Below are 55636 nucleotides of genomic sequence, written 5' to 3'. Positions count from 1 at the left end.
ACTTTCGGCGCCGCGCGTCTGGTGGCTGTTCCGGCTGATGGGCAAGCGGGATGTCGCCGTTCTGGACGGTGGCTTTCGCAAATGGCGGGCCGAAGGGCGCCCCGTCGAAGACATGCCGCCGGTGATGCGCGATCGGCACATCACCGTGCAACGGCAGGCGCGCCTGCTGCGCGATGTCACACAGGTTGCCGCTGCCGCCAAGCTGGGCGATCATGAAATCATCGACGCGCGCAGCCCCGGCCGTTTCACCGGGCAGGAACCCGAGCCACGCCCCGGCCTGCGCGCAGGCCACATCCCCGGCTCGAAGAACCTGCATTACCGGCTTCTGCTCAATCGAGACGGCACCATGAAAGACCCCGAGGCGCTGCGAGCAGCGTTTCAGGACGCCGGGGTGGACCTGTCGAAACCCGCGATCACCACCTGCGGATCCGGCATCACTGCCGCGATCCTCAGCCTGGCGCTGGAACGGATCGGACACCATGACCACGGGCTTTACGATGGGTCCTGGGCCGAGTGGGGGATGTATCAGGATCTGAAGCTGGGCACATCGGCATGACGCTGCAACCGGTCGGCACCACGCTCAACTATCGTGTCACCTATCTGGAGATGACCGAACGGCCAGGGTTCGACTACCCGGCGTTGCCGATCGACATGCCCGCCTCGCTGCTGCGCGCCGAAGAGCCGCCCGTGTGGTATTTTCTGTCGCTCTACGATGCCGTCGGGCGCGATTACGCATGGGAAGACATGCACGACGAGCCCGAGGCAGAGCTGGCAGCCTGGCTGGCCGACCCGGCTGTCGAGCTATGGACATTGATGCGCGCTGGCTGGCCGCACGGATTCTTTCTGCTCGATGCGCGCCGCGATGGGGAAACCGACCTGGCCTATTTCGGCCTTGTGCCGCAGGCGGTGGGGCGGGGTCTGGGCAGTTTCCTGATGCGCACCGCGATCCTGACCGCGTGGGAGCGACCTGGGCTGAAGGTTCTCAAGGTCAACACCTGCTCACTCGATCACCCGCGGGCACTGGCAAATTACCAGAAGAACGGGTTTGAGGTGGTCGCGCAGGAGCACCGGACCCGAGTGCTCAGACGCGCCCGCGACCTCAGCCGCATCCCCGACTGACCCTGCCGCGACCGGCTCGCGGTTTTGCATGAGCCGCCGGCAGCAAAAAACCCGGGCCGACAAGCGGCCCGGGCAGTTTCAAGGACTATCGGGAGGGAGGAGATCAGCCCTTGGCAAAGTCGGGATAGGCCTCCATGCCCAGTTCGGATTTGTCGAGACCGTTGATCTCGGCCTCTTCCGAAACGCGGATGCCCATCACACCCTTGATGATGGCCCAGACGATCGCCGAAGTGACGATGGCAAAGGCGCCGATGGCCACGATACCGACGACCTGAGTGCCGATGTTCGCGTCACCGTTCGACAGAACCACCGCAAGCGTGCCCCAGATACCGGCGAACAGGTGAACCGGGATCGCACCGACCACATCGTCGATCTTCAGCTTGTCGAGCAGCGGCACGGTGAAGACCACGATCACACCACCGATGGCGCCGATGATGGTGGCCAGCCCGAGACCCGGCTCAAGCGGTTCCGCCGTGATCGCCACCAGACCCGCAAGCGCACCGTTGAGCATCAGCGTCAGGTCGGCTTTCTTGAACAGGATCTGGGTCAGCAGCAGCGCGGCGATTGCACCACCGGCCGCAGCGGCGTTGGTGTTGGCGAAGATGCGGCTGACATTAGCCACGGCATCGACCGAGCCCATCGCCAGCTCGGACCCGCCGTTGAAGCCGAACCAGCCCATCCACAGGATGAACATGCCCAGCGTCGCCAGCGCGAGGTTCGAACCTGGGATCGGGTTGACCTTGCCATCGGGGCCATACTTGCCCTTGCGCGCGCCCAGGATGATCGCGCCGGTCAGCGCGGCCCAGCCGCCCACCGAGTGCACGATCGTGGACCCGGCGAAATCGCTGAAGCCCATCGCATCGAGCCAGCCTTCGCCCCAGCTCCAGGACGCCTGGATCGGGTAGATCAGCGCGGTCAGCACCACCACGAAGACAAGAAAGGCGTTCAGCTTGATCCGTTCGGCCAGCGCGCCCGAAACGATCGAGGCGGTGGTCGCGCAGAACATCAACTGGAAGAAGAAGTCCGAGCCAACCGAGGCATATTCGATGTCATCGGCCTCATCCATGCCGACGCCGACAGCCTCGAGAACCGCCGGGCCGAAGGCGCCCAGCCATCCGTCGATGATCCAGCCATCCCCCGGATACATCAGGTTGAAGCCGATCAGGTAGTAGAAGAACGCCGCCAGCGAGAACAGGCCCACGTTCTTGGTCAGCTGCATTGTCGTGTTCTTGGAACGCACGAAGCCCGCCTCGAGCATGGCAAAGCCCGCAGCCATCCAGAACACCAGGATGCCGCCGATCAGAAACAGCAGCGAGTTGAAGATGAACACCATCTCGGTATTCAGCATTTCGACCGTCAGACCCGCGGCCTCCTCGACGGCCTCAGCCTCCTGCGCAAGCCCGAGCGCGGGCACCAGTGCCACGGCGGCTGCAAGGGGAAGAAGTTTTGTCAGTTTCATCCGATCATACCTTTCCTGAGGTTTCCGGCCCGGATCAGAGCGCGTCATCGTTGATTTCGCCGGTGCGCACCCGAAGCGCGCTTTGCAGGTCGAGCACAAAGACCTTGCCATCGCCGATCTTGTCGGTGCGGGCGGTCTTGCCGATTGTCTCGACCACCTGTTCGGCCATGCTGTCGCTCACGGCGATCTCGAGCTTGATCTTCGGCACGAAGTTCACGGCGTATTCCGCGCCGCGATAGATTTCCGTGTGACCGGACTGCGAGCCGAAGCCCTTGATCTCGGTCACCATCATGCCGCGCACGCCGATGTCGGTGAGCGCTTCGCGCACCTCCTCCAGCTTGAACGGCTTGATTGCTGCGATGATGAGTTTCACGTCGTTCCCCTTCCGCTTGTCAGGTCGCCATTCGGACGTCGAATGTCGAAAGAAGGGGCAATTGGGGCCGCCGACACAATTGAACGCGCCTGAAACAGGGCCGTGCAGACGTCGCAAGCGCACATTTTTTGCGCATACTGCGATTGGTGATTAAAAAATATGCAGATCAAAAAGCAGAATCACTGGGGAATGGCGGCTCCACATTCGGGGCATAAACCCGTATCCTGCCCCCAACGATAACATGAGCAGCGAGCAGCCGCAGCATGGCACCCGACAGAAAGAACCGCCCGCCGCTGACAGCCCAGCGGCGCCCGGCGCGGCAGAAAGCCACGCCGCCCCGGCGCAAGGCCGCCGCGGGCAGCGGCAAGCGCGGACAACGGCGCGGCGGGCCGGTCAGGCGCGCCTTGGGCGGTTTGCTGCGGCTTGTCACGCGGCTGGTCTGGGGCTTGACCTGGCGTGTGGGCGCCGGCGTCGCGGTGCTGCTCGGGGCGGCGACCTTCTATTTTTATTCGACGTTGCCGCCGATGTCCGAGCTTCTGGACGGGCGCGCGCGTGGTTCGGTCACGATGCTCGACCACGAGGGCCGGGTCTATGCCTGGCGGGGCGAAACCTTCGGCGGCCAGATCACCGCCGAGAACATCTCACCTCATCTGCGCAACGCCATCATCGCCACCGAGGACCGGCGCTTCTACCAGCATTTCGGGATCAGCCCGCGCGGGATCGCCAGCGCGGTGCGCATCAACCTCAGCCAGGGGCGCGGGCCGTTCTCGGGGCATGGCGGCTCGACCATCACGCAGCAGGTGGCCAAGCTGCTGTGTCTGGGCGTGCCGTTCGACCCCTCCCAATGGGAAAGCGAAGCCGCCTACGAGCGCGAATGCCGCCGCTCGACCGTCTGGCGCAAGATCCAGGAAGTGCCCTTCGCCCTGGCGATGGAGATCAAATACCCCAAGGACGATATCCTCAGCATCTATCTGAACCGCGCCTATCTGGGCGCCGGTGCGCGCGGCTTCGAGGCTGCGGCGCAGCGCTATTTCGGAAAATCCGCAAATCAGGTCGACCCGGCCGAGGCCGCGATGCTGGCCGGGCTGCTGGTGGCGCCGTCCTATTTCGCGCCAACGCGCAACCTGAGCCGCGCGCAGGACCGGGCCAATGTCATCCTGGGGCTGATGGCCGATCAGGGCCAGCTTTCCGGCACGGAACTGGCAGTGGCGCGTGCCAGCCCCGCGCGCCTTTCCGCCGCGGCCGAGGCCCGCGCGGGCGGCTATTTCGCCGACTGGGTGATGGAGACGGGGCCGTCTTTCCTGACCCGGCAGACCACCGAGGACGTGATCATCCGCACAACCTATGACCAGCGCATCCAGAGCGCCGCCGAAGAGGCGCTTGCCCATGTGTTCGAAACCCGCGTGCGCGAAGGCTCCGAGGCGCAGGCCGCGATCGTGGTGATGTCGGCCGATGGCGCGGTGCGTGCGATGGTGGGCGGGCGCAACACCCAGGTATCGGGTGCGTTCAATCGCGCCACACAGGCGCTGCGGCAGACCGGCTCGGCGTTCAAACCCTTTGTCTACGCAGTTGCGATGGACATGGGATACGAGCCCACCGACATCGTAGAGGATGCGCCGCTGACGCTGGACATCCCCGGCTCGGGGCCGTGGAGCCCGCGCAACTATACCGGCGAGTTTCAGGGCATGGTCACGTTGACCGAGGCGTTTGCGCAGTCGCTCAATATCCCCGCCGTGCGCATCAGCGAAGCCCTGGGCCGGGACAATGTGCGCACGGTGGCAAACCTGTTCGGGGTGCGCAGCAGCCTCGCCGATGGTCCGGCACTGGCGCTGGGGGCATCCGAGTCGACGCTTCTTGAAATGACCGCCGCCTATGCGGGCATCCTCAACGGCGGCTCCAGCGTCAGCCCCTACGGGCTGGAGGAACTCACGCTTGCCGGCGATGGCGAGCCACTCATGGGCAAGGGCGGCGGCATCGGCAAGCGCGTGATCCGCCAGGAGGCCGCGCGCAAACTGACCTGGATGATGCACGAAGTGGTGGAAAGCGGCACAGGGCGGCGCGCCCGGATCGAGGGCCGTGAACTGGCCGGCAAGACGGGCACGACACAGGCCGCGCGTGATGCCTGGTTCATCGGCTTCAGCGCCGATTACGTCGCCGGGGTCTGGATGGGCTATGATGACAACACCCCCCTGACGGGCGTCACCGGCAGCAGCTTGCCCGCCGAGATATGGCGCGAAACCATGAAGCGCGCCCATGAAGGGCTGCCTGCAAGCCCCCTGCCAATGGACCCGCCGCACACGCCGCCGGCGGAATACGAACCATACCAGCCCCCCGGCTCCTGGACCGCGCAGCCCCCTGAAGCCGAAGAAAGCCTGGGCGAGCGCATCCTGCGCGATGTGCTGGGCGGGCTGCTGCGGTAACACGCGGGCGGCCTCGCCGGCCTGCGCTTCGCCTGGCGCATGTTCAGCGCCGGGGCTCGAGCATCCGATCAGCCCATTCCGGCACCAACTGGCTGGCCGGGCCGAGGATGTGTTCGTCGAACAGGCCCGCAACCTCCGAACGCTCCAGGTTGATCTCGATCGTCCGAGCACCTGCCTGGGCGGCCTCGGCCACGAAGCCCGCCGCCGGATAGACCGCGCCGCTGGTGCCGATGGCCACGAACAGCTGCGCCTCTGACAGGGCCTTGCCGATCCGCTCCATATGGTAGGGGATTTCGCCGAACCAGACGACATCGGGCCGGGTTTGCGGGGCGGCGCATTGCGGGCATGGCGCATCGGGCTGCATTTCGGCCGGTGCATCCCAGCGGTGTTCGCAGGCCGCGCAAAGCGCGCGGGAAAGCTCGCCGTGCATGTGAATGACATCGCGCGCGCCCGCGCGCTCATGCAGGTCGTCGATGTTTTGTGTGATCAGTGTGACCCGGCCGGGCCAATGCCGCTGCAACCGCGCCAGCGCCTCGTGGCCCGCATGGGGCCGGGCCGCCAGCATGTTCGCGCGCCGGGCATTGTAGAACTCATGCACCAGGCCCGGATCACGGGCGAACCCCTCGGGCGTTGCCACATCCTCCAGATCGTATTGCGACCATAGGCCACCGGCATCGCGAAAGGTGCCCAGCCCGCTTTCGGCCGAGATCCCGGCCCCGGTCAGGATGACGATATTGTCGGCCATTTCCGAACCCTCACCCGGCACTTGCCCTGTCGTGCCTCTCAAGCTAGCGATGAAGACATCGTGCGCCAAGCCCGCCGCCATCCGAAGGCCATGATTGCCGGAGTGAACCGAGTTGCCCGACACCCCTCTTTCAACGCCCGACAATGCAACCCCGTTGCGGGCCAAACGGCTGCTGTTCGTCTGCCTGGGAAATATCTGCCGCTCGCCCACGGCGGAAGGCGTGTTCGGCGCCATCGCCCGCGAGGCCGGATTGCCGCTTGAGATCGACAGCGCAGGCACAGGGAACTGGCATGTGGGCGCGCCGCCCGACCGGCGGGCCATCGCCGCAGCTGCCGCGCGGGGCTATGACATATCCAGCCAGCGGGCGCGGCAGGTCACGCCAGCGGATTTCTCCCGCTTCGACCTGATCCTGGCGATGGACAGCCGCAACCGTGCCGACCTTGAGCGCCTGCGCCCCGGCGGCGTTGCCACGCCGGTCGAGATGTTTCTCAGCTATGACGCGCAGGGCGGAGGCCTCCTCGACCTGCCGGACCCGTATTTTGACGACCGCTTCGATGACGTGCTGGACATGATCGAACGGGCCAGCCGGGGGCTGGCCGCGCGCTGGCTTCGGTAATCGCGCCTCAGGACCGGCAACGAGCCTCGGCCGCAGTGCCGAAGGCACGATAGCGTGCCCAGAACTCGTTATCGCGGGAAGAACGCGACATGCGCGCATCCTGCGCGCGCTGCGGATCGCGGAAAAACCGCGCCGCCTGCCGCTGATCGGCCCGCGTAAGTGTCTGGTTGGCGATTGACTGGATGCAGCGGCACAGGGCCGGATTGGCTGCCGAACGGTCCGATCGGTTGCAGGCCGTCTCGATCGGGCCGGCCTGAAGCACGGCGGGGGCAATCGGAAGCGTAAAGGCAGCAAGCGCTGCCAGAATCAGGGTTTTTCTCATCTGTCTGCCTCGGTTATGCCTCGGTGCGTGGCGGTTGATCCGCCATCGCTATGTATTTCTACTGAATACGAAGTATGGCGATTCGCGGAAAAACGGCAAGAAAATCCTGATCGCGGCCCTGCGGCCTTTGGTCACCGGACTACGCACACGGCCATGCCTCAGCGGTTGAGCACCCGCAGATAGCTGCGCATCCGGGTCCACGAACCGCTGCCAAAGCGCAGGTTCGCCTCGGCGTCGCGCATCTCGGCGGGCAAAAGAACCGGATCACCCGGCCGCCATTCGCACGGGATCGCGACGTTGCGCCGGTCGCTTTCGCGCAAGGCGTCAATCACGCGCAGGCTTTCTTCAACGCTGCGACCCACCTGAACCGGGTATTCGAAGATCATCCTCACGCGACGTTCGGCGTCGATGATGAAGGATTTGCGGATCGGCTGGCTGTCATGCTCGCCCGGGTGCAGCATGTTGCAGGCGCGGATCAGGATTCCATCGGGATCAGCCGCCATCGGGAAACCGATATCATGGCCAAAGTCATCGCTGATCTCGTTCGACCAGTTTTCCAACTGTTCCAACGTATCACGCGAAATCGAAAGCACCTTGACCCCGCGCCGCTCGAACGCGTTCACGCAGCGCGCAACCTCGGCAACCTCGGTCGTGCAGACAGGGGTGAAAGCGGCCGGATGCGAGAACAGATAGACCCACTGCCCCTGGGCAAAGCTTCGAAAATCCAGCGGGCCGTGCGTGGTCATTGCCGTGAAATCAGGAAAGACATCGCCGATATGCGGCGTCCAGCGCGAAGAACCGCGGTAATTGCCGGGGAGCCTAATTCGCGTACCGTCCCGCCCCAATGTGCCGAAAAACTGGATACTCATCTGTCACTGCCTCGCCCGAAAAACTGTCCGCCTGTCGAAATTCCATCATACGGACACCACCCTGAACGCTAGGCCGGGATTGTTGCGAGAGTTTGCTCAAGCCTTGAATAATAATTTCAATAAATTGCAAGCTTTTCAAAAATCAGCCGCGAAATGTGTAACCCACGCCGTAAACCGTGCGGATATAGTGGCTTTGCCCCTCGGGCGCCGGGATTTTCTTGCGCAGGCGGCTGATCATGCTGTCAACGGCGCGGTCGTAGCTTTCCCAGTTGCGGCCCTTGATTGCATTCATGATCTGGTCGCGGGTCAGCACCTGGCCACGCCGCGACACCAGCGCATGCAGAAGGTCGAACTCGGCTACGGTCAGGTCGATCTCCTGGCCATCGGGGCCGAATATCTGCCGCCGCCCGGGGCTCAACGCGTAACCGTCAAACAGGATGTCACCCTCGCGGGCCTGCCCCCCGCCGGAAGCCGTCGCCTCTGCACCGGCTGCGGGCGGCCCGCTGTCGGAGGGCAGATAGCGCTTGCCTTTCGTCCGGCGGTAAACCGAATTGAGCCGCGCGCGCAGTTCGCGCGGGCGAAAGGGTTTGGTAATGTAATCGTCAGCGCCGATTTCCAGACCGACAATCTCATCCGTCGAATCGGTGCGCCCGGTAAGTATGACGATCGCCACATCCGAAACGCGGCGAATTTCCTTGAGCAGGGTCAGCCCGCTGGAATCCGGCAGATTGAGGTCGAGCAGAAAGATGTCGATGGGGTGTTCACGGATCAGATCGCGAAACTCTGCCTCGCTATGCGCGACAAGCACGTTGTACCCGTCTTCTTCCAGGTCACGCTCGATCAGAATCGTGATCTCCGGCTCGTCATCAAGAACCAGAACGGTCGGCCGCATGGATCACTCCTCACCCTCAACCACCACTTGTCGTAACCACCTAGGCACCCGGCACGACATTTGCGATATTTCTAGGTTAACGAACGCCCTCTGACCAGCATCCTTGTCTGGAAAGAGGGAAAATTCCACAAATTTGGCTATTTTCGTTCACACTGCGTTCCCGTTGTGTCACCGGGCCGTCAGCACCGCCCCGCATTGTGCCGGCAGATCGGCCATGGTGAAGCTGCGCGGATGCCGCCGCGGAGGGGGCGCGGGTGCATCCGGGTCGGGCGGCGGCGGATCGAGATAATCGGTCACCCACCACATGAGCGTTTCGTCGCAGCCGTCGCCGCCGTTCGACAGATCGGCCACCGTGGGTGTCTGGGTCTCGCAAAGGGGCGAATCAGCCGGGCAGCGCATCCGCACATGGAAGTGCGTGTTATGGCCCGAGAAGGGGCGGATCTTCTGCAACCATGCGCGGTCGGCCCGCGCCGCGGTTCGGCACATCTCGATCTTGACTGCGGCGGCGACAAAGATGCGATCGACCCGCACATCAAGCGCCGCCGCCCTGAGCAATGCGTGGTGCTGCGCCGTCCAGTTGGCATTGACGCTGCGCTGATCGGCGGTGCGCACCGAGATCGAGCTGATGCTTTCGCGCTCCGCCCGGCTTAGGTTCAACCGTGCAGGCGGCAGCATCCAGATATCCACGTCCAGCCCCGTCTGATGGCTGGTATGGCCCGAGGTCATCGGCCCGCCGCGCGGCTGGCTGATATCGCCCACATAGATGCCGCGCCAGCCGATGCTCTGCGCGGCACCCGCAAGATCCTTGATAAAGGCGATGGTTTGCGGGTGGCCCCAGTTGCGGTTGCGGCCAAGCCGCATGGCCTGCCAGCCCGGCCCGGTTTCAGCCAATTCCACCAGGCCTGCCGCGCAGCCCCGGGCATAAGCCCCGACCACGGCGGGCGGTTGCGCCGAAGGCGCGCGGTGCGCGCCGAAAAGCTGGTTGGCAAGTTCGCCGGCTGATGCGCCCTGCACACCGCCAGCCACCGCGCCAAGCATCAGGCCAAGCACCATGCCGGGGCTCAGGCGTCTCTGTCCGGTTGCATCGTCGCCGCCCATGAGCTTTCGCTTTCCCCCTCCGGTTTGACCCAGATTAACAGGATCAGCCCAAGCAGCAACAACCCGATCAAGGGGCTTACCCCGAGGCGCTGGCTGTCGAACGCTTGCGTCGACATGGCAATCAGCGCGGGCGCCAGGAACGAGGTCGCCTTGCCGGACAGCGCGTAAAGCCCGAAAGCCTCGGTCATCCGCGCGGGGTTGGCCTGCCGCACCATCATCGTGCGTGAGGCCGCCTGAAGCGCACCGCCCGCCGCCCCGATGGCCCCGCCGCAGATGAAAAAGGCAATGTCCGGCAGGCCGGAGCCGGCCGTCAGCGGCACACCCAACAGCATGGTGCGGTCGGTGCTGACAACAACCATGCACACCCCGATCAGCGCCACGATACAGGTCACGATCACCGGCTTGGGGCCGAAGGCGCGGTCGGCCCGCCCTCCGATCCAGCAGAAGATCGCCCCGGCAATGGCCGCCACCACGCCGAAGACACCGATCTGCACGATCGACCATCCCAGCACCCCGGCCGCATAGATGCCGCCGAAGGCATAGATCCCGTTCAACGCATCGCGGTAGAACATCGACGACCCGAGATAGGCCAGCAGGCTGGGATGGCGCGGCAGCCCCCGCAGGGTGCGCCACAGGTCACGCAGCCCCTTGCGCACGATCGGCGCAAGCGCGGTGCCGCCCGCCCTGCGCGTTCCGGTTTCGGGCACCAGCAGAAAGAACGGGATCACGAAAACAACATACCACAGCGCCGAGAACGGGCCGACCGCGCGCGTGCCCTCGCGCGTCTCCGGGTCGAGGCCGAAGGCAGGCTCAAGCCCGATCAGCGTGCGCCCCGTGTCATCCTCGGCCAGAAACAGCAGCATCACCGCCAGCGCGATCACCCCGCCCGCGTAGCCAAAGGCCCAGCCTGTGCCCGATATGCGCCCGATCTCTTGGCGCGGGCCGAGACTGGGCAGGATGGCATTGGTGAAGATGATGCCAAATTCCAGCCCGACCATGCCGATGCCGAAAACGACCAGCACGAAAAGCAGGTTCTCGGCCTCGGGCACCGCCCACCACAGCGCGAAACTGCCCACCACATAGAACAGCGACCAGAAATATATCCAGGGCCGCTTTGGCCCGGCGCTGTCGGCTATGGCGCCGAGCAGCGGCGCAAGCAGCGCGATGCAGATGCCCGTCACCGTCAGCATCCAGCCCCAGAGCTTCTGGCCCGTCACCGGATCGGGCGCGACCGCCGAGGCGAAATAAGGTGCGAAGATGAAAGTCAGCAACAGCGTATTGTAGGGCTGATTGGCCCAGTCGAAGAAATACCACCCCCAGACGCGGCCATTGCCGTAAGGCGGCCGCGCCAGAGCAGCCGAGGCCGGAGAGGCGCCAGTGGTCTTGGGGCTGCTGCTCACGGCGCACATCCCCCATGGCCGCCCGTTACCGCCTGCCGGAGTAATATGCTTGGCGTGTTCATGGCTTGCCTTTCAGATCTTTCACGACGCCGGCCAAGGCCGCCTGCCAGTCTGGCCGGGAAATGCCGAACTCCGCCTTCAGGCTTGCGCAATCCAGCCGCGAATTCAGCGGCCTTTGCGCCGGGGTCGGCCATGCGGAGGTGGGGGTGTCCTCGATCCGGCACGATAGCCCGGCCTCGGCCATGATGGCGCGCGCGAAATCGGCCCAGGTCGTGTCGGGCTGGCCCGAAAGGTGATAGGTGCCGCCCCTGGCCGGATCGGCGCGCAGCGCGGCGGCGATCCGCACACAGGCCGCCGCGATGGCGCTGGCCGGGGTCGGCCCGCCGGTCTGGTCGGCCACGACGCGCAGGCTGTCGCGCTCGGCCCCCAACCGCAGCATGGTGCGCACGAAATTCGCGCCATGCGCCGAAAACACCCATGATGTTCGAAGGATCGCATGTACCCCGCCCGCGGCGCGCACGCCTTTCTCGCCCGCCAGTTTCGAGCGCCCGTAGGCCCCCAGCGGTGCGGGCGGGTGATCGGAGGAGACGGGGGCCGTGCCGCTGCCGTCAAAGACATAATCGGTCGAGATCTGCACCATCGGCACGCCCAGCGCAGCACAGGCCCGTGCCATGGCTGCAGGGGCCGCACCATTGATGCGTGTTGCCAGGGCCTCCTCGCTTTCGGCGCGGTCCACTTCGGTGAAGGCGGCCGCGTTGATCACGGCCTGCGGGGCAAGCCGGGCAATCCAGTCGGCGCAGGTTTCCGGCTGGCTCAGGTCAGCCTCGTCACGGCCAAGGAACCGCGCTTGCGGCACCTGCCGCGCCAGTTCGTTGGAGACCTGCCCGCCCTTGCCGAACACCAGAAGCGTCATGCCCCCAACCCCAGCCTTTGCCCGACACCCGCGCGCGCCTGAAGCGGGCGCCACCAGGCTTCGTTGGCGAGATACCAGTCAACCGTGCGCTCCAGGCCCTTCTCCAGCGTGACCGAGGGCCGCCAGCCCAGTTCATCGCGGATGCGGGCCGGGTCGATGGCATAGCGCGCGTCATGGCCGGGGCGGTCGGGCACGAAGGTGATCAAATCGGCATGAGGGCCTTCCGGCCAGGGGCGCTTGCGGTCAAGTATGGCGCAAATCATCCGCACCAGCTCGAGATTGCTGCGCTCGCTCTCGCCGCCGATATTGTAGCTGCGCCCGATCTGGCCGCTTTCCAGCACCCGAAGCAGCGCCTCGGCGTGATCTTCGACATACAGCCAGTCGCGCACGTTCGAGCCGTCGCCGTAGATCGGCAATGGCTGCCCCGCCAGCGCGTTGAGAATGATCACCGGGATCAGCTTTTCGGGAAAGTGAAAGGGCCCGTAATTGTTCGAGCAATTGCTCAGCACCACCGGCAGGCCATAGGTCTCGCCCCAGGCGCGCACCAGATGGTCGCTCGCCGCCTTGCTGGCCGAATAGGGCGAGCGCGGGTCGTAGGGCGTATCCTCGTTGAACCGCCCTTGCGCGCCAAGGCTGCCATAAACCTCGTCGGTCGAGATATGGTGGAACCGAAACCCCGCGGGGCGCTCGGCCCCCTCCCAATAGCGGCGCGCAGCTTCGAGCAGGTTGCAGGTGCCGGTTACGTTGGTTTCGATAAAGGCGCCGGGCCCGTCGATAGAGCGGTCAACATGGCTTTCGGCAGCGAGGTGCATCACCGCATCGGGCCGGTGCCGGGCGAAAATGCGCGCCAGCGCCGCCGGGTCGCGGATATCGGCATGTTCAAAGGCGTAAAGCGGGCTGTCGGCCACCGTGGCGACATTATCGAGGCAGGCGGCATAGGTCAGCGCATCGAGGTTGACGACATGATGCCCCCGCGCCACCGCCAGCCGCACCACGGCCGAGCCGATGAACCCTGCGCCGCCCGTCACCAGTAGTTTCATCGCTTACCCCGCATAGGTGAAAGGCGTGTCGAAATCGGCAAAGGGCACGGCGGCGGCATCCTTCCCGGACAGCACCGGCGCTGTCACGCCCCAGTCGATGCCAAGGCTGCTCCACAAAACCGCGCCGTCGCATTCGGGCGCATAGTAATCGGTGCATTTGTAGATGACTTCGGTATCGCGCGCGCGGGTAACAAAGCCATGCAGGAACCCCGGCGGCACCCAGAGCTGCCGGCCATTCGCCGCGCTCAGATCGACCCCCACCCATTGCCCGTAACGGGGCGAGCCGCGCCGCGCATCCACCGCCACGTCAAGGATCGCGCCGCGCACGCAACGCACCAGCTTGCCCTGGGCATGGGGCGGCGTCTGGTAATGCAGCCCGCGCAGCGTGCCCGCCTGCCGCGAACAGGAATGATTGTCCTGCACGAAATCGGGCAGTGACGCGCCCGCCTGCTCCAATGTGCGCCTGTTCCAGGTTTCCGAGAACCAGCCCCGCGCATCACTGAACCGGCGTGGGGTGAGGATCAGAACCTCGGGCAATGTCGTGGGATCCAGTTGCATGGCACTCCATCACTCAAGCTGGACGCAACCTGCCAGAAAAACGCGGGCGACACCATGCAGCACAAGACAGCGCATTTGCGGTAAAGAAACCGCTAATCGGACGCCACCTCCTCGGGATGCAGCGCGCGGGTCGCCTTGCGAGCGAGAGCAAGGAAGGTCCGGCGCTCCTCCTCGGTCAGGCCACACAGGATATCGGCCTGCAATGCCAGAACGGCAGGCGTGAACTCATCGAGAATGCGCTTACCTGCGGCGCTTAGCGTCAGAACGCGCGCACGGCGGTCCCGCGGGCTAATCTCGCGTTTGAGGTAGCCTTTTTCCACAAGCCGGTCGATGACGCCGCCAATGGTCGTGCGGTCATAGGCGATCATCGCCGCCACGCTGGCCTGATCGATCCCCGGTGTCGTCCGCACGGCCTCGAGCGCGACAAATTGCACCGGGGTCAGATCGTGGCCCGCGGCGCGGGCACGGGCATGAAAGGCCTGGACCGAGATCTGATGCAACCGCCGTATGAAATGACCGGGCAGTTCGAAGATCTCGCTCACTTTTTCCTCCCTGTTCAGATTTTCGCCCCTCGCGCGGGTCGGGTGTCAGGTTAACCGCGCAGGCTTGATATGTATACAAATCATTTGCCCTCCGCGCACATGATCGGTATACATACAATAACAATACCGCTTATGCTGGCAGCAACCAACAGCATCGCCGCTATCACCTCAGGGAGAGGAAACCATGCAGTTCCACTACAACGGGTTCACCCCCGGCGACCCTACCACAGCACGCATCGGCAACCCGGAGGATACACGCCCCCGCCGCGATCCGCTGCCTGAGGAGTGCGATGTGCTGATCGTGGGCTGCGGCCCGGCGGGGCTGACCCTGGCGGCGCAGCTGGCGGCCTTTGCCGATATCAAGACCTGCATCATCGAACAGAAGGATGACCGCATCACGCTGGGCCAGGCCGACGGTATCGCCTGCCGCACCGTCGAGATGTTCGAGGCCTTTGACTTCGCCGAGCGCGTGCTCAAGGAAGCCTGCTGGATCAATGAAACCTCGTTCTGGCGGCCCGATCCGGAAACCCCCGATCACATCTACCGCAGCGGCCGCATCCAGGACACCGAGGACGGGCTGTCCGAGTTTCCCCATGTGGTACTCAATCAGGCGCGGGTGCATGATTTCTATCTCGACGTCATGCGCAACGGGCCGGGCCATATCGTGCCCTATTACTCGCGCAGGCTTCTCGATCTCGAAGTCGACCCCAATGCGGGCACCGGCGCCAGGGCTTCGTCCCACCCTGTCACTGCCCGGATCGAGCGTTCGGACGCCGGCCATGAGGGCGACGTGGAAACCATCCGCGCCCGTTATGTGGTGGGCTGTGATGGCGCGCGCAGCGTCGTGCGGCACGAAATCGGGCGCAAGCTGGTCGGCGACTCCGCCAATCAGGCCTGGGGCGTGATGGATGTGCTGGCGGTGTCGGATTTCCCGGATTTCCGGATGAAGGCTGCCATCCACTCGGCCAATGAGGGCAATGCCATCCTGATCCCGCGCGAGGGTGGCTTTCTTGTCCGGCTCTATATCGAACTGGACAAGCTGAACGAGAATGAGCGCGTGGCCAACAAGAACATCACGGTTGACCACATCATCGCCGCCGCGCAGCGCATCTTCCGCCCCTATAGCCTTGAGGTAAAGGAAGTGCCCTGGTGGTCGGTCTACGAGATCGGCCAGCGCCTGTGCGACAAGTTCGACGACGTGCCCGAGGATCAGATCGCCACGCGACTCCCGCATGTCTTCATCACCGGCGATGCCTGCCATACCCACAGCCCCAAGGCAGGGCAGGGCATGAATGTCTCGATGGGCGATGGCTTCAACCTGGGCTGGAAGCTTGCCGCCGTGCTTCAGGGGCGCAGTGCGCCGGAGCTGTTGCACAGCTATTCCGGCGAACGCCAGACCATCGCCAAACAGCTGATCGATTTCGACCGCGAGTTGGCGCGCATGTTCAGCGCCCGCCCAAAGACCGGCCCCGATGATACCGAGGGCGTCGATCCGGCCGAGTTCCAGAAATATTTTGTCCAGCACGGGCGCTTCACCGCAGGCACGGCAATTCACTATGCGGCGTCCGATATCTGCGGCGGGCACGATAACCAGCACCTCGCTGCGGGCCTGACCACCGGGATGCGCTTTCACTCGGCTCCTGTGATCCGGCTGGCCGATGCCAAACCGATTCACCTGGGCCATACCGTAAAGGCCGACGGGCGCTGGCGCGTCTTTGCGTTTGCCGCCAGCGACGATCAGGGGGGTCCTGACGGCAAGATCGCGCAGCTGTGCGACTGGCTCGAAAATGGCACCGACTCGCCCATTCGGCGCGCAACGCCCAAAGGCGCCGACCTGGATTCGGTCATCGACCTGAGGGTCGTGTTCCAGAAGTATCACCGCGACCTGCGGCTCGATAAGATGCCCGCCCTGCTCCTGCCCACAAAGGGCCGCCATGCCCTGCGCGACTATGAAAAGATCTACTGCCCTGATCTGAATCCGGGACAGGACATCTTTGACATGCGCGGCATAGACCGGGCACGCGGCTGCATGGTTGTGGTGCGCCCCGATCAATATGTGGCCAATATCCTGCCACTCGATGATAACGCGGGCCTTGCGGCGTTCTTCCAGCGGATCATGCTGCCTGCGATGTAGCTATTTTGAATTGAGCAGGCTCCCTTTTTTCCTGCGCCTGTGCCCTGTCCGGTGCTAGTTCTGACATGATCGCCGGCGTCGCCAACGCCGGCGGGGATGACGAAGGCGCAACAAGGCGGTGCGCGTCACCACTCACGGCCGGCGGCGCAGACCTCGCAGCAACCCGGCGTCATCCCCGTTCTCTACTTTGCCGCAGGCGCATGACCGTGGGCGGACAAGACATCATTACGAACAACGAGGAAAACATGCCGCATCTGCAACTTTCGCTGGCCATCGGGGATTATGACCGCGCGCGACCGCTTCTGGACGGGGACGTGCGCATGGACGGGGTCGAGATCGTGCCGCTCAAGCTCGATCCGGAAGAAATCTTCTTCCGCGCCTTTCGTCATGCCGAGTTCGACATTTGCGAGCTTTCGCTCAGTTCGTTCTCGGTCAAGACAGCGGCGGGCGATTGCCCCTATGTCGGCGTGCCGGTCTTTCCCTCGCGAATGTTCCGGCACACCTCGGTCTATATTCGCACCGACCGCGGCATCGAAAGCCCCGCCGACCTGACAGGCCGCCGCGTGGGCCTTGCCGAATACCAACTGACCGCCAATGTCTGGGCGCGCGGGTTTCTGCAAGACGACTTCGGCGTCAGCGCCGAGGATGTGACCTGGGTGCGCGGCGGGATCGAGGCGCCGGGGCGGATCGAAAAGATCGCGGTCAAACTGCCCGAAGGGGTCAAGCTGGAAGACGCACCCGAAGGCGAAACCCTGTCCGGGATGCTGGCACGCGGCGAGATCGACGCGCTGATCGGCCCGCGGATGCCCTCGTGCTTTGGCCCCGAACACAATGTCGGCTGGCTGTTCCCCGATCCCCGCGCCGCCGCCATAGACTATTTCCAACGCACGCGCATCTTCCCGATCATGCACATTCTGGGTATCAGGCGCGAACTGGTCACGGCGCATCCCTGGCTGCCGGCCACAGCACTCAAGGCCTTCGTACAGGCCAAGGCGGTCAATGCCGCCCATCTGGCCGACACGGCCACCACCAAGGTCACGCTGCCCTTTCTTGAGGAACAGATTCTCGAGGCGCAGCGCCTGATGGGCGACGATTACTGGTCATACGGCTTCCACGAGAACCGCCATGTCATTGAAGAGTTCCTGCGTCTGCACCACGAGCAAGGCCTCTCGCCCCGTCGCCTGAAACCCGAAGAGCTGTTCCACCCCACCACCTTTGAAACAGCCGTGATCTGAACCGGCGGGCGCACCGGCGGCATGATTTGAAAAAGGGAGCCTTCCACGCAGGAAGGCCCCCTTTCTTGTTTTCGGCTGACCCGCTCAGCGAGTCAGCGCCAAATTCAGAATCCCGGTCTGCCGACCGTGGACATTGGCGATCGAGATGCCGGGATCAACCGCGCCGCGCGGCCTCAGGCCTCTTTCGCGCGTTTCTTGACCGGCGCCCAGATTTTCTTGTTGGTCAGATAGAGCAGCGCGGTCAACAGCGTCAGCAGGATGAACCCGGTCAGGCCCGCGCGCTTGCGGGCGTGCATCTTGGGTTCCGCCGTCCAGGTCAGGAAGGCCGCGACATCCTTGGCCATCTGTTCCTCGGTCGCCGGGGTGCCGTCGGCATAGGTAACCATGCCTTCCTGCAGCACCGGCGCCATCGAGATCAGCCCGCCGAACGCCGAATTCTCGTAGAACATCGTGCCGGCCTGCATCTCTTCCTCGCCAGTATAGCCCAGCAAAAGCGAGGCCAGGTATTCAGGCCCGCCGATGCCCTTGAACAGCTGGTTCAGGCCCAGCCCGTAGGGGCCCTCGAACCCGGCGCGCGCCTTGGTCATCAGGCTGAGGTCAGGCGCCGTTTCCAGATTCGAGGCCGGGAAGTGATCGGTCACCTCGGCGGTGCGGAACTCGCGCAGCTCGGGATCCCACACCTGGAACTCCGCAGCAAAGGCCCGAACCTGGTCCTCGGGGATGCCGGGGCCGTCCGGGTCAGAGAGCGTGCGGAAGGGCACATATTCCAGCCCGTGGCAGGCCGAGCATACCTCGGTATAGACCTGCAGCCCGCGCTGAAGCTGATTGCGATCATACGTGCCGAAGGGGCCCTTGAACGAGAAGTCGAAGGTCTGCACCTCGCCGCCCGCACCTGCCGCCATGGCGGCACCGGCCGAAAGGCCAAGCGCGGTGAGGGCAGAAAGCGTGAGGGTTTTCAGTTTCACAGCTGTCATCCTTTCTTTCATGCCCATCTCATTCGGCCGGAACGCGTTCGGGCGAAGGGCCACCCTTGTCACCACCCGAGGATTTCTTGACCTTAGCATTGAAATCATCCTCGATGGTCGCCGGCTCTGGCTGCGGCTTCTCGATCACGCCCAAGAGCGGCAGGATCACCAGGAAGTAGCCAAACCAGTAAGCCGTCCCGATCAGCGCAATGTTGGTGTAGATGCCCTCGGCCGGCATGGCCCCTGCCCACATCAGCACGAAGAAGTCCACCACCAGAAGCCAGAACCACCACTTGAACATCGGGCGATACTTGCCCGAGCGCACCCGCGAGGTGTCGAGCCAGGGCACCAGCACCATCACGAAGATCGAGGCGAACATCGCCAGCACGCCGAAGAAGGCCGCGTCGATGATGCCGAAGCTGATCCAGTTGGCGAAGATGACGATCCAGACATCCGAGGTGAAGGCGCGCAGGATCGCGTAGAATGGCAGGAAGTACCATTCCGGCACGATATGCGATGGCGTCACCAGCGGGTCGGCCTCGATGTAGTTGTCGGGGTGTCCGAGATAGTTGGGCATGTAGGCCACGATCAGCCAGAAGACGATCATCACCACACCCAGCGCGAAGAGGTCCTTCATCACGAAGTAGGGCCAGAAGGGCAGCGTGTCGCGCTCGGCCTCTTCCTTGGACTTGCGGCGCACCTCGACCCCGGTGGGGTTGTTGTTGCCGGTCGTGTGGAAGGCCCAGACATGCACGATGACCAGCCCGAGAATCACAAAGGGCAGCAGATAGTGCAGCGAGAAGAAACGGTTGAGCGTGGCATTGCCCACCGCCGGCCCGCCCAGAAGCCAGGTCTGCAGCGCATCGCCGATACCGGGGATCGCGCCGAACAGGCCGGTGATCACTGTGGCGCCCCAGAACGACATCTGCCCCCAGGGCAGCACATAGCCCATGAACGCCGTGGCCATCATCAGCAGGTAGATCAGCATGCCGATAATCCAGGTCACCTCGCGCGGCGCCTTGTACGAGCCGTAATAGAGCCCGCGGAAGATGTGCAGGTAAACGGCGGCAAAGAACAGCATCGCCCCGTTCTGATGCAGATAGCGCATCATGTGCCCGCCATTGACGTTGCGCATGATGTGCTCGACGCTGGCAAAGGCGAAATCCACATGCGGGGTATAGTGCATCGCAAGCACGATGCCGGTGACGATCTGCAACACCAGGCAGAACACCAGAACCACGCCCCAGATCCACATCCAGTTGAGGTTCCTTGGCGTCGGGATCATGAGCGTGTCGTAGATCAGGCCGACAATCGGCAGACGACGATGCAGCCATTTTTCGCCGCTGGTTTTCGGCTCGTAATGATCGTGGGGAATTCCGGACATGCTTGTCTCCCTTAGCCCAGCCTGAGCGTCGTATCGTCAACGAATTCCGCGACTGGAATCCACATGTTCTCGGGCGCGGGGCCACGGCGGATACGCCCTGCAGTATCGTAATGGGAGCCGTGGCAGGGGCAGAACCAGGCGTTGAAATCACCCGCGCCATTGCCCACGGGCACGCAGCCCAGATGCGTGCAGACCCCGATCATCACCAGCCACTCGCCCGCGTCGTCGAGGGTGCGGTTTTCGTCCGAGGCATCGGTGCCCGGGCGGTTGGGGTTTTGCGAACTGGTGTCCATCAGATCGCTCAGCGGCACCGCGCGCGCCTCCTCGATCTCGGCCTCGGTGCGGCGGCGGATGAACACCGGCTTGCCAAGGAAGTTGACCGTAAGCTGGCTGCCGGGCTCCACGCCGCTCACATCGACGAATATCTGCGAAAGCGCCTGAACATCGGCGGCCGGGTTCATCTGGTTGATGAGCGGCCAGATTACCGCACCGGCGGTCACGGCGCCGGCCCCGGCGGTGGCGTAATACAGGAAATCGCGGCGGCTGCCTGCGGTATCATCAGCGTGGGACACGTGCATTCTCCCTCAGTTGGCCATTTCGCGGGGCCGTGAACGCGCAGAGACTGCAGTTGCCTGCAGCCCTTTGGCGCGGGTTTTAGCGGGCATGTGAGGGTCAGTCCAGCCACCAATTCGGGCTATCTTGCCGCAGTGGGCAGATATTCCGCGCCTTTCCCGGCTCCGTGTCCCGCACGACACGGCAAGGCCGGGGGTTCCACCCGCCATCTTTCGCTGTCTCGACCGGGGCCAGGGCAGCCGTGAATCACCCTGAGGAAATTGATGCGCCCGGCAGGGCACGGGCGCCGCGCTGGTGCTCAAATCTGGCGTGGCATGGTAGCCACCATGCTTTCGCGCGCCGTGAAACCGACATGCCAGGCGGCAAGCTCAGGATGCCCCGCGCGCCAGTCGCGCGTGCCGTGGCGAAAATCGAGATAGTCCAGCGCACAGCCCATTGCGACATGCGCGATGTTCAGCGGCCCGGACAGATGCGACATCCAGCGTGTCTCCAACGCATCGAGGCTGCGTTCTATCTTGCGCCACTGGGCCTCCAGAATCTCGGGAATCACCTTGTCGGCCGGGCGCAGCCGGGTTTCGTAAACCATGAGCACCGCCGCATCCATCATGCCATCGGCGGTCGCCTCAAGGGTCAGCACTTCCCATTCGCCCGAATGGCCCGGCGCGGGGTAAAGCCGTGCGCCGGCGCGCGCATCCAGATACCGGCAGATCACCCGGCTGTCATAAAGGGTTGCCCCCTCGGGCCGGTCGAGCGCGGGGATCTTGCCCAGCGGGTTGCGCGTGGTTGGCAGCGAGCCGGGCGACAGCGCCGAACCCTTGGCATGAACCAGTTCCACATCGGCAAGCTGGCCGGTCTCGTGCAGCACGACCATGACCTTGCGCACGAAGGGCGACGCGTCGTTGTGATACAGCCTCAGGCTCATGCGCCCGGCACCCGCCGCAGCCGCAACCGCCCGAGCAGGGCCAGGTCGACCTCCACCCCGCGGCCCTCGGCCCCCCAGCGGATCACCCGGCGATACCGCCATGCCCCGTTGGCCTGTTCGCGTTCAGGGGCATGGACACCGCTCAGCCCCTCTGGCAACTCGTCCATCGCATCCTCGGTGCGCTGGTCGATGCGTCCGCACACCACACTCCGTGCCGCCAGATACCCGGCCAGCGCGACCACGCCGATACCGGCAATCGGAATGACAGGCAGCGCCATGTTTGTCTTGCTCCTTGCTCTACGCCTTGTCGTTCTTGGCGAATTCCTGCGCACGGCCTGAGCCTAGGCCAGCCACCGAGGCCTGTCCATCGGCATTTGCCGCAGCGTTCCGCGTCGCAAAGGGCGCGCTTGACGAGGCGGCATGAGCCGCGCAATCCTTCCGGATGCTGCGGCGTATCAGGGCGCCGGTACAGCGCATGGCTGTCAACGAACGAGAGAAACGCGCATGATCGGCTTTCACGCTTTTTGCAGAAAGGCGCTCGGGAAGCGGGCCGCCACAGCCCTCGTTGCGATGGCAGCCTCCCTTGCCTCACCACAGGCGACCCATGCCCAGTCGCCGACCCTGCCGCTGTCTGCGGAACCGCACAGCACAGCAGCGCTGCCCCCCGGAGAGGCATTTCTCGCCTTTGACCGTTTCCTTGCCCTGTTACCGGAGGCCCCCGAATCGGCCTTCGCGCTGGCCGAGCATGTTCTGGCCATGTCGGATACCGCAGATCTGCGGCTGGCGCTGGCCGAAGCGGCGCTTGGAGCCGGGCATCCCGCGCAGGCGCTGGCGTGTCTGCAGAATGTGGCCGCGCGACTTCCCCCTCAAGACGCCCGACATACCCAGGCCATGGCGCTTGAGATAGCCGCGCATCTGGCTTTGGGCGATGCCGCGCGCGCAATGGCCCGGGCCGAAATGCGCTACAAATCCGTGCGCGCACGGCTGGGCGATTACAGCCCCGCGCTGGGCGCCGAGCTTGATGCACTGGCCGCGCTGGCCGCTGAAAACGGCCTGACCGCACCGCCGCTGATCGCAGAAGAACGCGCGCGCCTGTCAGCCCAGCCGCGCAGCCTGCCCACGCCCGACGACCCGCACGCCGTGACCGTCTGGTATGGCACCAGCCGCGCCGCGACCGGCGCGGCCGACCCAGCGCGGGCCTATGGCAGCGATGTGGGGCCGCTGGAGACAGGCCGGCTGGTCGTGACCATCCCGCCCGGCCACCGCACCGGGGTGATAGAGCGCCCGGCCGCCTGGTCCTTCACCGGACGGCCTGACCCGCGATCGCATGTCGTGCTTGCCGAGCTCGAGGTGCTGACGCGCGACGCCTTCGCCGCCGGCTGCTGCGGCGCCGAGGACAGGCTGCTTTTCGTGCACGGGTTCAACGTCAGTTTCGAAGCCGGCGCGCTGCGTGCCGCGCAACTGGCCTTCGACCTCGAATTTCGCGGCACTCCAATGTATTTCTCCTGGCCGTCGCAGGGCACCGTCCTGGGGTATCTGACCGACGCCAACGGGGTGTTCGCCAGCCGCCCGGCGCTGGTCGAGTTTCTGGAACTGGCAACACGGGGCGAGGGGCAGCTTCACATCATCGCCCATTCGATGGGCAACCGATACCTGCTGGAGGCGCTCGAGATCTTCCTGCGCGACCACCCCGACCGCCGGATCGGGCAGTTGATCCTCGGCGCGCCCGATGTCGACCAGAGCGAATTGCAGGTGCGCCTGCCCATCCTGCGTGACCGCGCCGAGCGCGTGACGCTCTATGCCTCATCGGGGGATCGGGCGCTCATGGCCTCGCAGCGGGTGAACGGTCGCCCGCGCGCGGGCGACATGGCGGGCGCCCCGCTTGGTCTGGCCGGGCTCGACACGATCGACGCCAGCGGCATGCAGGCGGACATGCTGGGGCACAGCTATTTCGGGATGGCCCCGCCGGTGCTGGCCGATATCTTGGGCATGGTGCGGTTGAACCGGCCGCCGCCCGAGCGCTGCAGCACCCTGCCCGGCGAGGCGGCCTCGCTATGGCTGCTGCGCGACGATGGTTGCGGGCTTGAGGAATTGCGCGTGGTCGAAGACCTGCTGCGCCTGCATGGTGACGAGGCCGTTGCCACCGCGCGCGACCGCGCAGGCCAGGCTCCCGGCGGTGATGCGGATTTCTGGCAGGCGGTGTTGCTTCTGCTGGAGACCCAGGGCTGATCCGAGTGTCGCCCTATTCAGCTCCCAGGTGCCGTTCGCCGCGGGCCTCGGCCAGACGCACCTGTCGCTCACGCTCGCGGAAACGGGCGCGGTCGGCCTCGGTGAAACGGTCATGGCAGCGGTGGCAGGACACGCCCGGCTCATAGTGCGGGTGCGTGCGGTCCTCGGGCGCAAGCGGCTGGCGGCAGGCGTGGCATAGCTGATGCCGCCCTTGCCGCAGCCCGTGGCCCAGCGCCACGCGCCCGTCAAAAACGAAGCATTCCCCCTGCCACTGGCTTTCGGACTCGGGCACGTCTTCCAGATACTGCAAGATACCGCCCTTGAGGTGATAGACCTCGTCCACCCCCTGCGCCATCAGATAGCTGGTCGCCTTTTCGCAGCGGATACCGCCAGTGCAGAACATGGCGATGCGCTTGTTGTGGAAACGCTCGCGGTTGGCCTCCCACCAGGCGGGAAAATCGCGAAAGCTTTCGGTGCCCGGATCAACCGCGCCGTCGAAGCTGCCGATCGCCACCTCATAAGCGTTGCGGGTGTCGATCACCGCCACATCGGGCGCAGAGATCAGCGCGTTCCAGTCCTGCGGCGCAACATACTGGCCCACGGCCTGCGTCGGGTCGGCCTCGGGGCAGCCCATGGTGACGATCTCGCGCTTGAGTCGCACCTTCATGCGGCCAAAGGGCCACTCCGGCGCAGTGCTTTCCTTCCATTCAAGGGCCGCACAGCCGGGCCAGGAACGAATATGGTCCAGCACGGCATCGACCCCGGCGCGCGGCCCGGCAATCGTGCCATTGACGCCTTCGCGCGCAAGCAGCAGCGTGCCGCGCACACCCGCCTGCGCACACAAGGCACGCAGCGGTCCGGCCAGCGCGGCCGGGTCGTCGAGCCTTGCGAAATGATAAAGCGCGGCAACCGTGAACATGGCGCTTCCTAAGCCGCGATGCGGCGCGCGCGCAAGCCCCGGCGTTGACCTATGCCTGCCCGCCCCTTACCGAGGACAAGCAGGCAAACCGCAAGGAACAGGCCCATGCATCCGGATAACGAAGCCCTGATCGTGATCGACATGCAGAACGATTTCTGCCCCGGCGGCGCGCTGGCGGTGGAGGACGGCGACGCCATCGTGCCCGGCATCAATGCGCTGATGGACGATTTCACCTGTGTCGTCCTCACCCAGGACTGGCACCCGGCCGGGCACTCCTCGTTCGCGTCACAGCACGCGGGCAAGGCCCCGTTCGAGACGGTGGAAATGCCCTATGGCACGCAGGTTCTCTGGCCCGACCATTGCGTGCAGGGCAGCGAAGGCGCTACCTTTCATCGTGACCTGCGGATCGACGCGGGGCAGTTGATCATCCGCAAGGGGTTCCGCGCCGGCATCGACAGCTATTCGGCCTTTTTCGAGAACGACCAGACCACCCCGACCGGGCTTGACGGGTATTTGCGCAGCCGGGGCGTCACGCGGCTCACGCTGGTGGGGCTGGCCACGGATTTCTGCGTGCAGTATTCCGCACTGGATGCCGCGCGGCTGGGCTTTGCCGTCACACTGCGTGACGACCTGTGCCGCGGGATCGATCTGGACGGATCGCTTGACGCGGCGCGACACGCCATGCGCGCGGCCGGAGTGGAAATCAGCGCCTGAACACAGGCGCGGCAAAGGGGCGTGAAATGGTCGATATCGCCACACGGGTCTATAACCACAAATGGAAGATCGACCCGATCGTTCGGTCGCTGATAGACACCGATTTCTACAAGCTGCTGATGTGTCAGTCGGTGTTCCGCAACCATCCGGATACGGTGGTGACCTTTCGCCTGATCAACCGCAGCACGCATGTGCCGCTGGCCGATCTGGTGGATGAGGGCGAGCTGCGCGAACAGCTCGACCATATCCGCACGCTGTCGCTCAGCCGGGGCGAGTCGACCTTCCTGCGCGGCAATACCTTTTACGGCAAGCGGCAGATGTTCCGCCCCGAATTCATGGAATGGTTCGAGAACCTGCGCCTACCACCCTATCACCTGGAACGCCGTGGCGATCAGTATGAGCTGACATTCGAGGGTCCCTGGCCCGAGGTCATGCTGTGGGAGATTCCCGCGCTCGCGGTGTTGATGGAACTGCGCTCGCGCGCGGTGCTCAACAGCATGGGCCGGTTCGAACTGCAGGTGCTCTATGCCCGCGCGATGACCCGGGTCTGGGAAAAGCTCGCGCCGCTGCGTGATCTGGCTGGCCTGAAACTGGCCGATTTCGGCACAAGGCGGCGGCATTCGTTCCTGTGGCAGGACTGGTGCGTGCAGGCGCTGATGGAGGCGATGGGCGACAAGTTCATCGGCACATCCAACTGTCTGATCGCCATGCGCCGCGAGGTCGAGGCCATCGGCACCAATGCCCATGAGCTGCCGATGGTCTACGCGGCCCTTGCCGACACGGACGAGGAGCTGGCCGAGGCCCCCTACAAGGTACTTGCCGACTGGCACGAGGAACACGAAGGCAATCTGCGGGTGATCCTGCCGGACACATTTGGCACGGAATCCTTCCTGGCGCACGCGCCTGGCTGGCTGGCTGGCTGGACGGGCATCCGCGTCGACTCGGGTGATCCGGCAAAAGGCGCCGAGATTGCCATCGACTGGTGGAAATCACATGGCGAAGACCCGCGCGAAAAGCTGATCATCTTTTCCGACGGGCTGGATGCCGGCAAGATCGAGGAACTCCACAAGCAGTTTTCCGGGCGCGTCAAGGTCAGCTTCGGCTGGGGCACGCTCCTGACCAATGATTTCCGGGGGCTGGTGCCGGGCGACGCCCTCGCGCCTTTCAGCCTGGTCTGCAAGGCCGCGGCGGCCAACGGGCGCCCCACGGTCAAACTGTCGGACAACCCGAACAAGGCGATGGGGCCTGCCGAGGAAATCAAACGCTACCGCCGGGTTTTCGGGGTGGGCGCGCAGGAGGCGCTGGACGTGATCGTCTGAGACGGCGCCCGCCACCATCAAGACACCGGGCCTATGCACCCCGAACAATGAAACCCGACGGCGACAGGCCGCAGGCTGGCGAGCCTCGCGGCAGAATGATCGCGCTTTATGCCGGCAAAGTCCGGATGAGCTTGCGCGACGCGCCTGCGTTTACCAAATCGCCAGGCCGGAGGGGCGGCCTGGGCGATCGCGCGCGGCCCTGCGGCCCTTGATTCCGCGTCCGGCCCCGGCACCGCCCCCTACAGCGTAATCAGGTTGAGCAGCCGGAACACGCCGGCCGACAGCAGCGCCGCCGCCGGAACGGTAATGACCCATGCCGCGATGATCGTCAGGAAATGCGAGCGCCGGACCAGCTTGCGGCGAATACGCTCTTCGGGCGGGAGTGTGCCGTTGTTGCGTTCCTTGCGCAGGACATTCTCGGCATACCATTCGCGAAAGAAGCCCACGCCGAAAATACCGCCAATCGCGATATGCGTCGAACTCACCGGCAGGCCCAGCCACGAGGCGATGATCACCGTGATCGCAGCCGCCAGTGCGACGCACCAGGCGCGCATGGCGTTGAGCTTGGTAATTTCGCTACCCACCATGCGGATCAGCTTGGGGCCGAACAGGATAAGCCCCACCGAAAGCCCCACCGCACCGATCAGCATCACCCAAATCGGGATCTCGACTGCCGCATCGCTTGCGCCGCCCTCGCCCACCGCATGAACGATGGCGGCCAGCGGCCCCACCGCATTGGCCACGTCATTGGCGCCATGTGCAAAGGACAGCAGCGCCGCCGAGAAAACCAGCGGGATCGAGAACAGCGTCTTGAGCGACTTGTTTCGGTTTTCCAGCCCCTCGGACTGATGGCGGATGACGGGGCGCATGATCCACCAGATCAAGACGGCCGCGACAATCCCTGCCAGCATCGAAAGGCCCAGACCCGGCTTGTAGATGCGCGTGATCCCCTTGATGCCCATATAGACGGTAAAGGTGCCCGCCATCACCCCGATCAGAACCGGCACCCAGACACGCGCCGCGGCGATCTTGTCGGGCACATAGATGATGCGCGCGTTGATGAAGGCCAGAAACGCCGCCGCGATCACCCCGCCCATGATCGGCGAAATCACCCAGCTTGCCGCGATCGCCCCCATCACCGGCCAGTTGACGGCGGCAAACCCGGCCGAGGCGATCCCCGCCCCCATCACGCCACCAACCACCGAATGCGTCGTCGAGACCGGCGCGCCGATGATCGTGGCCAGGTTGATCCACAGCGCGGCCGAAATCAGCGCCGCCATCATCGCCCAGATGAATATCTGCGGCTCGGCCACGCTTTCGGGGGCGATGATCCCGCGCGAGACGGTGCCAACCACATCGCCCCCCGCCAAGAGCGCGCCGGCGGTTTCGCATACCGCCGCGATGATCAGCGCACCGCCCAGCGTCAGCGCTCGCGCGCCCACCGCAGGCCCCATGTTGTTGGCCACATCGTTGGCACCGATATTGAGCGCCATGTAGGCCCCGAACACCGAAGCCGCCACCACGACCAGCCCCATGGGCTGCCCCCCGGTGAAGACTGACGCCCCGATCCCCACCAGCACCATGAAAGCAAGGGCGATGCCCGGCGCGATCAGTGGCCGCGATACGGTTTGTGTCGCCAGTTCAAGAGTGCCGATACGGCCCAGGTCTTTATCGAGAGTCTTGATCGATTGCGGCGCAGAGGGCTTGCGTTTCACGGGGAGGGTGTCCGTTTCCTGCTGGCGATGACTGGCGCGGCAATGCGGGCCAAGGCCGTCACAATACTGTCATGGTGGCCGCAATACCGATGATCGCGCGCCGAGGCAACCGTATCCGGGCCAGGCGAGCGGCTCACGATGCGCTGTTGCATCACAGCTTCAACAACAATTGCCGCAGCCCGGCTTCGCGGACCATCCCGGCCGCGCGCTTGGGTGTGACCCATTTGCGCTTGCGCTGGCCGGCCTCTGGATAATCGTCTTCCTGGCGCGCGACCTCAAGGCGAAAGACATACACCTTTGACTGTCGGCCCAACCCGCCCGGGCCGAACTTGCGTGCGCTGTAGCCGCCCAGCGCGCTGGCCTCGACCCGGCCGCGCACACCCGCCTCTTCCCAGGCTTCCTCGGCGGCGGCCTCGGCAAGGGTCTTGCCCGCCATGGGCCAGCCCTTGGGCAAGATCCAGCGCCCCGATCCGCGACTGGTGATCAGAAGCACCTCGCGGCGGCCGTCGCGCATACGGATGCAAAGCGCCGCCACCTGCAATTCTGACGGGCGCCGCAAGAGCGGCGCGACATAATGCTTCAGGGCCGCGGCAAGCCGTGATGTCAGCATGGGCACGGCCTGAACACCTCAGGCAGACGGCGGCAGGCGGTCGACCGAATGCCGACCGCCTGCGGGCCTGATTCATCATCATGGTAGCGCGCGCCGGCGAATGCGGCGGGGCGACGGATCATGGTTCCTCTCCTGTCACCTTTCCGCGCAGCGTCTTGACCTTGCCGCGCTGGACCTTGGATTCGACACGGCGGCGCTTGGCCGCAAGACCGGGCCGCGTGGGAATGCGCCGGCGCGGGCGCTCCAACGCGGCGCGGATCATCTGCACCAGCCGTTCGCGCGCGATCTCGCGGTTGCGGGCCTGGCTGCGTGTGTCCTCGGCCCGGATCACGATGGCGCCCTCAAGGGTCCAGCGCCGCCCTGCGATCCGGCGCAGCCGGGATTTGACCGGCGCGCTCAGGTTCGGGCTGCGCGCGGCCTCGAAGCGCAACTCGACCGCCGAGGCGACCTTGTTCACGTTCTGCCCGCCCGGCCCCGAGGACCGCACGAACTGCTCGGTGATCTCCCAATCGGCGATGGTGATGTCGTCATTGATCTGCAGCATGGAAACACTTTACGGCACGATCCGCCCGGATGGAAACGGCCGGCGCAACATGGCAAGCCGCCCCATCAAACGACCGCGCCGCAAACCTGCCGCGCCCGGCGGCTTCTTCATACGCCCCGATACGAAAGGGCCGCCCTGAACATGCAGGACGGCCCTCACGAGTATTCAAGGAGATGGGTCAGTTAGGGCTGGACCCAGCCGGAAAATGCGCCCTTCGGGGCTGCCCTCAGGCGGCATACCTTTCGACTGTCCCGACACCTCTCTCCAACATCACTCTCGACACTGGACCACCTCCTTTCACTGGTTGCTGTTGTTTAGAATGGTGGCACAGATTTTGTGTTTGTCAAAACAAATTATGCGACCTGTTGCGTCATTCGCCTCACGATAATCCGGAATGGCACAAGCGCGATCAGCGCGAGCGTCAGTTTCACGCCCCAGTCGGCGATGGCCAGGCTGACCCAGAGCGGCACCTCGGGGCCAAAACCCAGAAGCGGCAGAACCTCGCCCGCCCAGGAGACATCGTTGCCCGGCTCAAGGAAGGTCAGCGTGGCCGAGAAGGCAATGGTGAAGAACAGCGCCGTGTCGACACTTGAGCCCACCAGCGTCGAGGCCAGAGGCGCGCGCCACCAGCGCCCTTCGCGCAGCCGGTCGAAAATCGCCACGTCGAGCAGTTGCGCAGTCAGGAAGGCGATGCCCGACCCCATGGCGATGCGCAGCGTGACCAGCGGGCCATACTCGCCCACGATCTGGGTGCCGATCAGCGAACAGGCGACTCCGGTGGCAAACCCGACCCAGACCACCTTGCGCGCGGCGGCAGGGCCATAGAGGCGGTTCATCAGGTCGTTGACCAGAAAGGCAAGCGGATAGGTAAAGGCGCCCCAGGTCAGCCACTGGCCGAACAGGAACTGCACAAGGATATTCGAGGCCAGCACGATGGCGGCCATGGCAATGATGCCGGGAAGATGGGCACGGGTCATGGATATGGTCCGTTTTTACAAGGTTGCGGAGACTTGGCCGCCCAGAGCAGGACTCAGGTGCAGGCGACGCGCCCAAGTAATCCGTGGTGCGGGCAGAATCAAGCCCCTACAGGTCTATAACCACGCCGCCGCGCCCGGCGCGGCCAGTGGTGCGCCCTTTGCCGGCGGGGGCCTGCGGCGCGGATATTTTTCTCCAAGAAGAAGAGGAACGGCACGCGAGAAAGGCAGCCGGGGGTGCCTGTTACCAGCGGTGCAGGGCGGCCTCGTCCTCGTCCCTGGCGGCGACCCATTCGGCGCCGTCGGCGGCGATTTCCTTCTTCCAGAAGGGCGCGCGCGACTTGAGATAGTCCATCAGGTACTCGGCGGCGGCGAAGGCATCGGCGCGGTGGGGGGCGGCGGTGGCGACCATCATGATCTGATCGCCCGGCGCCAACGGCCCGAAACGGTGGATGATCAGCGAGTCGGTCAGCGCCCAGCGCGACACGGCCTCGGCCTCGATGCTGGAAAGGGCGCGCTCGGTCATGCCGGGGTAATGTTCGATCACCATTTCACGCAGGCCGCCGCCGGGCCGGTCGCGCACCACGCCGGTGAAGGTGACGACAGCGCCCGCCTGCCCGCCTGCCCGCACGGCAAAAGCGCCCGCCTCGGCGCCGATGTCGAAGGTTTCTTCCTGCACCCGGACCGTCATGCGCGCGCCCCCCTGTCAGCCGCCCGTCATGGGAGGGAAAAAGGCCACCTCGCGCACGCCGTCAAGGGGTGCGTCGAAATCCGCGAGTTCCTGATCGAGCGCCACCCGCAGCGCGGAAAGATCGGCAAAGGCGGCGGCATAGCGCGCCTCGCGTGCGGCGAGTTCCTCGACAAGGTCGCGCACGGTTCCTGCCGAAGTCTCGACCTTCTCGCGCGGCAGTCCGATGCGTTCACGCACCCATGCAAAATACATCACCTGTATCATCGTCCAACCTCGTCTTTCAGAAAGGGCAGCGCCTTGCGAAAGTAATCCCAGCCGGTGATCATCGTGAGCAATGCCGCCACCCAGATCAACACCAGCCCGATGGTGCCGGCATACCACGCCCCTGTGGCGGCAAGCCAGACCTCGTTGATTTCGGCATCGGCGTCGAGATGCGCCTCGAGCGCGGCGGCCGAAAGCGTGTCGTAGTTGGTCTGGTGCACATGATCGAGGCCAAGCGCCAGGAACAGGATGCCGATGGCGACCATCTGTGCGCTGGTTTTCCATTTCGCCAGCTGCGTCACGGCCAGCAGGCGCGAGCGGTCGCCCAGATATTCACGCAGGCCCGAGACGAAGATTTCGCGGAACATGATGAAGGTCGCGGGCAGGATCAGCCAGGGGTTCATGCCCGAATAGCCGGTGATCACCAGCAGCGCGATCACCACCATGGCCTTGTCGGCGATCGGGTCGAGCATGGCGCCGATGCGGCTTTCCTGTTTCCAGAGCCGTGCGAGATAGCCGTCAAAATAATCGGTGATCGCTGCGCCGATGAACAGCACCAGAGCGAACCAGTCGGCCCAGGGCCGGTTGAAGTAAAGAAACATTACCGCAACGCCGGGCGCGGCCAGCAGACGCAAGGTGGTCAGAACGTTGGGGATGGTCCATATCATTGCGGTTGTATAGCCCCCTTGCCTGCCGCGGGAAAGAGCCAAGACAGGCACCGTGCCCCGCATCGGCTGCCCGGCGCCCGGATGCGAGGCTTGTGTCTGCGCCGCCGCAGCCGTTGCGCGGCGCCGGTTCTGGAGGCGTGTCGCCGGCCGTGCCGGCAGCGTCTCAATCGCGCGGGTTGAAAAAATCATGCACCTTCTGCGCGAGCGAACCCGATATCCCCTCGACCGCGCGCAGATCGGAAAGCCCGGCGCGCGACACCGCCTTGGCGCTGCCGAAATGCGCCAGCAGTGCACGTTTGCGCGCCGCGCCCACGCCGGGGATCTGATCGAGCGGTGATTCCCCCATCGCCCTGGCCCGTTTCGCCCGGTGCGCGCCGATGGCGAAACGATGCGCCTCGTCACGCAGCCGCTGGATGAAGTAGAGCACCGGGTCGTTGCGCCGCAGGGCAAAGGGCGGTTTGTCGGGGCGGTGGAACTCCTCGTTGCCGGCGTCACGGTCGATGCCCTTGGCCACGCCGACCACCGGAATGTCGGCGAGCCCCAGATCGGCCATCACCCCGGCCACCGCCGAAACCTGCCCCGCTCCGCCGTCGATCAGCAACAGGTCGGGCCAGGTTTCGGCCTGGCGGTCCGGGTCTTCCTTGAGAAGCCGCGCGAAACGGCGGGTCAGCACAGCTTTCATCATGCCGAAATCATCGCCCGGCGTCACCTTGGCATCGCGCAGGCCGAACTTGCGATACTGGCTTTTCACAAAGCCTTCCGGACCAGCCACGATCATCGCCCCCACGGCATTGGTGCCCTGGATATGGCTGTTGTCATAAACCTCGATCCGCCGCGGCGGCGCGCCCAGTTCGAAGGCCTCGGCCAGGCCTTCGAGCAGCCGCGATTGCGCCGCGGACTCGGCCATGCGGCGCCCGAGGCTTTCGCGCGCATTGCGGGCGGCGTTTTCGACAAGTTCGGCCTTTTCACCACGCTGCGGCACGCCCAGGCGCACCTTTCGGCCCGCGCGCTCTGACAGCACCCCCGCCACCAGGTCGGGATTCTCCACCTCATGCGACAGCAGGATAAGGCGCGGCGGGGTCTTGCCGTCATAGAACTGGGTGAGGAAGGCCTCGAGTATCTCGGCCTCGTCGGCGCCGGCGCCGGTGCGGGGGTAGAAATCGCGGTTGCCCCAGTTCTGATGCGCCCGGATGAAGAACACCTGCACGCAGGCCTGCCCCCCCTCCTGATGCAGGGCGATGACATCGGCTTCGGCGACGCCGCGCGGGTTGATGCCCTGGCTCTGCTGCACCTGGGTCAGAGCGCGGATGCGGTCGCGCAGGGCGGCGGCGCGCTCGAATTCCATCGCATCCGATGCCGCCTGCATCTGTTCGGCCAGTTCGGCCTGAATGCGCGTCGAGCGCCCCGAGAGGAACCTTTCGGCGTCAGCCGCCAGCGCGGCGTAATCGGCTTCGCTTATCAGACCCACACAGGGACCGGCGCAGCGCTTGATCTGATATTGCAGGCAGGGGCGCGAGCGCCCGGAAAAGACGGAATCCGGACAATTGCGCAGCAAGAACACCTTTTGCAACTGGTTGAGCGTGCGATTGACCGCCGAGGCCGAGGCAAACGGGCCGAAATAAGCCCCCGGCACATTGCGCCGCCCGCGATGCTTGGCGATCTTTGGAAAGGGATGATCGCGCGCGATCAGAATGTAGGGAAAGCTCTTGTCGTCGCGCAGCAGCACGTTGTAGCGCGGCTTGAGCTGTTTGATCAGGTTCTGTTCTAGCAGCAGCGCCTCGGTTTCGGTGCGCGTGGTCAGGAACATCATCGAGGCGGTTTCGCGGATCATCCGCGCGATGCGCGGCGAATGCCCCGAGGGGCGCGCATAATTGCTGACCCGCGCGCGCAGGTTGCGGGCCTTGCCGACATACAGCACCTCGGACTGCGCATTGAGCATCCGGTAAACGCCCGGCGAACTGTCGAGCGTGCGCAGCAGGTTCTGTATCAGCGCGTGCCCAGTTTGGCGCACGCCGTCCGACCCGATTTCTGCCTCATTGCGACTGGACATGATGGCCCTGATCGATTCCTTTCCGCGGCTGCAATTCTAAACCCCCTGACGCAAGTGAAAACCTGTCCACGGTTTCTGTGGATAACTCTGGTGGCAACTTTGGACCAGCCGGAAATTTTCGTTGAATCAAGGCGGCTTCGTTAGAGTGCCTATTTTTTAGGCAGCTCTGGAAGTGCCTGTTTTTCATAAAGAAATTATATTACACTCTGCAATGAATTGAGAACACTCGCAAAATCGTGACAGGTCCGTGACAGTTTGCGACAAGGTGGACAACTTGGCGCGGAACAGGCGCGGAACACCGCTGTTCTCACTCGACCCCGAGCACATCGGGCGTCCGCCAGGCAAGATGCTGGCCGCCATCAACGCACAGCAACTGCCCGGTCACTGCCGGCGCGTCGAGGAAGTAGCCCAGCGCGGCCGTGACATCACCGGGATCCGCCCCGCGCTGCAGGATCGTGGCGGCGCGCTGGCGGGTGAAATGCACGTCGCTCTGACGGGCGCCGCGCAGAGTGGGGCCGGGACCGATGGCGTTGACCCGGATGCGCGGGGCAAGCGCCTGCGCCGCAGTCCGGGTGAAGGCCCAAAGCCCCATCTTGGCAATCGTGTAGGTCATGAACTCGGGCGTCGGCTTGCGCACGCGCTGGTCGATCATGTTGACCACCAACGCCTGTGCGACCGGCTCGCCCGCAGCATCGTTCAGGGCGTCGGGCGCCTGCCCGGCGAAGGCCTGGGTCAGCACAAAGGGCGCGCGCAGGTTCGATTCCATGTGCCTGTCCCAGCTTTCGCGCGTCGCCGTGGCAAGGGTGTCGTATTCAAAGATCGAGGCGTTGTTGACCAGCAGCGAAAGCGGGCCGCCCAGCGCCTCGGCGGCTTGTGGAACAAGGGCCTGGGTCTCATCCTCGCGGGTCAGATCGGCAGCCACGGCCGCCGCCTGCACACCGTGGTCGCGCAGTTCCTCGGCCAGCGCCTCGGCCGCCTGGCGCGAGCTGGCGTAATGCACCGCCACGTCAAGGCCGCGCTGCGCCAGATAAACCGCCATCTCGCGCCCCAGGCGGTGCGCGGCCCCCGTCACCAGTGCCCGGCCCTTTACTGTCATCGTCTAACCCCCTGCATTGAGTATCAGTGCAGTCAGATAGATCAGATACAACGCAAGAAAACCCAGCCCCATGCCGGACCCGATGGAACGGCTGCGCAGCACGAAAGGCGCCAGCATGATCGACACCCCAAGCATCACCCACAGGTCGAAGCCCAGCATCTGCGGCGGAACCGGCAGAGGCCCCACAAGCGCCGCGACCCCGATTATACCCAGCAGGTTGAAGATGTTCGAGCCGATGACATTGCCCATCGCCACGCCTGCCTCGCGCCGGATCGCGGCCATGACCGTGGTGGCGAGTTCGGGCAACGAGGTCCCCACTGCCACCAGCGTCAGGCCGATTATCGCATCGCTCACCCCCAGCGTCGCTGCGATCGAAACCGCGCCATCGACCAGCAGATCTGCCCCAAGCGGCAGACCGATCAGTCCGAGCACCGTGTAGAGCCCGACCTTGAGCCAGGACATATGCGGATCGGCCCCTTCGAGGGCCTCGGCCTCCGGCCCGGCCTCGGGGCCGACCGCTGCAAACGCACCATTGCCGTTGGCCGCGCGATGGTTCTGCGCCCGTCGCCAGGTGTCGGCCAGCATCAGCGCCAGTGCGGCCAGCAGGATCACCCCGTGCCACCAGGTAAACGGCCCCAGCAGCGCCAGCCCGATGAACAGCACGCTTGCCCACATCATGATGGCATAGCCGCGCAAAGATTCATCGCGCTCCACCGGCACGGCGGCGATCAGCGCGGGGATGCCAAGCACCAGCAGGATATTGGCGATGTTCGAGCCCACCACATTGCCCAGCGCCAGCCCCGGCGCGTCGCGCAGCACCGCCTGCACCGACACCAGAAGTTCGGGCGCCGAGGTGCCGAAGGCCACCACCGTCAACCCCACCAGCACGGCGGGAATACCCAGCCGCAGGCTGATATTGACCGCGCCCTTGACCAGCGCATCACCGGCCAGCAGCAGGATCACCAGCCCCAGCCCGACAAACGCCAGATCGATCAGCATTCCGCCCTAACCCCGCCCGGAGCAGGTGCATTTAGCCCCGCCAAGAAGAAACTTTCCGCAACGGGGGCACTTGCCGGGCCGGCCCAGCCGGCCCTGATCTCGCGGGCGGCCGATGCGGGGAAGGCGCAGCTTGCCGAACATGCCCAGCACCAGCATTACGATCAGGAACAGGCTGACGATCTTCAGTATCATGGCCTACAGCCCGTAGCGCGACCAGAGCGCGCGCTCTTCCACGGCATCGATTGCATCATTGACCACCTGCGCGCCCAGCCGCTGGAAGAACGGCCGGCGCAGCCCGTAGGGCACCAGCTTCACCTTGTCGCCGTAGATTTCCTTCATCTTCGGCACCAGATGCGCCAGCCCGTCGGCCAGGCCCAGATCGACAGCCTTCTGCCCGATCCAGATGTCGCCGTTAAACAGGTCATCACCGCCATTCAGACGGGTGCCGCGGCGTTCCTTGACCTGGGCGATGAAACTGTCATGGATCTGTTCCAGCAATTCGTTCAGCCGCTTAACATCCTCGCGCTTTTGCGGGCTGAAAGGATCGAGCAGCGCCTTGGAGCGCCCTGCCGTGTAAAGCCGCCGTTCTATCCCGTAGCGCGAGATAAGCTCCTGAAACCCGAAACCGGCCGAGATCACGCCGATCGAACCCACGATCGAGCTTTGATCGAGCCAGATGTGATCGGCCGCGGAGGCCAGCCAGTAGCCGCCCGAGGCCGCGACATCCTCGACAAAGGCGTGCACGGGCAGCGTTTTTTCACCCGCCAGTCGCCGGATGCGCGCCGCGATCAGCGCCGATTGCACCGGCGATCCGCCCGGCGAGTTGATCAGTAGTGCCACCGCCCGCGGCCGCCTGCGGGAAAAGGCGCGCTCGATCACCGGCTCAAGCGCGGCATCGTTCAGCACACCTCCCACGCGCCCGCCCGAGGCGATGGTGCCACTGAGCCGCACGACCGAAACCACCGGATCGGATTTCACGAAAGGAATGAAGCGTTTCATCCCGCGCCATGTAATCCGTTGCCCCCCTTGCAACAAGGCACGCTGTGCGGGTTTTCTGACGCTGTTGCCGCGCTGCCCGTGGACCGCTCCGGCCTGTCATGCTTTGATGCGCGGCAGGACCGGCAAGGGCAACGGACGGCGGCGGCGGCATGATCGACAAGCTTGAAATGTTCATCGTGCTGGCGAACGAGCGGCATTTCGGACGCGCAGCCCTGGCCATCGGCATCACGCAGCCCAGCCTTTCATCGGGAATCAAGCAGCTTGAAGACCAGCTTGGCGTGCAGCTTGTCCGCCGCGGATCGCGATTTCAGGGGCTGACCCCCGAAGGGCAGCGCGTGCTGGAATGGGCCCGGCGGATCGTTTCTGACGCCCGCACCATGCGCGAGGAAATGCGCGCGGCGCGCACAGGGCTTTCGGGCAACCTGCGCATCGGGGTCATTCCGACCGCTCTGCCAATGGTGGCCGACCTGGTCGATCCCTTCGCCCGCCGGCACCCGAATGTGCGGGTGATAATTCTCTCGCGCAGCTCGGTCGAGATCCTTTCGCAGATCGAGACCCTCGAACTCGACGCCGGGCTGTCCTATCTGGCGAACGAGCCTCTGGGCCGGGTTACGGCCATGCCGCTGTTCAACGAAAGCTACTGCCTGCTGGTCCATGCCGGGGCACCCGTTGCCGGGGCCGAGGCCATCGGCTGGGCCGAGGCCGCCGCACAGCCCCTTTGCCTGCTGACGGGCGACATGCAGAACCGGCGCATCGTCAATGCCCGGATGCAGCGGGTCGGCGAAGCCGCATCACCCAGGATCGAATCGAATTCGCTGGTTGCCCTGGTCGCCCATGTGATGACCGGCCATTGGGCCAGCATCGTGCCGCTCAAGATGGCGCGCATCTTCGCACGCGACCCCAGACTGCGCGCCATCCCCATTTGCCCCGAGACAGATGCGGGCGAACCCGTCGGCCTGATCGCCGCCCACCGCGAGCCGCACACACCGGTGCTGGCCGCGCTGCTCGACATGGCACGGCGGATCAGCGAAATCCCGGGGTAAACCGCTGCCCCCCTATCAGCCCTTTTCCCGGCCTCGGGCGGCAAGCAGCCGGGCGACCTGTTCGAAATCGGCCTGCGTATCGATATCGGCCGATCTTTCGGGTGGCATCTCCACCGCGCCCACGCTTGCCGTGGCCAGGGTGCCGCTTGCGCGGAACCAGTCGGCATCGAAGACATAGACCGCGCCGTTGGGGCGCCAGACTGGCGGCAGTGCCTGCCGGTTCATGAACGGATGTTCGGGCCTGACCAGCGCGCGAAAGCGACCGCCCTCGACAAAGCCCCATTTCAGCACCCCGGAATCCGCCGGGCAGACCGACATGACCAGATCATGCCCCCCCGCCGCGTGCTGATCGATGGCGGCAAGGATATCCTCGGGCAGGCGCAGCGGCGAGGTCGCCTGCAACAACACCACCCGCGCCGGCCCGGCCAGGTGCGCGCGCAGGACATGGGCGATCACCGGGTCCATCGGCACCGCGTCGCCCGCCAGCTCGGCGGGGCGCCGAACCGCGCGCACGCGGGCACCGTGATCGGCAGCCAGCAATTCGGCAATGTCGGTGCTCAGGACCACCTCGTCAGCGCCGGCAGCCAATGCCTGATCGACGGCGTGGCAGTAAAGCGGCTTGCCTGCCAGCAGGCGCGTGTTCTTGCCTGGCAGCCCCTTTGACCCCGCGCGCAGCGGCACCAGCGCCACCAGCCGCATTGCCCCGGTTTGTGCTGTCATCGCGACGGCTCCTTCTGCCCGGCCGGCCCCAGATGCGGGCCGATGGCGGCCATGATACGCGCCGTCGCGCCGGAATGCGCGGCAAAGAACGCCTCGGCCCGGGCGGCATGTTCGGCGACCGCCTCGGGCGCCCCAAGCAGGCGCGCAAGCGTCTCGTCCAGCGCCTGCGGCGTGTCGCAACGCAACACCACGCCCGCCGCAATGGCCTCCTGCCCCGGATATTCGATCGTCCAGACATGCGGGCCGACCAGCACGGGCCGGCGCAGCGCCAGCGGCTCGATCACGTTATGCGCGCCCTTGGGTACAAACCCGCCGCCCACCAGCGCAAGATCGCAAAGGCCAAGATAGAAATACATCTCGCCCATGCTGTCGCCCAGCAGGATGTCTGCCTCGTCCAGTCCCTGCCCCGACAAAAGCGCCAGTTGCGCATCCAGCGCCCGGCTGCGGCGCAGCACGCGCTGGCCCTGTGCCTCAAGCCAGTCGCCGCTATGGGCGAACCGTTCCGGCGCGCGGGGCACATACACAAACAGCGGCGCAGCCCGGCCCTGCGCCCGCGCCGCCGCCTGCGCGGCCCGGATCGCGCCGAGATAGATCTCGTCCTCGCCATCGACCACGCTGGCCAGCGTCACCACCGGGCGCGCACCGATCATGCGGCGCAGCGCGGCGGCGGCGGCAAGCTGCTCAGGCGGGATCGGTTGATCGAAGCGCAACTCGCCACAGGCCTGCACGCCGGGCGCCCCCATCGCGCGAAACCGCGCTGCCTGCCCCTCGGATTTCGCAAGTACCCCGGTCACGCCGGCAACCGGATGGCCAAACCGGCGGGCAAACCGCATGTCGCGGGCAAAGCTGCGCGCGGGATACTGGCTGTTGGCCAGATAGAGCGGCACTTCCGCGCGCGCGGCCTCGGCTATCATCACCGGCCAGACCTCGATTTCCAGTGCGAGGCCCAGCTTTGGCCGCAAGCTGCGAAAGAACCGCCGCCAAGCCCAGCCGAATTCCAGCGGCAGATAACGCGCCTGCACCCGGCCCTGCGCGATCTCGGGGGCAAAGGCGGTTTCACAGGCGCGCCGCCCGGCGGGTGTCAGATGCGTGGTCACGACGCTTTCGCCGTGCTCCAGCAGCGCCCGCACCAGCGGCACGGCCGAGCGCATCTCGCCCAGCGACACCGCATGCACCCAGACCGCACCCTGCGGTCCGGCCCCCGCGCCGAAGCGTTCGCCCATGTGCTGGCGATAGGCCCGGTCGCGCCGCCCGCGCCAGTAAAAATAGGCCAGCACCAACGGCAGCAATGGATACCAGGCCAGACGGTAGAGTCCGGCCAACAGCGCCAGCACGACACCGGGCCGGGGAGCCCGCGGCAGCGACTCCTGCGGCGCGCTCATGCCCGGGCCTCCAGCATCGCCAGCAGCCGCGCGGCCTCGGCCTGCAAGGCCTGCGCACCGCGCCCGGCCACCGCGCGCGCCGGGGCGATCTGCGCGGCCAGCGACGAATCGCGCAGGGCCTCGGCCAGGCTTTCGGCATCGCGCACCTCGCGCGCGGCCCCGGCAGCATGGAGCGCGGCGTAATCCTCGGCGAAATTGGCAACATTCGGCCCATGCAGGATCGCGCAGTCCAGAAGCGCAGGCTCGTTGGGGTTGTGCCCGCCCACCGGCGCGAGCGAGCCGCCGACAAAGGCCGCATCGGCCAGCCGATACCACAGCCCCATCTGCCCCACGCGTCCCACCACATGCGCCGGGCCGGGCGGCCGGGGCAGGCGGCCATCTTCGGACAAAAGCGTCGCCGCAATCCCGGCAGCCTTCAGCGCGTCCAGCACCTCCGGCGCACGCGCGGGAAGGCGCGGGGCCACGATCAGACAGGCCTCGGGATCATGCTGCAAAAGTGCCTTGTGTGCCGCGATCACCACCGCTTCATCGCCGGGGTGGGTCGAGGCCGCCAGCCACAGCCGCCGCCCCGCCAGCGCCGCCACATTGATCGCGCGCGCCTGCGGAAAATCGGCCAGCGGGCGCGCCGCGGTCTTGAGCGCGCCCGTCACCTGCGCCCGAACGCCCAGCGCCGCAAAATGCGCCGCCGTGCCCGCATCCTGCACACCGATGTGGTCGAACTGCCCATAGACCGCCGCAAAGAAGCGCCGCGCGGGCGCCTTGGCACGCAGCGACGCCGCATTCATCCGCCCGTTTATCAGCGCCAGCGGAATGCCGCGTGCGCGGGTTTCTCCGATCAGCACGGGCCAGACATCGCGCTCGGCCCAGACCGAAAGATCGGGGCGCCAGTGATCGAGAAAAGCGCGGGCGAACCGCGGGCAGTCGAGCGGCAGGAACTGATGGCGCGCGCCCTCGGGCATGTTCGCGGCCAGCGCCCTGGCCGAGGTCAGCGATGTCGAGGTGATCAGCACTTCCAATTCGGGCCGCCGGGCACGCAGGGCCTCCGCCAGCGCGGGCAGCGCGAGCACTTCGCCCACCCCCACCGCATGCATCCAGACCAGCGGCCCTTCGGGCCGGGGCAGCGATGGCCGGCCCAGTTTTTCACCCATGCGCTCGGGGTCTTCCTTGCCGCGCGCAAGGCGGCGGCGCAGCACCCAGGGCGCGACAGGGGCAAGCGCGCGCATCGCCAGCCGATACCCTACCAGAAGGGCGCCGCCAGCAGGCACCCCCGGTCGCGGCTGTCTGGCAGAATCTGGCGCAGGCGTTCGGGGCGGCTGATGGGGCAAGGCGCAGGCGTTCCCGTGGCAAGGCAGGCATCTAAAGCGTTACGGCTATTCGTTGAATCGCCGTAACGCTTCAACCTTCTGTTTTGTCGCAATTTCGAACAGAAAAAGTCTATCAACTTTTTCCGAAATTGCTTCAGGCGGCTGGGGCGCGACTATAGGCGTGCTCCCCTACCGGGCACAAGATGGCCAGCCCGCGTTGCCGACATCCGATTAAAGCCCCAGCATCCGCGCCCGCCCGCGCAGGTCGTCGGTGATGCGCCGCAACTCGGCGGTGATACCCGCCTCCGACAGCGCATGTCCCGCCAGCGGGATCATTGCAAGCTCGCCCGCCTCCCAGCTTTCGGTCAGCCGATAGGCCGCAACCGGCGGGCAGATCATGTCGAACCGGCCCTGCACGACCCTGCCCGGAACCTCGGCCAGCCGGCAGATATTCGCCATGATCTGCCCGTCATGGTCGAGAAACCCGCGGTTCGTGAAATAATGGTTCTCCAACCGTGCAAAGGCACGGGCGTACTCACCCGGGCTTTCGCCGCCGCGAAATTCGATCGAGGCCAGCGCGTTCTCCCATCCGGCCCAGAGGCGGGCGTGGCGGACCTCTTCCCCGGTGTCACCCGAGAACAGCCGCCGGTGATAGGCGGCGATCATGTCGTCGCGCTCGTTTTCGGGGATCGGCGCGACAAAGCGCTCCCACAGATCGGGAAAGAACCGGCCCGCGCCGCCGCCATAGAACCAGTCAAGCTCGGCCTGTGTCATCAGGAACACGCCGCGCAACACCAGAAAGGCAGCGCGCTCGGGATGGGTCTGCGCATAAATCAGTGCCAGCGTCGCACCCCAGCTGCCGCCGAATACGATCCAGCGCGAGATGCCCAGCGTCTCGCGGATCAGTTCGATATCCGCGACCAGATGCCAGGTGGTGTTGGCCTCCACGCTGGCATGCGGGCGCGAGCGGCCGCAACCGCGCTGGTCGAACAATATCACGCGATAATGGCGCGGATCGAAATAGCGGCGCATCGCCGGGCTGCACCCGCCGCCGGGGCCGCCATGCAGCACGACCACGGGCATTCCCTGCGGGTTTCCGCATTGTTCGACATAGATCGTGTGGCCGTCGCCCACATCCAGCATCCGCTGATCGAATGGCTCGATCGGCGGATAGAGATGCGAGATTATGCTCTTTTGGCCTGCGGTCCTGTCCATAATCGTTCTATATATGGCGCGAAGCACCTCCACCACCGGAGGCACGCAAGAATTTCGGCACCTCGCGCCAGCGCGAGGTCCGGCGCACAGGATGATACCAAGGAGAGGCCATGACAAGCAGTCAAAGGACAGACCCGTCAGAGATTGCAAAGTTCGAAGCGATGGCCGCCGAATGGTGGGATCCGCACGGCAAGTTCAAGCCGCTGCACATGCTCAATCCCTGCCGGCTGGATTACATCACCGCCCAGATCGCCGAAGAGTTCGACCGCGACCTGAACACCCCCGCGCCCTTCGCGGGACTGCGCATCCTCGATATCGGCTGCGGCGGCGGGCTGCTCGCGGAGCCGATGGCGCGGCTGGGGGCCGATGTCGTGGGCGCCGATCCGGCCGAACGCAACATTCCCGTCGCGCGCATCCACGCCGCGCAACAAGGGCTCGAAATCGACTATCGCGTCACCACCGCCGAGGCGCTGGCCGAAGCGGGCGAACAGTTCGATGTCGTGCTCAACATGGAAGTGGTCGAGCATGTGCCCGACCCGCAAGGCTATCTGGACGCCTGCCGCGCGCTTTTGAAACCCGGCGGGCTGATGATCTGCTCGACCATAAACCGCAATGCGAAAAGTTTCGTCATGGCGATTGTCGGCGCGGAATATGTCATGCGCTGGCTGCCCAAGGGCACACATGAATGGCAAAAGTTCATCACCCCCGACGAGCTTTACGAGCTGCTGCGCAATGCCGGGCTTGAGCCGGTGGACCGCAAGGGGTTTGTTTTCAATCCGGTGTCGTGGAGATGGTCGCTCTCGACGCGCGATCTGTCGGTGAACTATGTCACCGCCAGCATCCGGCCCACCGAGGGCTGAGAGATTCGAGGATCAGGCCGCGACGGGAGCAAGAAGCCTCGCCATCGGCAGGCCGCGGGCTGGTGTTCCGGACGGCGAAGCAGCAGCGGTTTATCCCTGCAAGCCCGAATGACCCTGGAGCGATGCGCCTGCATCAACAAATCGCCAGGCCGCAGGGGCGGCCCGAACAGTGGTGCCAAATGGGCCACCCCGCGCCATGGCTCAGACCTCGCCTTCGAAACGGATGCGGATTTCGCGCAGCACCGGCAGGGTGGCGCGCACGCGGGCGCCGCCCAGCGCCTCGACCACTTCGTTGATCAGCGGGGTGATCGCCGCCAGCGCCACCTCGCGCGCGCGCCGGCCCGAGGGGCTGATCGAAACGAACTTGCGGCGCGCGTCGTCCCAATCGGGGCGGATATGGATGTGCCCGGCCCATTCCAGCTTGCCAAGCGTGTTGCTCATCGCACCACGGGTGACGTGAAAGGCCTTGGCAAGCTGCGCGGGCGTGCGTTCATCGTTGACCCGCGCGAGATGGTTGAGCACCCCGAAATGCGAAAGTTCCATCCCCTTGGGCAGCACTTTCGACAGCCGGTTGCGCGCCAGCTGATCGGCCATGAACAATTCGTTGAACAACGCGACGGCCAGGTCATCGGTGCGACTGTTCATCGACCTCCCTCCCGATCCAGAGGCCTCCCGGACAGCCACGCGGCCCCTCTATCCGGCAAGCAGCGCATCCAGCTTGCCCGCGCGCTCAAGGCCGTAAAGCTCGTCACAGCCGCCCACATGGGTATCTCCAACAAAGATCTGAGGAACCGTGCGCGCGCCCTTGGCCCGATTGATCATCTCGGCTTTCAGCGACGGGTCGGTCAGCACATCATGTTCGGTAAAGCTCACACCTTTCTGGGTGAGCAGCCGTTTCGCCGCATGGCAATAGCCGCACAGCGGCGAAGTATAGATTTCAACGGGTTGCATTCGCGCGTCCTTCACTTTCGGCGCGACTATACGGATTTAGGGCCGCTTCGCAACGCGTGCGAGAACAAGCACCGAAACCGCGCTGGCCCCGGCGCCCAGGCAAACATCGGCAGCAGCGCCCAGCGTGGCACCCGAGGTCATCACATCATCGACCAGAAGGATGTGGCGCCCACGGGCGCGGCCGGCACGTTTGGGGTGCGGCGCAAAGGCCGCTTCGACATTGGCAAAACGCGCCTGCCGGTCGCGCCCTTCCTGACTGGCCGTGCGCTGGTGCCGGATCAGCAGGTCGGGGCAATGCGGCAGCCCGGTCTCGCGCGCCAGTGCTGCGCCCAGCACAGCCGCCTGATTGTAGCGCCGCGCGAGCAGACGCGTCCAGTGCAGCGGCACCGGCGCAATCAGCATGTCAGGCCGCAGGATCGGCGCCGCCGCCCGTCTGAGCCACCCGCCCGCCGCGCGCGCCAGGTCGAGCCGGTCGCCATGCTTGAACGCCAGCACCATGCGGCGTGCGTTGCCCTCGTACAACATCGCGGCGCGCCCTGAGGCCCAGGGCCGCGCAAGGGCGAGGCAGTCATCGCAATGCACCGCCGCGTCTGCGCCTTCATCCCCTTGCGGAAGCGGCACACCGCAGGCGTCACACACACGGCCACCTGCGATGAACGGCGTGTCGCGCCAGCAGGCGCCGCAAAGCGCGTGGTCGCTTTCCACCCTTTCCCCGCAACTGATACATTGCGGCGGGTAAATCAGGCGCAGGGCGCTTTGCAATCGCATCCAGACCCCCTAAGTCATGCCCATCGCAGACAGGAGCCCCCATGCCCCTTACCCGCCAGGCGCCCGAGCTGACCGACCGCGCCGCGCTTTCGCGCCAGCGCAACCGCGCGGCCCGCAACCCGGCGCTGTTTCTGCACGAGGCCGCGGCCGCAGAGCTTCAGGAGAGACTCGCCGAGGTTAACAGAACCTTTACGGCACCCGCACTTATCGCACCGTTTGCCGAACCGTGGCGGAGCGCCCTGCCGGATGCCGTGGTCGTTCAGGATGATGAAACGCTTGCGCTGACGCCGGGCGGGCATGATCTGGTGGTCCATGCACTCTGCCTGCATTGGGCCTCGGATCCGGTGGGCCAGTTGATCCAGTGCCGCCGCGCGCTGCGCCCCGACGGGCTTTTCCTGGCGGTGCTGTTCGGCGGGCAGACCCTGGCCGAGTTGCGTGCCTGCCTGGCCGAGGCCGAAGTCGCCCAGCGCGGCGGCCTGTCGCCCCGCGTGCTGCCGATGGCCGAGATTCGCGATCTGGGCGCACTGATGCAACGGGCGGGGTTTGCGCTGCCGGTGGCCGATGCGGTGCCCTTCAACATCAGTTACCGTGACCTGAGCGCGCTGATGCACGACCTGCGAGCCATGGGCGAAACCAACGCCATGACCGCGCGCCCGCGCCAATTCGCTCCGCGCGCCCTGTTTGACACCGCCGCCGAACATTACGCCGCGCGCTATCCCGCCGAAGACGGCCGGATCAAAGCCAGTTTTGAAATGGTCTGGCTGACCGGCTGGGCCCCCGCCGAGAACCAGCCCCGCCCCCTGCGCCCCGGCTCCGCCAAGGCGCGGCTCGCCGATGCACTGGGAACGCAGGAGACGCCGCTTCCGGACGCCCTGCCGATCCCGACAGTCGATGGCACCGGTGCAGCGATTGACCTGCGGGCAAAAGCGGTTAAGTCCGTTCGCAACGGATCGCACAGCAGTTTTCCAGAGCAACAGGATCAAGCCGACATGCCGGATGGAAAAAACGACGCAGCCCAAACCCACGCAACCGCCACTGCCAGCGCCGCGTGCCCAGCGCATCACGTGCGCCCGGGCGAAGGGCGGCTGGCCCACGCACCAGCCGATCACCCGAGCGTGCCGAAGGCGCGCACCGGCGTGTTGCTGGCCAACCTGGGCACGCCGGACAATCACGACTACTGGTCCATGCGGCGCTATCTGAACGAGTTCCTTTCTGACAAGCGCGTGATCGACTACCCGGCCTGGAAATGGCAGCCGCTTCTGCAACTTGTCATTCTGACCAAGCGGCCCTTCACCTCGGGCGCGGCCTATCGTTCGATCTGGAACAACGAGGCCAATGAAAGCCCGCTGATGACGATCACCAAGCAGCAGACCGCCGCCATCCGCGAGCGGATGCAGACGCGCTATGGCGATCAGGTGATGGTCGATTTCTGCATGCGCTACGGCAACCCCTCGACGCCCTCCAAGGTGCGCGCGATGGTTGAGGCGGGCTGCGAACGCATCCTGTTCTTCCCGCTCTATCCGCAATCGGCGGGTGCGACCACCGCCACTGCGAACGACAAGTTCTTCAGCGCGCTGGCGCAGGAAAAATGGCAGCCCGCCGCGCGCACTGTGCCGGCCTATTTCGACCAGCCGCTTTATATCGAGGCGCTGGCGCAATCGGTGCAGCGCGCCTGGGACGCGATGGAGGAAAAGCCCGACCTGCTGGTGGCCTCCTACCACGGGATGCCCAAGCGCTATCTGCTTGAAGGCGACCCCTATCACTGCCAGTGCCAGAAGACGACGCGCCTGCTGCGCGAACGCCTCGGCTGGCCCGAAGACCGCATCATCACCACTTTTCAGTCGGTCTTCGGCACCGAGGAATGGCTGCGCCCCTACACTGTCGAGCATGTCGCCGAACTGGCCAAGGCGGGCAAGAAGCGCATTGCAGTGATCGCCCCGGCCTTTTCCGCCGATTGCATCGAGACGCTGGAAGAGATCAACGAAGAGATCAAGGAAAGCTTCGAGCATGCCGGCGGCGAAAGCTTCACCTATATTCCCTGCCTCAATGATGAACCTGCGCATATCGACGCGCTGTCGGCGGTGATCGAAGACAATCTCAAGGGCTGGCTGGACTGATCCGCGCTTGGGCCGGAGGCGCGGCTGCGCCAGATGCGCCCAGGGCGTGCCCGCGTTTGTTCGGTTTCGTCCAGTTCCCAACCGCAGGGCATGCGACCGCCCGAGGGGGGGCGCGAATGCGCCCGCCTGTGGGGCGGGCGGGCGCATGCCCGGGCCGCAAGCGGCCCGGGCGGGGTGAAACCAATCAAACGCGGGCACGCCCTGGTTTAGGCCCGCCTCCGGCAGATTGGTTTGGGCGTGCCTCTGCCGGCGCGGGGGAGGGTCCGGGCCGCGGCCCTCATCTCGTAGCCCACACTTCTCCCACTCACCGCTCGCTGGCAAATACGCGCAGAAGATCGCCCGGCGCCATGCGCGCCAGCCGCCGCACTGGCCAGGCCGCGGCCAGCCCCGCCGCCAGCAGCGCCATCAGCCCCAGCCGTAGCCAGTCGGCGGGGAACAGATGCATCGGCAGCCGCCAGCCAAACGCATCGACATTGATCACCGCCAGCAGCACCCAGGCCAGCCCCAGCCCCACCGGCAGCGCGGCTATCGCCGTCAGCGCCGCCAGCATCAGCATTCGCGCCAACTCTAGCTGCGCCAGCCGCGCCCGCGTCAGCCCCATCGCCCAGACCGGCGCCAGCTGCGGTAGCCGCATCCCCGACAGAGTGACCAGGCTTGCCAGCAGGGCCACCGTCGCCACGCCCAGGGTCAGCAGATTGAGCGCGCCGGTCACGGCAAATGTCCGCTCGAATATCCGCAGCGAGGCGGCCTTGGCCTCGGCCTGATCGGTGACATTCTGATCCGGCAGGCTGAATGTGTCTTGCAGATCGCGGGCCAGATCGGCGGCGCGCTCGGGTGCTACGCGCACGGCATGTTCGCGCCGGGGCACCTCGGGGTAGAGCGCCAGGAAATCATCTATCCCCAGCATCACCTGCCCCGTGGGGTTGCCATAATCTGAATAGACGCCCGCCACCTGGCCCCGCCATCCGCCGGGCAGTTCGACCGCATCGCCGGGGCGCAGCCCGGCCCGGCGCGATAGCTGCTCGTTGATCATCACGGCCTCGCCCGCGGCGACGGCATCCCAGGCCTCGGGCAGGGTCTGAAGCAACGGCCAGTGGTCGCGATAGGTGGCATGATCGGCCACACCGTAAAGCGTGGTGGGCTCGCCCGCGACATCGGTGTCGAAACGCCAGACCGGCAGCACCGCGTCAGCGCGCGGGGCCAGCCAGGCGCGCAGGTCTTCGGCTTCGGCCTCGCTGCGGGCGGTGACGTAAAGTTCAGCCGCGAGCCGCTGGTCGAGCCAGCCGGTGAAGGTCAGCCGGAAGCTGGAAACCATGGTGCTCACCCCGATATTGGCCGCCAGCGCCAGCATCAGCGCCATCAGCGCCAGCGACAGCCCCGGCAGTTGCTGGCGGGTATCGGCCAGGAACCATTCACCCATGACTCCGCGCACCCGGCGCGCGGCAAGCGCCAGCGCCCCGCTCAGCACCACCGGCAGCGCCAGCGCCGCTGCCAGCAGGAACGCCGCCAGCATAGCAAAACCCGCCACCAGCCCGCCGCCCCAGACGCCCAGCATCACGGCCAGCGCCAGAAGCGCCAGCGCCACGGCCCCCTGCGCCATCAACGCGCGTTCGGACGCGCGTGCCCAGGCGCGCGGCTGCGCAGGGGCCAGCAATGGCAGCCGGTAGATGCGCCAGAGCCCCCGCGCCCCCGCCGCCAGCGTGCCCAGAAGCGCGATCGCCATGCCCGAAAGCCACCACTCGGGCCGCAGAGCCAGTGTGCCGGGCAGCGTCGCGCCGTAAAGCCCGCTCAGGGTTGCGGCCACATCGGGCATCAGCGCCGCCGCGATCACATAGCCCAGCGCCACGCCCACGACACCGGCCACCAGCGCCAGCACCAGCAACTCGGCCATCAGTAGCGCGATCAGCGCCCCCGCCGTCAGCCCCAATGCACGCAAGGTGCGAAACATGCTGCGCCGCTGCTCGAAAGCTAGCCCGATCGCCGCATGCACGATGAACAGCCCCACTGCAAAGGCCAGCAGGCCAAAGGCCGTGAGGTTGAGGTGAAAGCTGTCGGTCAGCCGCGCGAGTTCGGCGCCGCCCTCGGGCGCGGCCTCGCGCAGCCTCGGCGCGGCCTCATCCAGCGGGGCGCGCCCCTCGGGCTGTTCGGGCGCGAGCAGGAAATACGAGATCTCTCCCGGCGCGCCCAGCAATTGCCGCGCGATGCGGATATCGGCCACCAGAACGCCCGGCGCCAAAGCGGGTGCTTCGCGCAACTCCAGCCCCAGCGGCACCTCCAGATCAGGCGGAACCTGCCCCAGCGTGTCGGGCGCGCCGAACAGCACTTCGGGCGGGGCCATCGCCATGAGCATGGCCGCCCCGCCGGTTGGAAATTCGCCAAAGCCGGCCTCGGGCGGCAGGCTTGGCGGGTCGACCCCGATCAGCCTGAAACGCTGGTCGCCCAGCCGCAGATGCCCCTCGAGAATGGGGCTGACCGCCCAACCGGCGGCGCGCAGTTCAGCGAATACCTGCTGCGAAATGCGCCCGCCCGTCGGATCGACCAGCCGGGTCAGATCGCCCTGCCCCAGCATCTGGGCCGCGCGCGCATAGCTTGCGCGCGCCTCGGCGTTGATCGCCTGCACCCCCGACCAAAGCGCCGTGGCCAGCGCCAGCCCCAGCAACAGCATCGCCAGTTGCAGCGGTGTGCGCCGCCACCACGACAGCAGCGCAACCAGGGCCACCCCCGGCTTCATGCCGCGAGCCGCCCGGAACCGAGATGCACCCGCCGCGCACAGCGAGCGGCAAGGCGCGGCGAATGAGTGACAAGAACCAGCCCCGCCCCCGCCTGCGCCACTCCGTCAAGCAGCAGGTCAAGGACTGCATCACCCGTCGCCTCGTCAAGGTTGCCGGTGGGTTCATCGGCCAGCACCAGCACGGGCCGGACGGCCAGCGCGCGGCCGATGGCAACGCGCTGTTGCTGCCCGCCCGAAAGCTGCTCGGGGTAGCGCGTCATCAGGCCGGACAGCCCCAACCGCGCGGCCAGGTCGTCCACCAGCGCCGGATCGTGTCGGCCCGCCAACCGCGCCTGAAACGCCAGATTGCCCGCCACGGTAAGCGATCCGATCAGATTGAACTGCTGAAACACCAGCCCGACCACCTCGCGCCGCAGCCGCGCGCGGGCCGCGTCACCAGCACCGGCCATATCCTGCCCAGCCACGCGGATCTGGCCAGAATCGGGTGCGTCCAGCCCGGCGATCAGGTGCAGGAGCGTGCTCTTGCCGCTGCCCGACTCGCCCGTCAATGCAAGGCTTTCCCCATGATCGAGTTCAAACGACACGCCGCGCAGCACGCTTAGCGGGCCTTCGCTTGTTGCGAAGCTCTTGCGCAGATCTTTTACCTCAAGCAGCATCGCGGCCCGCCCCTGTCGCATTGCCGGTGACTTATGCCATCCGGCCCGGTTGAAAAGCCAGCGTTGCGCGTCAGCCGCGAAAAACCTTGCGCGCCAGCAGCACCCGCGCCGTAGCCGTCACCAGGCAAAGCGCGCCAAACACCCAGGCCATCGGCACGAAATGCTGCGGCAGCAGGCACAGCAGCACGAAGAACAGGATCGTCTCGCTGCCCTCAAGCATCCCGCCGGTGAAATAGAGCGCCTTGCTGCCATGGCTCTGCGTCGTCAGCCCGCGCTTTTCGGCCAGCACCGCAAAGCCCAGGAAGGTCGCGCCATTGTAGTAGAAGCTGGCCAGCAGGAACGCCCCCGCCGCACCATTCGCTGCCGGATCATGCAGCACAAAGGCCAACGGAATCGCGCCGTAGAACAGGAAATCCGAAGTGATATCGAGATACCCGCCGAAATCGCTGCCACCGCGCGCCCGTGCCACTGCCCCATCCAACCCGTCGGCCAGCCGCGAGACAAGGATCAGGGCAAGCCCCGTCCAGAACGCCCCCAGCGCGATCGCCACCGCCGCGGCCAGGCCCAGCGCAAGCCCCGCCAGGGTCACGACATTCGCGCCGACGCCTAGCCGGGCAATTCCCCCCCCCATACGGTCAAGTGACGGATCGATCAGCGGACGCAGGTGACGGTCGAGCATGGCATCGCCTTTTAAGAAGTCTGGCCGATGTGCCGTGGCTCGCCGCAGCATGCAAGCCTGTTGCGCTCGGGTTCAATTTTTCGTTGATGGCCGCAACATCCGCATCATTTCTGTCGTAGGACATGAAGCAACATACCCAATCCCACAGGATAGCAGATGCGCATACCTCTACTCGCCGCAGGCGCCTTGCTTGCAAGTCTTGCCCATACTGCCGGGGCAGAGCCGCCCGACCCTGCCGATTGGCCCGCCGTTCTGGCCGAGGCTGAGGGGCAGACCGTCTACTGGCACGCCTGGGGCGGCGACCCACGGATCAACGATTTCATCGGCTGGGTGGGGCGAGAGCTCGACGCCCGCCACGGTGTCCGGCTGGTGCATGTCAAACTTGCGGATACCGCCGATGCGGTCACCCGCGTGATCGCCGAGGCCAGCGCAGGCCGTGACGAGGGCGGCGCTGTCGATGCGATCTGGATCAATGGCACCAATTTCCTTTCGATGAAGGAACAGGGGCTGCTCTATGGCCCCTTCGCGCAGGATCTGCCCAACTGGGTGTTCGTGGACACCCAAGCCAACCCGACGGTCGAGATCGACTACACCACCCCCGTCGAGGGGCTGGGCGCGCCCTGGGCGATGTTTCGCAAGGTGTTCGAATACGACAGCGCCCGCGTGCCCGAGCCGCCGCGAAACGCCGCCGCGCTGGCCGAGTGGGTCAGGGCCAGCCCCGGCCGTTTCACCTATCCTCAGCCCCCAGATTTTGCCGGCATGGGGTTTCTCAAGCAGCTGCTGATCGAACTGACCGACGCGCCGGAGGCCCTGCAACGCCCGGTCGATGAAGCCGATTACGACGCCGTCACCGCGCCGCTTTGGGGGTGGCTCGATCAGGTCACGCCGCATCTGTGGCGCGCCGGACGGGCCTATCCGCAAAACGAGCCGGGCCTGGGGCAGCTGCTGGCCGATGGCGAGGTGGATATCGGATTTTCCTACAACCCGGGGCGAGTGTCGGCGGCGATCGCGGGGGCCGAACTGCCCGACACCGCGCGCACCTTCGTCTTCGAGAACGGCACGCTGGGCAATTCCAGCTTCCTCTCGATCCCCTACAACGCGGCCAACAAGGCCGGTGCGCTGGTGCTGGCGAACCTGATCCTCGAGCCGGCCGTGCAGGCGCGCGCGCAAAACCCCGATGTGCTGGGCTTTCAGACCGTGCTGGGAATGGACCTGTTGGCGCCCGAAGACCGCGCGCGTTTCGCCGCGCTCGATCTCGGCATCGCCACGCTGCCGCCTGACGAGATGGGCCCCGCCCTGCTTGAACCCCACCCAAGCTGGGAAACGCGGCTGGCCGCCGACTGGCGGCAACGCTTCGGCCTGGCCGAGTGAGCCCGGCGCCGGAATTGCGCGCTGCCACGCATTCCCCTGTCGGGCCGGTGGCGTTTGCGCCGGGTGTGACAGTGCTGCTGCTGGCGGCGCCGGTTCTGGCCGGGCTGGCCGGCGTGGTGCTGCCGGCCTTTGGTTGGCAGCCGGTGTTGGGCGGTCGGGCGCTTACACTTGATCCGTGGCGCACGCTGGCAGACTGGCCGGGACTGCCCCGCGCGATCTGGCTGAGCCTGAGCACCGGCTTTGCCGCAACGGCTGTTTCGCTGGCCATCACTCTGCTGCTGACCGCCGCCTGGCATGGCACCCGCACCTTCGACGCGCTGATGCGCCTTTTGTCGCCGCTCTTGTCGGTGCCGCACGCTGCGGCCGCTTTCGGCCTGGCCTTTCTCATCGCGCCGTCAGGATGGATCGCGCGGATCATCTCGCCTTGGGCCACCGGCTGGGAGCGCCCGCCCGATCTGCTGCTGGTGAATGATCCCGCAGGCGTGGCGCTCACACTGGGGCTGATCGCCAAGGAAGTGCCGTTCCTGCTGTTGATGACCCTGGCCGCGCTGGCCCAGATCGACAGCCAGCGCAGCCTGCGGGTGGCGCGCAGCATGGGCTATGGCCGCGTTGCCGGCTGGGCCAAGACGGTGCTGCCTGCGGTCTATCGCCAGATCCGGCTGCCGGTCTATGCGGTGCTGGCCTATTCCATGTCGGTGGTGGACATGGCGCTGATCCTCGGCCCGACACGGCCACCCACGCTGGCGGTGCAGGTTCTGGAGTGGATAACCAGCCCGGACCTTGCAAACCGCTTCAATGCCGCCGCCGGCGCGCTGCTGCAGGCGCTTCTTGTGGCAGGGGCACTGGTGTTCTGGTGGCTGGGCGAGCGCGTCGCCGCCAGACTGGGCCGGCGCTGGGCCGAAGGCGGCGCGCGCCATCTGCGTGCCGACACGGTGCTGCGTCCGCTTGCGCTGTTCGCAGCCGGAACGACCGCACTGGCCGTGCTGGCGGGGCTGGCTGCGCTGGCGCTCTGGTCGGTGGCCGGGCTGTGGCAGTTTCCCGATCCGCTGCCCCGGAACGTGAACCTGCGGACATGGGCCGGGCAGGTGCCCGCACTCGGGCGCGCCACGGGCGAAACCCTGCTGATCGGCCTTGTCACCACGTTGCTTGCCATCACGCTGGTAATCGCCTGCCTCGAAGCCGACCACCGCCGGGGCCGCCTGAGGCGCGGCGCGAGTTGGCTGCTGCCAATGATCTATCTGCCTCTGCTCGTGCCGCAGATCGCCTTTCTGCCGGGGCTGCAGACCTTCGCGCTAATGGCCGGGATGGACAGCGGGCGCGTGGTGGTGATCGCCGCGCATCTGGTGTTTGTGCTGCCCTATGTCTTCCTGTCGCTTTCCGACCCGTGGCGCGCCTGGGACCGGCGCCACGCCGTTGCCGCCGCAACATTGGGCGCGCGGCCTTCGCGCGTTCTGTGGGCGGTGCGGCTGCCAATGCTGCTGCGCGCGGCGCTGGTGGCGGCGGCCGTGGGGTTTGCCGTATCGGTCGCCCAGTATCTGCCAACGCTGGTGTTGGGCGGCGGGCGGATCGAGACCCTGACAACCGAGGCCGTCGCGCTGGCATCGGGCGCCAACCGCCGGGTGATCGGCGTTTTCGCAGTGGCGCAGATGCTCCTGCCCATGCTGGGCTTTCTGCTGGCGCTGGGTCTGCCCGCGCTTGTGTTTCGCAATCGCAAGGGGGTCTGGGCATGAGCGAGGGCCTGCACCTCGAGAATCTCGAAATCACACAGGACGGCAGGGCGCTGGTGCGGCTGGACGCCCATGTCGCACCGGGCGAGGTGCTCACGATCATGGGCCCTTCGGGCAGCGGCAAGTCCACGCTTCTGTCGGCATTGGTCGGCGATCTTGCCCCGGCCTTTCGCATGTCGGGGCGCATCTGGCTGAACGGGCGCGACATTACCGCGTTGCCCACTGCCGAAAGGCGGGTGGGACTGCTGTTTCAGGATGACATCCTGTTTCCGCATCTTTCGGTTGCCGGGAACCTGGGCTTTGCCTTACCCGCCGCGATCCCGCAGGCCGAGCGGGCCGCGCGCATCGCCGGGGCCTTGGCCGAGGCCGGGCTTGAAGGGTTTGAGGCGCGCGATCCCGCCACGCTGTCAGGTGGGCAGCGCACGCGCGTGGCGCTGATGCGCACCCTTCTGGCCCGGCCACGCGCCCTGCTGCTTGATGAGCCCTTCTCGCGTCTCGATGCCGAACGTCGCGCACGGCTACGCAGCTTCGTTCTGCACTGCGCAGAGGCACATGGGCTGCCGGTGGTGCTTGTCACCCATGACCCCGAAGACGCCCGCGCGGCAGGCGGGCGGGTCCGCGACCCGCTGGGGAACGATCTGCAGGTGTGAAAGTCTGGCCACCGCCCGCGCCGTTATCCATCTGAGAACATTGTGTTTCCGAAACCCTGCGCGTGGCGCATTTGCGCCGGGCCGAGGGGGGGGGG

Annotated in this window: 54 protein-coding genes and 1 pseudogene (1 of these 55 cut by a window edge); 16 read left to right on the top strand and 39 right to left on the bottom strand. The window is 65.9% G+C overall.

Annotation, left to right across the window (positions count from 1 at the left end):
- Positions 1-556, top strand: the 3' portion of a protein-coding gene (sseA, locus tag DQ229_RS06620) for a 3-mercaptopyruvate sulfurtransferase (RefSeq protein ID WP_114965478.1). It extends 296 nt beyond the left edge of the window; 556 of the gene's 852 nt are visible here — the last part of the coding sequence; the start codon falls outside the window, past its left edge; the stop codon is at positions 554-556.
- A complete protein-coding gene (locus DQ229_RS06615; RefSeq protein ID WP_114965477.1) occupies positions 553-1119 on the top strand; it encodes a GNAT family N-acetyltransferase in 567 nt (188 codons plus the stop codon). Before sseA ends, DQ229_RS06615 begins: the two co-directional genes overlap by 4 nt.
- A 103-nt stretch (positions 1120-1222) precedes the next feature.
- Here DQ229_RS06615 and DQ229_RS06610 read toward each other — a convergent pair whose 3' ends face one another.
- Both DQ229_RS06610 and DQ229_RS06605 read right to left on the bottom strand, forming a co-directional pair.
- Positions 1223-2578 carry an ammonium transporter gene (locus DQ229_RS06610; RefSeq protein WP_114965476.1) on the bottom strand — a complete coding sequence of 452 codons (1356 nt, stop codon included), beginning with the start codon at positions 2576-2578 and terminating at the stop codon, positions 1223-1225.
- Positions 2579-2612: 34 nt separating this feature from the next.
- Complete coding sequence (locus tag DQ229_RS06605) at positions 2613-2951, bottom strand: P-II family nitrogen regulator (RefSeq protein ID WP_114965475.1); 339 nt, start codon at positions 2949-2951, stop codon at positions 2613-2615.
- A gap of 263 nt (positions 2952-3214) precedes the next feature.
- Between DQ229_RS06605 and DQ229_RS06600 the strand changes: the two genes are divergently transcribed.
- A complete protein-coding gene (locus DQ229_RS06600; protein WP_114965474.1) occupies positions 3215-5371 on the top strand; it encodes a transglycosylase domain-containing protein in 2157 nt (718 codons plus the stop codon).
- 43 nt (positions 5372-5414) lie between these two features.
- On the opposite strand, the gene DQ229_RS06595 is transcribed toward DQ229_RS06600, so the two are convergent.
- Complete coding sequence (locus DQ229_RS06595) at positions 5415-6116, bottom strand: NAD-dependent deacylase (protein ID WP_114965473.1); 702 nt, start codon at positions 6114-6116, stop codon at positions 5415-5417.
- A gap of 112 nt (positions 6117-6228) precedes the next feature.
- On the opposite strand from DQ229_RS06595, the gene DQ229_RS06590 reads away from it, so the two are divergent.
- Positions 6229-6732: a low molecular weight protein-tyrosine-phosphatase gene (locus tag DQ229_RS06590; RefSeq protein ID WP_238380981.1), complete on the top strand. Its 504-nt coding sequence runs from the start codon at positions 6229-6231 to the stop codon at positions 6730-6732.
- Positions 6733-6739: 7 nt separating this feature from the next.
- Here DQ229_RS06590 and DQ229_RS06585 read toward each other — a convergent pair whose 3' ends face one another.
- The 9 genes from DQ229_RS06585 to DQ229_RS06545 all read right to left on the bottom strand — a co-directional run bounded on the left by DQ229_RS06585 (position 6740) and on the right by DQ229_RS06545 (position 14366).
- Entirely contained in the window at positions 6740-7054 is a 315-nt protein-coding gene (locus DQ229_RS06585) for a hypothetical protein (protein ID WP_114965471.1), read from the bottom strand.
- Between the two features lie 158 nt (positions 7055-7212).
- Positions 7213-7923 carry a redoxin domain-containing protein gene (locus tag DQ229_RS06580; RefSeq protein WP_114965470.1) on the bottom strand — a complete coding sequence of 237 codons (711 nt, stop codon included), beginning with the start codon at positions 7921-7923 and terminating at the stop codon, positions 7213-7215.
- Between the two features lie 142 nt (positions 7924-8065).
- The gene (locus tag DQ229_RS06575) at positions 8066-8815 is read right to left on the bottom strand and encodes a response regulator transcription factor (RefSeq protein ID WP_114965469.1); all 750 of its coding nucleotides are present in this window, start codon (positions 8813-8815) and stop codon (positions 8066-8068) included.
- Positions 8816-8983: 168 nt separating this feature from the next.
- The gene (mepA, locus tag DQ229_RS06570) at positions 8984-9853 is read right to left on the bottom strand and encodes a penicillin-insensitive murein endopeptidase (RefSeq protein ID WP_238380989.1); all 870 of its coding nucleotides are present in this window, start codon (positions 9851-9853) and stop codon (positions 8984-8986) included.
- Positions 9854-9876: 23 nt separating this feature from the next.
- Positions 9877-11265: an MFS transporter gene (locus tag DQ229_RS06565; protein ID WP_238380988.1), complete on the bottom strand. Its 1389-nt coding sequence runs from the start codon at positions 11263-11265 to the stop codon at positions 9877-9879.
- Positions 11266-11371: 106 nt separating this feature from the next.
- Complete coding sequence (rfbD, locus tag DQ229_RS06560) at positions 11372-12226, bottom strand: dTDP-4-dehydrorhamnose reductase (protein ID WP_114965466.1); 855 nt, start codon at positions 12224-12226, stop codon at positions 11372-11374.
- Positions 12223-13266 carry a dTDP-glucose 4,6-dehydratase gene (gene rfbB / locus DQ229_RS06555; protein WP_114965465.1) on the bottom strand — a complete coding sequence of 348 codons (1044 nt, stop codon included), beginning with the start codon at positions 13264-13266 and terminating at the stop codon, positions 12223-12225. Before rfbB ends, rfbD begins: the two co-directional genes overlap by 4 nt.
- A gap of 3 nt (positions 13267-13269) precedes the next feature.
- Positions 13270-13824: a dTDP-4-dehydrorhamnose 3,5-epimerase gene (rfbC, locus tag DQ229_RS06550; protein WP_114965464.1), complete on the bottom strand. Its 555-nt coding sequence runs from the start codon at positions 13822-13824 to the stop codon at positions 13270-13272.
- Positions 13825-13916: 92 nt separating this feature from the next.
- A complete protein-coding gene (locus DQ229_RS06545; protein ID WP_114965463.1) occupies positions 13917-14366 on the bottom strand; it encodes a MarR family winged helix-turn-helix transcriptional regulator in 450 nt (149 codons plus the stop codon).
- 184 nt (positions 14367-14550) lie between these two features.
- On the opposite strand from DQ229_RS06545, the gene DQ229_RS06540 reads away from it, so the two are divergent.
- Together DQ229_RS06540 and DQ229_RS06535 are read left to right on the top strand one after the other, a co-directional pair.
- Positions 14551-16500 (top strand): FAD-binding monooxygenase, encoded by a 1950-nt coding sequence (locus DQ229_RS06540; protein WP_114965462.1) that lies wholly within the window; start codon positions 14551-14553, stop codon positions 16498-16500.
- Positions 16501-16700: 200 nt separating this feature from the next.
- Positions 16701-17735: a substrate-binding domain-containing protein gene (locus DQ229_RS06535; protein WP_238380980.1), complete on the top strand. Its 1035-nt coding sequence runs from the start codon at positions 16701-16703 to the stop codon at positions 17733-17735.
- Between the two features lie 173 nt (positions 17736-17908).
- Here DQ229_RS06535 and DQ229_RS06530 read toward each other — a convergent pair whose 3' ends face one another.
- The 5 genes from DQ229_RS06530 to DQ229_RS06510 all read right to left on the bottom strand — a co-directional run bounded on the left by DQ229_RS06530 (position 17909) and on the right by DQ229_RS06510 (position 21857).
- A complete protein-coding gene (locus tag DQ229_RS06530; RefSeq protein WP_114965552.1) occupies positions 17909-18709 on the bottom strand; it encodes a cytochrome c1 in 801 nt (266 codons plus the stop codon).
- A gap of 19 nt (positions 18710-18728) precedes the next feature.
- Positions 18729-20084, bottom strand: coding sequence for a cytochrome b (locus DQ229_RS06525; RefSeq protein WP_114965461.1), 1356 nt, complete (start codon positions 20082-20084; stop codon positions 18729-18731).
- Between the two features lie 11 nt (positions 20085-20095).
- A complete protein-coding gene (gene petA / locus DQ229_RS06520) occupies positions 20096-20656 on the bottom strand; it encodes a ubiquinol-cytochrome c reductase iron-sulfur subunit (protein ID WP_114965551.1) in 561 nt (186 codons plus the stop codon).
- A 299-nt stretch (positions 20657-20955) separates the two neighbouring features.
- The gene (locus DQ229_RS06515; protein ID WP_114965550.1) at positions 20956-21573 is read right to left on the bottom strand and encodes a glutathione S-transferase; all 618 of its coding nucleotides are present in this window, start codon (positions 21571-21573) and stop codon (positions 20956-20958) included.
- Between the two features lie 2 nt (positions 21574-21575).
- A complete protein-coding gene (locus tag DQ229_RS06510) occupies positions 21576-21857 on the bottom strand; it encodes a hypothetical protein (protein WP_114965460.1) in 282 nt (93 codons plus the stop codon).
- A gap of 292 nt (positions 21858-22149) precedes the next feature.
- Between DQ229_RS06510 and DQ229_RS06505 the strand changes: the two genes are divergently transcribed.
- Positions 22150-23808, top strand: coding sequence for an alpha/beta hydrolase (locus tag DQ229_RS06505; protein ID WP_155326456.1), 1659 nt, complete (start codon positions 22150-22152; stop codon positions 23806-23808).
- A 13-nt stretch (positions 23809-23821) separates the two neighbouring features.
- On the opposite strand, the gene trhO is transcribed toward DQ229_RS06505, so the two are convergent.
- Positions 23822-24727, bottom strand: a complete 906-nt coding sequence (gene trhO / locus DQ229_RS06500) for an oxygen-dependent tRNA uridine(34) hydroxylase TrhO (protein WP_114965458.1) — start codon at positions 24725-24727, stop codon at positions 23822-23824.
- Between the two features lie 105 nt (positions 24728-24832).
- On the opposite strand from trhO, the gene pncA reads away from it, so the two are divergent.
- Positions 24833-25441 (top strand): bifunctional nicotinamidase/pyrazinamidase, encoded by a 609-nt coding sequence (gene pncA, locus DQ229_RS06495; RefSeq protein WP_114965457.1) that lies wholly within the window; start codon positions 24833-24835, stop codon positions 25439-25441.
- A gap of 26 nt (positions 25442-25467) precedes the next feature.
- Positions 25468-26760 carry a nicotinate phosphoribosyltransferase gene (pncB, locus tag DQ229_RS06490; protein WP_114965456.1) on the top strand — a complete coding sequence of 431 codons (1293 nt, stop codon included), beginning with the start codon at positions 25468-25470 and terminating at the stop codon, positions 26758-26760.
- Positions 26761-26999: 239 nt separating this feature from the next.
- Here pncB and DQ229_RS06485 read toward each other — a convergent pair whose 3' ends face one another.
- The 11 genes from DQ229_RS06485 to DQ229_RS06430 form a co-directional block, all read right to left on the bottom strand.
- Positions 27000-28475, bottom strand: a complete 1476-nt coding sequence (locus DQ229_RS06485) for an inorganic phosphate transporter (protein WP_114965455.1) — start codon at positions 28473-28475, stop codon at positions 27000-27002.
- A gap of 151 nt (positions 28476-28626) precedes the next feature.
- Positions 28627-29085 carry an NUDIX hydrolase gene (locus DQ229_RS06480; RefSeq protein WP_114965454.1) on the bottom strand — a complete coding sequence of 153 codons (459 nt, stop codon included), beginning with the start codon at positions 29083-29085 and terminating at the stop codon, positions 28627-28629.
- Positions 29086-29203: 118 nt separating this feature from the next.
- The gene (arfB, locus tag DQ229_RS06475) at positions 29204-29629 is read right to left on the bottom strand and encodes an alternative ribosome rescue aminoacyl-tRNA hydrolase ArfB (RefSeq protein ID WP_114965453.1); all 426 of its coding nucleotides are present in this window, start codon (positions 29627-29629) and stop codon (positions 29204-29206) included.
- A gap of 353 nt (positions 29630-29982) precedes the next feature.
- Positions 29983-30606, bottom strand: a complete 624-nt coding sequence (locus DQ229_RS06470; protein ID WP_114965452.1) for a queuosine precursor transporter — start codon at positions 30604-30606, stop codon at positions 29983-29985.
- Positions 30607-30847: 241 nt separating this feature from the next.
- Positions 30848-31294 carry a molybdenum cofactor biosynthesis protein MoaE gene (locus DQ229_RS06465; RefSeq protein ID WP_114965451.1) on the bottom strand — a complete coding sequence of 149 codons (447 nt, stop codon included), beginning with the start codon at positions 31292-31294 and terminating at the stop codon, positions 30848-30850.
- 15 nt (positions 31295-31309) lie between these two features.
- A complete protein-coding gene (gene moaD / locus DQ229_RS06460; RefSeq protein WP_114965450.1) occupies positions 31310-31558 on the bottom strand; it encodes a molybdopterin converting factor subunit 1 in 249 nt (82 codons plus the stop codon).
- Positions 31555-32223 (bottom strand): CDP-diacylglycerol--glycerol-3-phosphate 3-phosphatidyltransferase, encoded by a 669-nt coding sequence (gene pgsA / locus DQ229_RS06455; RefSeq protein WP_114965449.1) that lies wholly within the window; start codon positions 32221-32223, stop codon positions 31555-31557. Before pgsA ends, moaD begins: the two co-directional genes overlap by 4 nt.
- A gap of 163 nt (positions 32224-32386) precedes the next feature.
- Positions 32387-34273 (bottom strand): excinuclease ABC subunit UvrC, encoded by a 1887-nt coding sequence (gene uvrC / locus DQ229_RS06450; protein ID WP_114965448.1) that lies wholly within the window; start codon positions 34271-34273, stop codon positions 32387-32389.
- Positions 34274-34580: 307 nt separating this feature from the next.
- Positions 34581-35369: an SDR family oxidoreductase gene (locus tag DQ229_RS06445; protein ID WP_114965447.1), complete on the bottom strand. Its 789-nt coding sequence runs from the start codon at positions 35367-35369 to the stop codon at positions 34581-34583.
- Positions 35370-35372: 3 nt separating this feature from the next.
- Positions 35373-36368: a calcium/sodium antiporter gene (locus DQ229_RS06440; protein ID WP_114965446.1), complete on the bottom strand. Its 996-nt coding sequence runs from the start codon at positions 36366-36368 to the stop codon at positions 35373-35375.
- A 195-nt stretch (positions 36369-36563) separates the two neighbouring features.
- A complete protein-coding gene (locus DQ229_RS06430) occupies positions 36564-37367 on the bottom strand; it encodes a S49 family peptidase (RefSeq protein ID WP_114965444.1) in 804 nt (267 codons plus the stop codon).
- A gap of 149 nt (positions 37368-37516) precedes the next feature.
- Between DQ229_RS06430 and DQ229_RS06425 the strand changes: the two genes are divergently transcribed.
- A complete protein-coding gene (locus DQ229_RS06425) occupies positions 37517-38410 on the top strand; it encodes a LysR family transcriptional regulator (RefSeq protein ID WP_114965443.1) in 894 nt (297 codons plus the stop codon).
- 15 nt (positions 38411-38425) lie between these two features.
- Here the strand turns inward: DQ229_RS06425 and DQ229_RS06420 are convergent, their stop codons facing one another.
- The 4 genes from DQ229_RS06420 to pip form a co-directional block, all read right to left on the bottom strand.
- Positions 38426-39130 carry an acylneuraminate cytidylyltransferase family protein gene (locus tag DQ229_RS06420; protein WP_202909518.1) on the bottom strand — a complete coding sequence of 235 codons (705 nt, stop codon included), beginning with the start codon at positions 39128-39130 and terminating at the stop codon, positions 38426-38428.
- Positions 39127-40512 carry a 3-deoxy-D-manno-octulosonic acid transferase gene (locus tag DQ229_RS06415; RefSeq protein ID WP_114965441.1) on the bottom strand — a complete coding sequence of 462 codons (1386 nt, stop codon included), beginning with the start codon at positions 40510-40512 and terminating at the stop codon, positions 39127-39129. The genes DQ229_RS06420 and DQ229_RS06415 overlap by 4 nt, the downstream gene beginning before the upstream one ends.
- On the bottom strand, positions 40509-41777 hold the full coding sequence (locus DQ229_RS06410) for a 3-deoxy-D-manno-octulosonic acid transferase (protein WP_162300769.1): 1269 nt from the start codon (positions 41775-41777) through the stop codon (positions 40509-40511). The genes DQ229_RS06415 and DQ229_RS06410 overlap by 4 nt, the downstream gene beginning before the upstream one ends.
- Positions 41778-42047: 270 nt before the next feature.
- Positions 42048-43031: a prolyl aminopeptidase gene (gene pip / locus DQ229_RS06405; RefSeq protein WP_114965439.1), complete on the bottom strand. Its 984-nt coding sequence runs from the start codon at positions 43029-43031 to the stop codon at positions 42048-42050.
- Positions 43032-43141: 110 nt separating this feature from the next.
- Here pip and ubiG point away from each other — a divergent pair, with 110 nt between their 5' ends.
- On the top strand, positions 43142-43891 hold the full coding sequence (ubiG, locus tag DQ229_RS06400) for a bifunctional 2-polyprenyl-6-hydroxyphenol methylase/3-demethylubiquinol 3-O-methyltransferase UbiG (protein WP_114965438.1): 750 nt from the start codon (positions 43142-43144) through the stop codon (positions 43889-43891).
- A 201-nt stretch (positions 43892-44092) separates the two neighbouring features.
- Here the strand turns inward: ubiG and DQ229_RS06395 are convergent, their stop codons facing one another.
- Genes DQ229_RS06395 through DQ229_RS06385 form a run of 3 tightly spaced genes read right to left on the bottom strand, consistent with a single transcriptional unit; the run spans position 44093 to position 45610 of the window.
- The gene (locus tag DQ229_RS06395) at positions 44093-44536 is read right to left on the bottom strand and encodes a MarR family winged helix-turn-helix transcriptional regulator (RefSeq protein WP_114965437.1); all 444 of its coding nucleotides are present in this window, start codon (positions 44534-44536) and stop codon (positions 44093-44095) included.
- Between the two features lie 48 nt (positions 44537-44584).
- A complete protein-coding gene (gene grxC / locus DQ229_RS06390) occupies positions 44585-44842 on the bottom strand; it encodes a glutaredoxin 3 (RefSeq protein ID WP_114965436.1) in 258 nt (85 codons plus the stop codon).
- 36 nt (positions 44843-44878) lie between these two features.
- A complete protein-coding gene (locus DQ229_RS06385; RefSeq protein WP_114965435.1) occupies positions 44879-45610 on the bottom strand; it encodes a ComF family protein in 732 nt (243 codons plus the stop codon).
- A 41-nt stretch (positions 45611-45651) separates the two neighbouring features.
- Between DQ229_RS06385 and DQ229_RS16960 the strand changes: the two are divergent.
- Together DQ229_RS16960 and hemH are read left to right on the top strand one after the other, a co-directional pair.
- Positions 45652-45996: pseudogene (locus DQ229_RS16960) on the top strand (methyltransferase domain-containing protein); the annotation flags it as partial.
- Between the two features lie 603 nt (positions 45997-46599).
- Positions 46600-47727 carry a ferrochelatase gene (hemH, locus tag DQ229_RS16475; RefSeq protein ID WP_162300779.1) on the top strand — a complete coding sequence of 376 codons (1128 nt, stop codon included), beginning with the start codon at positions 46600-46602 and terminating at the stop codon, positions 47725-47727.
- 304 nt (positions 47728-48031) lie between these two features.
- On the opposite strand, the gene DQ229_RS06375 is transcribed toward hemH, so the two are convergent.
- The 3 genes from DQ229_RS06375 to DQ229_RS06365 are packed head-to-tail and all read right to left on the bottom strand — an operon-like array spanning position 48032 to position 51793.
- Positions 48032-50458: an ABC transporter permease gene (locus DQ229_RS06375; protein ID WP_114965433.1), complete on the bottom strand. Its 2427-nt coding sequence runs from the start codon at positions 50456-50458 to the stop codon at positions 48032-48034.
- Entirely contained in the window at positions 50455-51135 is a 681-nt protein-coding gene (locus tag DQ229_RS06370) for an ABC transporter ATP-binding protein (RefSeq protein ID WP_162300768.1), read from the bottom strand. Before DQ229_RS06370 ends, DQ229_RS06375 begins: the two co-directional genes overlap by 4 nt.
- A 49-nt stretch (positions 51136-51184) precedes the next feature.
- A complete protein-coding gene (locus DQ229_RS06365) occupies positions 51185-51793 on the bottom strand; it encodes a CDP-alcohol phosphatidyltransferase family protein (RefSeq protein WP_114965432.1) in 609 nt (202 codons plus the stop codon).
- A 156-nt stretch (positions 51794-51949) separates the two neighbouring features.
- Between DQ229_RS06365 and DQ229_RS06360 the strand changes: the two genes are divergently transcribed.
- Genes DQ229_RS06360 through DQ229_RS06350 form a run of 3 tightly spaced genes read left to right on the top strand, consistent with a single transcriptional unit; the run spans position 51950 to position 55541 of the window.
- Positions 51950-53164, top strand: coding sequence for an ABC transporter substrate-binding protein (locus DQ229_RS06360; RefSeq protein ID WP_114965431.1), 1215 nt, complete (start codon positions 51950-51952; stop codon positions 53162-53164).
- Positions 53161-54894 carry an ABC transporter permease gene (locus DQ229_RS06355; RefSeq protein WP_238380979.1) on the top strand — a complete coding sequence of 578 codons (1734 nt, stop codon included), beginning with the start codon at positions 53161-53163 and terminating at the stop codon, positions 54892-54894. Before DQ229_RS06360 ends, DQ229_RS06355 begins: the two co-directional genes overlap by 4 nt.
- On the top strand, positions 54891-55541 hold the full coding sequence (locus DQ229_RS06350) for an ATP-binding cassette domain-containing protein (protein ID WP_114965429.1): 651 nt from the start codon (positions 54891-54893) through the stop codon (positions 55539-55541). Before DQ229_RS06355 ends, DQ229_RS06350 begins: the two co-directional genes overlap by 4 nt.
- Positions 55542-55636 lie beyond the last annotated feature (95 nt).

This window comes from Alkalilacustris brevis, from assembly GCF_003350345.1.
GTDB classification, from domain to species: domain Bacteria; phylum Pseudomonadota; class Alphaproteobacteria; order Rhodobacterales; family Rhodobacteraceae; genus Alkalilacustris; species Alkalilacustris brevis.
This window is presented reverse-complemented; position numbering and strand designations above follow the sequence as displayed.

Excerpts from the sequence above, each read along its gene's own strand:
- DQ229_RS06615 (WP_114965477.1), top strand. The coding sequence starts at position 553 with ATGACGCTGCAACCGGTCGGCACCACGCTCAACTATCGTGTCACCTAT.
- DQ229_RS06610 (WP_114965476.1), bottom strand. The coding sequence starts at position 2,578 with ATGAAACTGACAAAACTTCTTCCCCTTGCAGCCGCCGTGGCACTGGTG.
- DQ229_RS06600 (WP_114965474.1), top strand. The coding sequence starts at position 3,215 with ATGGCACCCGACAGAAAGAACCGCCCGCCGCTGACAGCCCAGCGGCGC.
- DQ229_RS06595 (WP_114965473.1), bottom strand. The coding sequence starts at position 6,116 with ATGGCCGACAATATCGTCATCCTGACCGGGGCCGGGATCTCGGCCGAA.
- DQ229_RS06585 (WP_114965471.1), bottom strand. The coding sequence starts at position 7,054 with ATGAGAAAAACCCTGATTCTGGCAGCGCTTGCTGCCTTTACGCTTCCG.
- DQ229_RS06580 (WP_114965470.1), bottom strand. The coding sequence starts at position 7,923 with ATGAGTATCCAGTTTTTCGGCACATTGGGGCGGGACGGTACGCGAATT.
- DQ229_RS06575 (WP_114965469.1), bottom strand. The coding sequence starts at position 8,815 with ATGCGGCCGACCGTTCTGGTTCTTGATGACGAGCCGGAGATCACGATT.
- mepA (WP_238380989.1), bottom strand. The coding sequence starts at position 9,853 with ATGCTTGGCGCGGTGGCTGGCGGTGTGCAGGGCGCATCAGCCGGCGAA.
- rfbD (WP_114965466.1), bottom strand. The coding sequence starts at position 12,226 with ATGACGCTTCTGGTGTTCGGCAAGGGCGGGCAGGTCTCCAACGAACTG.
- rfbB (WP_114965465.1), bottom strand. The coding sequence starts at position 13,266 with ATGAAACTACTGGTGACGGGCGGCGCAGGGTTCATCGGCTCGGCCGTG.
- rfbC (WP_114965464.1), bottom strand. The coding sequence starts at position 13,824 with ATGCAACTGGATCCCACGACATTGCCCGAGGTTCTGATCCTCACCCCA.
- DQ229_RS06540 (WP_114965462.1), top strand. The coding sequence starts at position 14,551 with ATGCAGTTCCACTACAACGGGTTCACCCCCGGCGACCCTACCACAGCA.
- DQ229_RS06535 (WP_238380980.1), top strand. The coding sequence starts at position 16,701 with ATGACCGTGGGCGGACAAGACATCATTACGAACAACGAGGAAAACATG.
- DQ229_RS06530 (WP_114965552.1), bottom strand. The coding sequence starts at position 18,709 with ATGACAGCTGTGAAACTGAAAACCCTCACGCTTTCTGCCCTCACCGCG.
- DQ229_RS06525 (WP_114965461.1), bottom strand. The coding sequence starts at position 20,084 with ATGTCCGGAATTCCCCACGATCATTACGAGCCGAAAACCAGCGGCGAA.
- DQ229_RS06510 (WP_114965460.1), bottom strand. The coding sequence starts at position 21,857 with ATGGCGCTGCCTGTCATTCCGATTGCCGGTATCGGCGTGGTCGCGCTG.
- DQ229_RS06505 (WP_155326456.1), top strand. The coding sequence starts at position 22,150 with ATGGCAGCCTCCCTTGCCTCACCACAGGCGACCCATGCCCAGTCGCCG.
- trhO (WP_114965458.1), bottom strand. The coding sequence starts at position 24,727 with ATGTTCACGGTTGCCGCGCTTTATCATTTCGCAAGGCTCGACGACCCG.
- pncA (WP_114965457.1), top strand. The coding sequence starts at position 24,833 with ATGCATCCGGATAACGAAGCCCTGATCGTGATCGACATGCAGAACGAT.
- pncB (WP_114965456.1), top strand. The coding sequence starts at position 25,468 with ATGGTCGATATCGCCACACGGGTCTATAACCACAAATGGAAGATCGAC.
- DQ229_RS06480 (WP_114965454.1), bottom strand. The coding sequence starts at position 29,085 with ATGCTGACATCACGGCTTGCCGCGGCCCTGAAGCATTATGTCGCGCCG.
- arfB (WP_114965453.1), bottom strand. The coding sequence starts at position 29,629 with ATGCTGCAGATCAATGACGACATCACCATCGCCGATTGGGAGATCACC.
- DQ229_RS06470 (WP_114965452.1), bottom strand. The coding sequence starts at position 30,606 with ATGACCCGTGCCCATCTTCCCGGCATCATTGCCATGGCCGCCATCGTG.
- DQ229_RS06465 (WP_114965451.1), bottom strand. The coding sequence starts at position 31,294 with ATGACGGTCCGGGTGCAGGAAGAAACCTTCGACATCGGCGCCGAGGCG.
- moaD (WP_114965450.1), bottom strand. The coding sequence starts at position 31,558 with ATGATACAGGTGATGTATTTTGCATGGGTGCGTGAACGCATCGGACTG.
- pgsA (WP_114965449.1), bottom strand. The coding sequence starts at position 32,223 with ATGATATGGACCATCCCCAACGTTCTGACCACCTTGCGTCTGCTGGCC.
- uvrC (WP_114965448.1), bottom strand. The coding sequence starts at position 34,273 with ATGTCCAGTCGCAATGAGGCAGAAATCGGGTCGGACGGCGTGCGCCAA.
- DQ229_RS06445 (WP_114965447.1), bottom strand. The coding sequence starts at position 35,369 with ATGACAGTAAAGGGCCGGGCACTGGTGACGGGGGCCGCGCACCGCCTG.
- DQ229_RS06440 (WP_114965446.1), bottom strand. The coding sequence starts at position 36,368 with ATGCTGATCGATCTGGCGTTTGTCGGGCTGGGGCTGGTGATCCTGCTG.
- DQ229_RS06430 (WP_114965444.1), bottom strand. The coding sequence starts at position 37,367 with ATGAAACGCTTCATTCCTTTCGTGAAATCCGATCCGGTGGTTTCGGTC.
- DQ229_RS06425 (WP_114965443.1), top strand. The coding sequence starts at position 37,517 with ATGATCGACAAGCTTGAAATGTTCATCGTGCTGGCGAACGAGCGGCAT.
- DQ229_RS06420 (WP_202909518.1), bottom strand. The coding sequence starts at position 39,130 with ATGACAGCACAAACCGGGGCAATGCGGCTGGTGGCGCTGGTGCCGCTG.
- DQ229_RS06415 (WP_114965441.1), bottom strand. The coding sequence starts at position 40,512 with ATGAGCGCGCCGCAGGAGTCGCTGCCGCGGGCTCCCCGGCCCGGTGTC.
- pip (WP_114965439.1), bottom strand. The coding sequence starts at position 43,031 with ATGGACAGGACCGCAGGCCAAAAGAGCATAATCTCGCATCTCTATCCG.
- ubiG (WP_114965438.1), top strand. The coding sequence starts at position 43,142 with ATGACAAGCAGTCAAAGGACAGACCCGTCAGAGATTGCAAAGTTCGAA.
- DQ229_RS06395 (WP_114965437.1), bottom strand. The coding sequence starts at position 44,536 with ATGAACAGTCGCACCGATGACCTGGCCGTCGCGTTGTTCAACGAATTG.
- grxC (WP_114965436.1), bottom strand. The coding sequence starts at position 44,842 with ATGCAACCCGTTGAAATCTATACTTCGCCGCTGTGCGGCTATTGCCAT.
- DQ229_RS06385 (WP_114965435.1), bottom strand. The coding sequence starts at position 45,610 with ATGCGATTGCAAAGCGCCCTGCGCCTGATTTACCCGCCGCAATGTATC.
- hemH (WP_162300779.1), top strand. The coding sequence starts at position 46,600 with ATGCCGGATGGAAAAAACGACGCAGCCCAAACCCACGCAACCGCCACT.
- DQ229_RS06375 (WP_114965433.1), bottom strand. The coding sequence starts at position 50,458 with ATGAAGCCGGGGGTGGCCCTGGTTGCGCTGCTGTCGTGGTGGCGGCGC.
- DQ229_RS06370 (WP_162300768.1), bottom strand. The coding sequence starts at position 51,135 with ATGCGACAGGGGCGGGCCGCGATGCTGCTTGAGGTAAAAGATCTGCGC.
- DQ229_RS06365 (WP_114965432.1), bottom strand. The coding sequence starts at position 51,793 with ATGCTCGACCGTCACCTGCGTCCGCTGATCGATCCGTCACTTGACCGT.
- DQ229_RS06360 (WP_114965431.1), top strand. The coding sequence starts at position 51,950 with ATGCGCATACCTCTACTCGCCGCAGGCGCCTTGCTTGCAAGTCTTGCC.
- DQ229_RS06350 (WP_114965429.1), top strand. The coding sequence starts at position 54,891 with ATGAGCGAGGGCCTGCACCTCGAGAATCTCGAAATCACACAGGACGGC.